Source organism: Novosphingobium sp. 18050 (assembly GCF_902706195.1).
Classification (GTDB): domain Bacteria; phylum Pseudomonadota; class Alphaproteobacteria; order Sphingomonadales; family Sphingomonadaceae; genus Novosphingobium.
In genome coordinates, this window is record NZ_CACSJO010000018.1 from 57,672 (window position 1) to 114,568 (window position 56,897).

General features: G+C 65.3%; 49 protein-coding genes and 1 riboswitch (1 of these 50 only partly in view). Of the genes, 29 read left to right on the forward strand and 20 right to left on the reverse strand.

What is annotated here, in order from left to right:
* A protein-coding gene (locus tag GVL61_RS16855) for an Lrp/AsnC family transcriptional regulator (protein ID WP_159981824.1) crosses the window boundary here: on the forward strand, nt 1–391 show its 3' portion. 80 nt of this gene lie to the left of the window's left edge; only the last 391 of its 471 coding nucleotides appear in the window; the start codon falls outside the window, past its left edge; its stop codon occupies nt 389–391.
* Nucleotides 392–474: 83 nt separating this feature from the next.
* On the forward strand, nt 475–1,344 hold the full coding sequence (locus tag GVL61_RS16860) for an SDR family NAD(P)-dependent oxidoreductase (protein ID WP_159981825.1): 870 nt from the start codon (nt 475–477) through the stop codon (nt 1,342–1,344).
* A gap of 29 nt (nt 1,345–1,373) precedes the next feature.
* On the opposite strand, the gene GVL61_RS16865 is transcribed toward GVL61_RS16860, so the two are convergent.
* From GVL61_RS16865 to GVL61_RS16880, 4 genes are read right to left on the reverse strand one after another with little or no spacing between them, the layout of a single operon-like run.
* The gene (locus tag GVL61_RS16865; RefSeq protein ID WP_200844760.1) at nt 1,374–4,082 is read right to left on the reverse strand and encodes a xanthine dehydrogenase family protein molybdopterin-binding subunit; all 2,709 of its coding nucleotides are present in this window, start codon (nt 4,080–4,082) and stop codon (nt 1,374–1,376) included.
* Nucleotides 4,079–4,564, reverse strand: a complete 486-nt coding sequence (locus GVL61_RS16870; RefSeq protein WP_159981826.1) for a (2Fe-2S)-binding protein — start codon at nt 4,562–4,564, stop codon at nt 4,079–4,081. The genes GVL61_RS16865 and GVL61_RS16870 overlap by 4 nt, the downstream gene beginning before the upstream one ends.
* Nucleotides 4,561–5,430, reverse strand: a complete 870-nt coding sequence (locus GVL61_RS16875; protein ID WP_159981827.1) for a xanthine dehydrogenase family protein subunit M — start codon at nt 5,428–5,430, stop codon at nt 4,561–4,563. The genes GVL61_RS16870 and GVL61_RS16875 overlap by 4 nt, the downstream gene beginning before the upstream one ends.
* The gene (locus tag GVL61_RS16880) at nt 5,427–6,134 is read right to left on the reverse strand and encodes a CoxG family protein (protein ID WP_159981828.1); all 708 of its coding nucleotides are present in this window, start codon (nt 6,132–6,134) and stop codon (nt 5,427–5,429) included. The genes GVL61_RS16875 and GVL61_RS16880 overlap by 4 nt, the downstream gene beginning before the upstream one ends.
* Before the next feature lie 237 nt (nt 6,135–6,371).
* On the opposite strand from GVL61_RS16880, the gene GVL61_RS16885 reads away from it, so the two are divergent.
* The 3 genes from GVL61_RS16885 to GVL61_RS16895 all read left to right on the forward strand — a co-directional run bounded on the left by GVL61_RS16885 (nt 6,372) and on the right by GVL61_RS16895 (nt 8,761).
* Nucleotides 6,372–7,271: an SMP-30/gluconolactonase/LRE family protein gene (locus tag GVL61_RS16885; protein ID WP_159981829.1), complete on the forward strand. Its 900-nt coding sequence runs from the start codon at nt 6,372–6,374 to the stop codon at nt 7,269–7,271.
* 123 nt (nt 7,272–7,394) lie between these two features.
* Nucleotides 7,395–8,213 carry an SDR family NAD(P)-dependent oxidoreductase gene (locus tag GVL61_RS16890; RefSeq protein ID WP_159981830.1) on the forward strand — a complete coding sequence of 273 codons (819 nt, stop codon included), beginning with the start codon at nt 7,395–7,397 and terminating at the stop codon, nt 8,211–8,213.
* The gene (locus GVL61_RS16895; protein ID WP_235037748.1) at nt 8,210–8,761 is read left to right on the forward strand and encodes a nuclear transport factor 2 family protein; all 552 of its coding nucleotides are present in this window, start codon (nt 8,210–8,212) and stop codon (nt 8,759–8,761) included. The genes GVL61_RS16890 and GVL61_RS16895 overlap by 4 nt, the downstream gene beginning before the upstream one ends.
* A gap of 1 nt (nt 8,762) precedes the next feature.
* On the opposite strand, the gene GVL61_RS16900 is transcribed toward GVL61_RS16895, so the two are convergent.
* The 4 genes from GVL61_RS16900 to fdhD form a co-directional block, all read right to left on the reverse strand.
* The gene (locus GVL61_RS16900; RefSeq protein WP_159981831.1) at nt 8,763–9,134 is read right to left on the reverse strand and encodes an EthD domain-containing protein; all 372 of its coding nucleotides are present in this window, start codon (nt 9,132–9,134) and stop codon (nt 8,763–8,765) included.
* Nucleotides 9,135–9,207: 73 nt separating this feature from the next.
* The gene (locus GVL61_RS16905; RefSeq protein ID WP_159981832.1) at nt 9,208–9,906 is read right to left on the reverse strand and encodes a hypothetical protein; all 699 of its coding nucleotides are present in this window, start codon (nt 9,904–9,906) and stop codon (nt 9,208–9,210) included.
* A 6-nt stretch (nt 9,907–9,912) separates the two neighbouring features.
* A complete protein-coding gene (locus GVL61_RS16910) occupies nt 9,913–11,124 on the reverse strand; it encodes a toxic anion resistance protein (protein ID WP_159981833.1) in 1,212 nt (403 codons plus the stop codon).
* A gap of 90 nt (nt 11,125–11,214) precedes the next feature.
* A complete protein-coding gene (gene fdhD, locus GVL61_RS16915) occupies nt 11,215–12,174 on the reverse strand; it encodes a formate dehydrogenase accessory sulfurtransferase FdhD (RefSeq protein WP_235037749.1) in 960 nt (319 codons plus the stop codon).
* Nucleotides 12,175–12,579: 405 nt separating this feature from the next.
* On the opposite strand from fdhD, the gene accD reads away from it, so the two are divergent.
* The 9 genes from accD to GVL61_RS16960 all read left to right on the forward strand — a co-directional run bounded on the left by accD (nt 12,580) and on the right by GVL61_RS16960 (nt 23,039).
* Complete coding sequence (gene accD, locus GVL61_RS16920) at nt 12,580–13,428, forward strand: acetyl-CoA carboxylase, carboxyltransferase subunit beta (RefSeq protein WP_159981834.1); 849 nt, start codon at nt 12,580–12,582, stop codon at nt 13,426–13,428.
* Nucleotides 13,425–13,874, forward strand: coding sequence for an acetyl-CoA carboxylase biotin carboxyl carrier protein (gene accB / locus GVL61_RS16925; RefSeq protein WP_159981835.1), 450 nt, complete (start codon nt 13,425–13,427; stop codon nt 13,872–13,874). Before accD ends, accB begins: the two co-directional genes overlap by 4 nt.
* A 13-nt stretch (nt 13,875–13,887) precedes the next feature.
* On the forward strand, nt 13,888–15,240 hold the full coding sequence (accC, locus tag GVL61_RS16930) for an acetyl-CoA carboxylase biotin carboxylase subunit (protein WP_159981836.1): 1,353 nt from the start codon (nt 13,888–13,890) through the stop codon (nt 15,238–15,240).
* Between the two features lie 129 nt (nt 15,241–15,369).
* Nucleotides 15,370–16,317 carry an acetyl-CoA carboxylase carboxyltransferase subunit alpha gene (locus tag GVL61_RS16935; protein WP_159981874.1) on the forward strand — a complete coding sequence of 316 codons (948 nt, stop codon included), beginning with the start codon at nt 15,370–15,372 and terminating at the stop codon, nt 16,315–16,317.
* Between the two features lie 218 nt (nt 16,318–16,535).
* Nucleotides 16,536–19,157 (forward strand): DUF1592 domain-containing protein, encoded by a 2,622-nt coding sequence (locus GVL61_RS16940; RefSeq protein WP_235037750.1) that lies wholly within the window; start codon nt 16,536–16,538, stop codon nt 19,155–19,157.
* Nucleotides 19,154–20,494 (forward strand): DUF1552 domain-containing protein, encoded by a 1,341-nt coding sequence (locus tag GVL61_RS16945; RefSeq protein WP_159981837.1) that lies wholly within the window; start codon nt 19,154–19,156, stop codon nt 20,492–20,494. The genes GVL61_RS16940 and GVL61_RS16945 overlap by 4 nt, the downstream gene beginning before the upstream one ends.
* A complete protein-coding gene (locus GVL61_RS16950) occupies nt 20,487–21,851 on the forward strand; it encodes an ankyrin repeat domain-containing protein (protein ID WP_159981838.1) in 1,365 nt (454 codons plus the stop codon). The genes GVL61_RS16945 and GVL61_RS16950 overlap by 8 nt, the downstream gene beginning before the upstream one ends.
* Before the next feature lie 31 nt (nt 21,852–21,882).
* Nucleotides 21,883–22,359, forward strand: a complete 477-nt coding sequence (locus GVL61_RS16955) for a cytochrome c (protein ID WP_159981839.1) — start codon at nt 21,883–21,885, stop codon at nt 22,357–22,359.
* Between the two features lie 2 nt (nt 22,360–22,361).
* Nucleotides 22,362–23,039, forward strand: coding sequence for a cytochrome b/b6 domain-containing protein (locus GVL61_RS16960; RefSeq protein ID WP_159981840.1), 678 nt, complete (start codon nt 22,362–22,364; stop codon nt 23,037–23,039).
* Nucleotides 23,040–23,055: 16 nt separating this feature from the next.
* Here the strand turns inward: GVL61_RS16960 and GVL61_RS16965 are convergent, their stop codons facing one another.
* From GVL61_RS16965 to GVL61_RS16990, 6 genes are all read right to left on the reverse strand, one after another.
* A complete protein-coding gene (locus GVL61_RS16965) occupies nt 23,056–24,450 on the reverse strand; it encodes a nucleobase:cation symporter-2 family protein (protein WP_159981841.1) in 1,395 nt (464 codons plus the stop codon).
* Between the two features lie 12 nt (nt 24,451–24,462).
* Entirely contained in the window at nt 24,463–25,824 is a 1,362-nt protein-coding gene (locus GVL61_RS16970; protein WP_159981842.1) for an 8-oxoguanine deaminase, read from the reverse strand.
* Nucleotides 25,824–26,930 (reverse strand): purine nucleoside permease, encoded by a 1,107-nt coding sequence (locus GVL61_RS16975; protein WP_159981843.1) that lies wholly within the window; start codon nt 26,928–26,930, stop codon nt 25,824–25,826. The genes GVL61_RS16970 and GVL61_RS16975 overlap by 1 nt, the downstream gene beginning before the upstream one ends.
* A gap of 106 nt (nt 26,931–27,036) precedes the next feature.
* Nucleotides 27,037–29,403 carry a TonB-dependent siderophore receptor gene (locus tag GVL61_RS16980; protein WP_235037751.1) on the reverse strand — a complete coding sequence of 789 codons (2,367 nt, stop codon included), beginning with the start codon at nt 29,401–29,403 and terminating at the stop codon, nt 27,037–27,039.
* Nucleotides 29,404–29,623: 220 nt separating this feature from the next.
* Nucleotides 29,624–31,171 carry an adenosine deaminase gene (locus GVL61_RS16985; RefSeq protein ID WP_200844761.1) on the reverse strand — a complete coding sequence of 516 codons (1,548 nt, stop codon included), beginning with the start codon at nt 31,169–31,171 and terminating at the stop codon, nt 29,624–29,626.
* Entirely contained in the window at nt 31,168–32,316 is a 1,149-nt protein-coding gene (locus GVL61_RS16990; protein WP_235037752.1) for a purine nucleoside permease, read from the reverse strand. Before GVL61_RS16990 ends, GVL61_RS16985 begins: the two co-directional genes overlap by 4 nt.
* A 255-nt stretch (nt 32,317–32,571) precedes the next feature.
* On the opposite strand from GVL61_RS16990, the gene GVL61_RS16995 reads away from it, so the two are divergent.
* From GVL61_RS16995 to GVL61_RS17005, 3 genes are all read left to right on the forward strand, one after another.
* A complete protein-coding gene (locus GVL61_RS16995; RefSeq protein ID WP_159981845.1) occupies nt 32,572–33,513 on the forward strand; it encodes a LysR family transcriptional regulator in 942 nt (313 codons plus the stop codon).
* 84 nt (nt 33,514–33,597) lie between these two features.
* The gene (locus GVL61_RS17000) at nt 33,598–34,131 is read left to right on the forward strand and encodes a phosphoribosyltransferase (protein WP_159981846.1); all 534 of its coding nucleotides are present in this window, start codon (nt 33,598–33,600) and stop codon (nt 34,129–34,131) included.
* 4 nt (nt 34,132–34,135) lie between these two features.
* Nucleotides 34,136–34,714 (forward strand): TIGR00730 family Rossman fold protein, encoded by a 579-nt coding sequence (locus tag GVL61_RS17005; protein WP_159981847.1) that lies wholly within the window; start codon nt 34,136–34,138, stop codon nt 34,712–34,714.
* Nucleotides 34,715–34,814: 100 nt separating this feature from the next.
* Here the strand turns inward: GVL61_RS17005 and uvrA are convergent, their stop codons facing one another.
* Nucleotides 34,815–37,790 carry an excinuclease ABC subunit UvrA gene (uvrA, locus tag GVL61_RS17010; RefSeq protein WP_159981848.1) on the reverse strand — a complete coding sequence of 992 codons (2,976 nt, stop codon included), beginning with the start codon at nt 37,788–37,790 and terminating at the stop codon, nt 34,815–34,817.
* A gap of 155 nt (nt 37,791–37,945) precedes the next feature.
* On the opposite strand from uvrA, the gene GVL61_RS17015 reads away from it, so the two are divergent.
* Complete coding sequence (locus GVL61_RS17015) at nt 37,946–38,347, forward strand: hypothetical protein (protein ID WP_159981849.1); 402 nt, start codon at nt 37,946–37,948, stop codon at nt 38,345–38,347.
* Between the two features lie 85 nt (nt 38,348–38,432).
* Nucleotides 38,433–38,822 carry a hypothetical protein gene (locus GVL61_RS17020; protein ID WP_159981850.1) on the forward strand — a complete coding sequence of 130 codons (390 nt, stop codon included), beginning with the start codon at nt 38,433–38,435 and terminating at the stop codon, nt 38,820–38,822.
* Nucleotides 38,823–38,855: 33 nt separating this feature from the next.
* On the opposite strand, the gene GVL61_RS17025 is transcribed toward GVL61_RS17020, so the two are convergent.
* On the reverse strand, nt 38,856–40,397 hold the full coding sequence (locus GVL61_RS17025) for an AarF/ABC1/UbiB kinase family protein (protein WP_235037753.1): 1,542 nt from the start codon (nt 40,395–40,397) through the stop codon (nt 38,856–38,858).
* Nucleotides 40,398–40,514: 117 nt separating this feature from the next.
* Between GVL61_RS17025 and GVL61_RS17030 the strand changes: the two genes are divergently transcribed.
* The 3 genes from GVL61_RS17030 to GVL61_RS24795 all read left to right on the forward strand — a co-directional run bounded on the left by GVL61_RS17030 (nt 40,515) and on the right by GVL61_RS24795 (nt 41,817).
* Nucleotides 40,515–41,084, forward strand: a complete 570-nt coding sequence (locus GVL61_RS17030; protein ID WP_159981851.1) for a septal ring lytic transglycosylase RlpA family protein — start codon at nt 40,515–40,517, stop codon at nt 41,082–41,084.
* Nucleotides 41,085–41,206: 122 nt separating this feature from the next.
* Nucleotides 41,207–41,605: an Rrf2 family transcriptional regulator gene (locus GVL61_RS17035; protein ID WP_159981852.1), complete on the forward strand. Its 399-nt coding sequence runs from the start codon at nt 41,207–41,209 to the stop codon at nt 41,603–41,605.
* Nucleotides 41,606–41,658: 53 nt separating this feature from the next.
* A complete protein-coding gene (locus GVL61_RS24795) occupies nt 41,659–41,817 on the forward strand; it encodes a hypothetical protein (protein WP_200844762.1) in 159 nt (52 codons plus the stop codon).
* Between the two features lie 108 nt (nt 41,818–41,925).
* On the opposite strand, the gene GVL61_RS17040 is transcribed toward GVL61_RS24795, so the two are convergent.
* The 4 genes from GVL61_RS17040 to GVL61_RS17055 form a co-directional block, all read right to left on the reverse strand.
* Nucleotides 41,926–42,672: an ABC transporter ATP-binding protein gene (locus tag GVL61_RS17040; protein ID WP_159981853.1), complete on the reverse strand. Its 747-nt coding sequence runs from the start codon at nt 42,670–42,672 to the stop codon at nt 41,926–41,928.
* A complete protein-coding gene (locus GVL61_RS17045) occupies nt 42,669–43,634 on the reverse strand; it encodes an iron ABC transporter permease (protein ID WP_159981854.1) in 966 nt (321 codons plus the stop codon). Before GVL61_RS17045 ends, GVL61_RS17040 begins: the two co-directional genes overlap by 4 nt.
* Nucleotides 43,631–44,524: an ABC transporter substrate-binding protein gene (locus GVL61_RS17050; RefSeq protein WP_235037754.1), complete on the reverse strand. Its 894-nt coding sequence runs from the start codon at nt 44,522–44,524 to the stop codon at nt 43,631–43,633. Before GVL61_RS17050 ends, GVL61_RS17045 begins: the two co-directional genes overlap by 4 nt.
* Before the next feature lie 98 nt (nt 44,525–44,622).
* Complete coding sequence (locus tag GVL61_RS17055) at nt 44,623–46,440, reverse strand: TonB-dependent siderophore receptor (RefSeq protein WP_159981855.1); 1,818 nt, start codon at nt 46,438–46,440, stop codon at nt 44,623–44,625.
* A 109-nt stretch (nt 46,441–46,549) separates the two neighbouring features.
* Nucleotides 46,550–46,754, reverse strand: a riboswitch (cobalamin riboswitch).
* Between the two features lie 306 nt (nt 46,755–47,060).
* On the opposite strand from GVL61_RS17055, the gene GVL61_RS17060 reads away from it, so the two are divergent.
* From GVL61_RS17060 to lpdA, 7 genes are all read left to right on the forward strand, one after another.
* Entirely contained in the window at nt 47,061–48,134 is a 1,074-nt protein-coding gene (locus GVL61_RS17060) for a cell wall hydrolase (protein WP_159981856.1), read from the forward strand.
* 173 nt (nt 48,135–48,307) lie between these two features.
* Nucleotides 48,308–48,670, forward strand: coding sequence for a hypothetical protein (locus GVL61_RS17065; protein WP_159981857.1), 363 nt, complete (start codon nt 48,308–48,310; stop codon nt 48,668–48,670).
* 432 nt (nt 48,671–49,102) lie between these two features.
* Nucleotides 49,103–50,065 carry a malate dehydrogenase gene (gene mdh, locus GVL61_RS17070; protein WP_043971045.1) on the forward strand — a complete coding sequence of 321 codons (963 nt, stop codon included), beginning with the start codon at nt 49,103–49,105 and terminating at the stop codon, nt 50,063–50,065.
* Between the two features lie 123 nt (nt 50,066–50,188).
* Complete coding sequence (gene sucD, locus GVL61_RS17075) at nt 50,189–51,079, forward strand: succinate--CoA ligase subunit alpha (RefSeq protein ID WP_159981858.1); 891 nt, start codon at nt 50,189–50,191, stop codon at nt 51,077–51,079.
* Between the two features lie 197 nt (nt 51,080–51,276).
* Complete coding sequence (locus GVL61_RS17080; protein ID WP_159981859.1) at nt 51,277–54,126, forward strand: 2-oxoglutarate dehydrogenase E1 component; 2,850 nt, start codon at nt 51,277–51,279, stop codon at nt 54,124–54,126.
* Between the two features lie 8 nt (nt 54,127–54,134).
* Nucleotides 54,135–55,364: a 2-oxoglutarate dehydrogenase complex dihydrolipoyllysine-residue succinyltransferase gene (odhB, locus tag GVL61_RS17085; protein WP_159981860.1), complete on the forward strand. Its 1,230-nt coding sequence runs from the start codon at nt 54,135–54,137 to the stop codon at nt 55,362–55,364.
* 118 nt (nt 55,365–55,482) lie between these two features.
* Entirely contained in the window at nt 55,483–56,880 is a 1,398-nt protein-coding gene (gene lpdA / locus GVL61_RS17090; protein ID WP_159981861.1) for a dihydrolipoyl dehydrogenase, read from the forward strand.
* Nucleotides 56,881–56,897: the final 17 nt, after the last annotated feature.

Sequence of the window (56,897 nt, forward strand, 5' to 3'; positions counted from 1 at the left end):
CACGGTGACAGACCTCGCCAAGGCGGTCGGCATGTCGAAAACGCCTTGTCAGGTGCGCTTACGGCGGCTGATCGAAAACGGCGTGATCCGGGGCTTCAAGGCGGTGGTCGATCCAGTCAGTCTCGGGCTGGATCATGTCGCCTTCGCCGAGGTCAAGCTGTCCGACACCCGCGAAAGCGCGCTGACGGAGTTCAACCGCGCCGTGCGCCGCATTCCCGAAGTGGAGGAATGCCACATGATCGCCAGCAGCTTCGACTACCTGCTGAAAGTGCGCACTGCCGACATCCGCCGCTACCGCATGGTGCTGGGTGAGAAGATCTCCAGCCTGCCGCATGTCGCCAGCACTTCGACATTCGTGGCGATGGAAACGGTAAAGGACGCCAGCAGCTGATCGCCGGTGCGCTGATCGGGGCGGCCGGATTGACCCCTCCCCGGCCGGTCATAGGGTTACGCCAAACAGCGGGGAGAGAACTGATGACCGACCGGGCGCCTGTCGCAATCGTCACCGGAGCCAGCAGGGGCGCAGGACGGGGCATTGCCGTTGCGCTCGGCTCGCACGGATGCACTGTCTATGTCACCGGCCGCTCACAGAAGGAGGGCGACGCCTCCATGCCCGGTACGATCCACGCGACCGCGCGCGAAGTGACCGAGGCCGGGGGCACGGGCATTGCCGTCGCCTGCGACAGCGGAGACGACGCCCAGGTAGCCGCGATGATAGCCCGAGTGATCGCCGAGCAGGGGCGCATCGATATCCTCGTGAACAACGCCTGCGCGGTCCACGATGCGCTCAGTGCGCCGGGGCAGTTCTGGGAAAAGCCGCTGGCGATCGGCAACATGATCGATGTCGGCGTGCGCAGCGGTTTCGTTACCACCTGGCATGCGGCCACGCATATGGCGGGGCAAGACAAGGGGCTGGTCCTGTTCACGTCCTCGCCCGGATCGATGCATTACTGTTTCGGCCCCGCCTATGGCGCGCACAAGGCCGGGGTCGACAAGATGGCTTTCGACATGGGCGTGGATTTTGCCGATGCCGGGGCGAACGTGGCGGCGGTGTCCGTGTGGATGGGCTCGCTCACCACCGAGCGGTTGATGCAGATGATGGATGAAATGCCTGAGCGTTTCGCCCACCTCGAAGGGACCCTGGAGTCGGCAGGCTACACCGGCCATTTGGCCTGGGCGCTATGGAGCGATCCCGAGATGATGCGGCACAATGGGCGCACGGTAATCGGCGCGGAGCTGGGCCGGGAATACGGGATCACCGACCTTGGCGGTAAGTATCCGCCCTCAGCAAGGTCCGGGACCGGAGCCGCACCGCCGACCTATGCGGAGTACAAGGTGAAGTGAAGCGCGCCCTCCTCCCCTTGGGGGAGGGATCAGGCCCGCTCTCCCGATACCTTGGCTGAGCCGAACATACCCATCTTGCACTTGCCGCTCATGCTATCGCCATCGAAAAGAAGATCGTATTTCAGCGTGATCTTCATCGGCTTCTCTACCTTCATCTCGAACTTCACCTGACGGCCCGATAGCGTCCCGCCCGCGAAATCCTGCCGTCCCTCTGGCGCTTCGAGATAGCCTGAGACAGCAGACCCGTCGGTATCGAAGTGCGCCACCATCACCTGCGGGCCCATCGGCGTCTTGAGGATCATGTTCCAGTCGCCGTCGATGCCGCCAGCCGCTGCGGGCGCAGCCACCTCGACCGGCAGCACTGCTTCCACCGCTGCGGAAGCCCCCCCTTCCAGATGCGCGCGCGTTCCCGAAATATCACGCCCCTCGATCACATCCAGCACGCGTGCGGGCGTCAGTGGCAATACCAGTTCCTCGATCTCGCCGAAGGGGGAGAGCGCATCGGCGATCGCGTTGACCAGCGTCGGCGGGCCGATGATGCAGCCCCCCTCTCCCACCCCGCGCATCCCGCCAATGGTCTGCGAGGGCGTGCTGGCGTGGAGATACTCGAAGTCCGGAACGTCCGAGATCGCGGGCATCAGATAATCCTTGAAGGTCGGCGCCAGCGGGTTGCCGCGCGCGTCGTAAGGCATGTCTTCCAACAGCACCTGCCCGATCGCCTGCGCAAGGCCGCCCGCGATCTGGCCCTCGACGACGCCGGGGTTGATAACCGTGCCGCAGTCCTCGCTGCTGATCCAGCGCAGGATCTTCACGAACCCGGTTTCGGCATCGACCTCGACCATGCAGCAGTGGGCCGCGCTGGTCATGGTCATGGGCGGGGGCTGGTAGCGGTATTGCGCCTCTAGCCCGGTGGCCGCACCTTCAGGCAGGCGGCCCGGCTCGCCATAGGCGATTTCGGCGATTTCCCGCAAAGAACGCGTCATCTCGGGCGCGCCGGCGACGTGGACCATGCCGCCCTGTATGGTGATGGCCTCGACGCTGGCATTGGAGAGGTGCGCGGCGACAACCTTGACCTTGTCCGCCAGCATTTCCGCTGCGCGCCAAGTGGCTCCGCCCGCGATCACCCCCTGCCGACTGCCGGCCGCGCCGGGTGAGAACGCACCGATCGCGCTGTCGCCCTCATAGACCGCGACGTCCTCGTAAGCCACGCCAAGCTGCTGGGCGATGACCTGCGCCATGGTCGTTGCCGTGCCGTGGCCTTGCGAATGGGTGGACAGCATGGCGACAACCTTGCCGGTCGGCTCGATGCGCAAGTGCACCGTCTCGCCCGTCATCGGCGCCATCGACCCGGCCGCCCCGGTCGGCTCGATATAGGTGGCAATGCCGATGCCCAGATAGCGGCCCTGTTTCCGTGCCTCGACCTGCTCCTTGCGGAAGGCGGCAAGGTCAATACTGGCAACCAGCTTTTCGAGGCATTCGCCCGGCGTGATGTCGGTGACCGGAATTCCCAGCGTCGAGGTATGGGGCTGGTCGGTGAGGTAGACCAGGTTGCGGCGCCGCAGTTCCACCGGGTCGATGCCGATCTTGCGCGCAGCCTTGTCCAGCAGCGTTTCGCGCACCAGCGATTCCATCGCCCATGGCCCGCGATAGGCGCCCAGGCCCATGGTGTTGGTGTACCAGCCGCGTGTCACGAAGCCGTATGCGGGCAGCTTGTAGGCGGGCCACATGAACATATGGACGGCGATGTTGGCATCCTCGCCCATCGGCCACGCGCCGTTGTTACAGGCATAGTCACACCATGCCGCCTGCAGATGGCCCTCGCCGTCGAACCCCACGGTCAGCGACACGTCCTGGTCACGCGCATGGCTGGAGGCGGTCAGCGCCTCGAAACGATCCTCGATCCACTTGAGCGGACGCCCCAGCAGCTTCGCCGCGACGATCACAGCCACTTCCTCGCGCCACGGAATATTCTTCAGGCCGAATCCGCCGCCGACGTCTTTGGCGATAACGCGCAGCGCCTCGGCCGGCAGGCCCAGCACCAGCGCGATATAGCGCGCGGCAAGGTGCGGGCTTTGGCAACCGATCCATACCGTCATTTCCCCCGCGCCTTCCGGCGAGGCGACGCAGGCCCGGCCCTCCATCGGCGACTGGGCAATGCGCTGGTGACGGATGCGGGTGGAGACCACATGCGCGCAGCCGTCCAGCAAAGGCTGGATCGCCTCGCGCGTATCCTCATCGCCCATTTCGGCTGAGATATTGTCGTCCCGGTCCGGATGAACCAGCGGGCCGGTCTTCGCATCCGCAATGGTCACGACGGGAGTTTCCTCCTCGATCACCACTTCGACAAGCGAGGCGGCGTCCTCGGCGAGGGCCCGGCTGTCAGCGATGACCATGGCGATCGGATCGCCCACGCAGGCGACCCTGCCATCGGCCAGCAAAGTGACCGGCGCCTCGATCGGGGTGAAGAAAAAGGTCTGCATCGCAACGGGCACGGCGGCGAGGTCCGCCTGGGTGTAGATGGCATGGACGCCGGGCATTTCGCGCGCCGCATCCATGTCGATCGAAACGATCCGCCCGCGCGCCGCCGCCGAGCGGACATAGGCGATGTGCAGCATTCCCGGCAGACGTATGTCGTCGGTGAACTGGCCGCGCCCCGTCAGCAGCCGCCCGTCCTCCTTGCGTGGCTGGCGCGAACCGACGTAGCGGACGGCGCCGACGCTTTTCGCATGGATATTCATGTCGTCGCTCCGGCCAGTTGGCGAATGGCGCGGCGAATGCCCTGATAGCCGGTGCAACGGCAGATGTGGCCGGACATCGCCGCAGTCAGCGCCTTCTCGATCTGCCCGGCCCCCGCGCCTTCATTCTCACGCGTAACCGCCGCCATGGTGATCGCCACGCCCGGCGTGCAAAAGCCGCATTGGAGCCCGAAGTTATCCTTGAGTGCCTGCTGGACCGGGTGGAGCGTGCCGTCAGGCTCGGCAAGGCCCTCAACCGTCGTCACCGCGCCGCCGTTCGCCTGCACTGCCAGCATCAGGCAGGAACGCATGGCCACACCGTCGACCATGACCGTGCAGGCCCCGCAGACCCCGTGTTCGCAGGCAAGGTGTGTGCCGGTATAGCCCAGTTCCTCGCGCAGGAATTCGCCAAGGCTCGTGCGTGCCTCGACAAGGGCGGCGTGGCGGTGGCCGTTGACCGTCAGTTCGATCCTGTGCTCGCTCATGCAGCGCTCCTGATGTCCAGCGTTTCGCGCAGGCACCGCGCAAAGATCCGCGCGCCAACGGTGCGGCGGTATTCCGCGCTGGCATGATGATCATCGAACGGCGCAGTGTCGGCAACGGCGGCGCGTGCCACGCCCGGCGCGTCGATCCCGGTGAGCGATGCGCCTGTCAGCGCGGCCTCCGCCTGCCGCGCCCGGATCGGCGTGGGGCCCATGCCAAACCACGCGATGCCGGCGCGCCTGATGACCCCGCCCTCGACCTCCAGTGCGCCGACCAGACCGACCAGCGCGAAGTCGCCCGGCCTCTGGGCCACCTCGCGAAACAGGACGAGGTGCCCATCCGGCCAGTCGGGATAGACGATACCCGTCACCAGTTCATCGGGTTCGAGGACGGTCATGTAGGGGCCGATGTAGAACGCGTCCGCCGGCACCATGCGGGAGCCCCGGATCGAGGCGATCTCGATATGGGCGCCCAGCGCCACGGCCGTTGCCGGCATCTCCGCTGCCGGTTCACCCAGCGCGACCGAACCGCCAATCGTTCCGCGATTGCGCGTCTGGTAATGTCCGACATGCCCCAGCGCGGTGATGAATGCGGGCAGGTGCCGCGCCAGGGTTTTATCACCCAGGGCGTCTGCCTGCCGCGTCGCCGGCCCGACACGGGTGCCGCCCTCCACCCGCGTCACGCCCTTGAGCTGTGCAATCCCGTTGATGTCGACGAGGACGAAAGGCTGGCTCATCCGCAAGTTGAGCAGCGGCATCAAGGTCTGCCCGCCCGCGATCACCGTGGCACCGCCTCCTGCCTCGGAGAGGATACGGCAGGCCTCCTCGACGCTGCCCGGCCGAACATAGTCGAATGGCGCGGGCTTCACGCGCTTACACTCCGTCGGCCGGCCTCATAGGCGGCAGCGGCGGTCAGCACGATCAGTACCAGCACTACCAGGGTGACCGGCGTACCGACATGCGCGAGCATGTTGCCCGCAACCAGAGCAACGACCAGCGCAGCCACCCAACCCCATAGCGGCGCGGGCGCCATCGGCCCGGCCGCGACCACGGACGCAGCCCTCGCCGACGGCGCAGGCGCCGCCAGCGTCTGTCCCGGCGCCGCGATTGCCTCACCGTCGACGACCGCACCGCCAACCACCACATCGCCGAATTTCGCGAAGAACTTGCCGGCAAGGTTCTTGGCGGTCGCATCGATGATCGGCCCGCCCAGCTGCGCCATGCGCCCGCCGACTTGGGCATCGACATCGTAGGAAACCAGCGTCCCGCCTTCCGCCGCCTCGGACAGCCGCACTTTGGCCCCGCCCTTGGCCGAACCGGCGATACCGCCGTTGCCCGTGCCGGTGATCGTATAGCCGTTGGGCGCATCGAGATCGGAAAGCTGGACGTTGCCCTTGAAGCGTGCGCCGATCGGGCCGATCTTCACTTCCGCGACAGCCAGAAAGCCATTCTCACCATCTTTTTCCAGACTTTGGCAACCGGGGATGCACTGGGCCAGCACGGCCGGATCGTTGAGCGCCTCCCAGACCTTGCCGCGCGGCGCGGCGATGCGCTGCTCCCCTGTCATCTGCATGTGCGTGTCTCTCCAGATCCGCTGCGGGCTTTGCACCCCGTCCTTATCGACGCGGATTGAACGACGAGACGCGCCGCGATGCAAGAGGTTATGAGCAACGATGGCTCTTAAATCGCGCTCACGGGTAAAACCGCCCCGGCGTTGCCTGTGCAGCCCGGCTCCCTCTCCAATGCCCGCCTGCTAGGATCAACGCGAAAGCGGCGCACCAAAAATGCCGCATCCAGAGGAGTGGCCGTCATGTCTCAGCTTTCGCCGGGTGATTTCACCGCGCTTGCCAGCGGCATCTATCTGGAGGGCCTCGCCGTTGACCACGAACGCGGCGTCATCTGGTACAGCGATGTTGTCGGCGGCGGCATCCACGCCGTGAAACCGGATGGAACCCCGGTCGGCGTCCTGGACCCCGAGCGGATGTGGACCGGCGGCATCATGATCAACGCGGACGGCGCGATCCTGTCGAGCGGCCAGGGCGGCGTGCGTTGGAACAACCCGGAAACCGGAGCCTCGGGCTGGCTGATCGACACGCTGGACGGAAAACCGGTGAACGGCATCAACGAGATGTACCCCGACGGCGAAGGCGGCATGTTCTTCGGCACTCTCGACATCGAAAGCGTCATTGCCGCCCGGCCCGCGCGCCCGACCGAAATCTGGCACCTGACCCGCGACGGCCACACGATCCGCCTTGCCGAGGGCCTGCGCTTCACCAACGGCATCGGCTACAACCCAAGCCTTGCCCAGTTCTACTGCTCCGAGACGTTCGGCCAGGCCCTCGCCTGGGACGTCACCCCCAGCTTCGAACTCACCAACCGGCGCGTCCTCCTCGACCGCGACGACTGCGACGGGCTGGCCCTCGATGCCGAAGATGCGATCTGGATTCCGGGGGTCTACTCGCCGGGGATCATCCGCCGCGTCACTCCGACGGCCAGGGAACTGCCGCCTGTGCCGACCCCGCCGGGTGCAACCACGCAGGTCCGCTTCGGCGGGGCGGACGGGCGCGACATCTACATCACTCTGGTCCCAGCCGATGCCGGTGAGTGCCTGCGCACCGGCCGGCCGCTCTCCGGCACCTCGACCCTGCAACGCGGCCGATCGACGGTGCCGGGGGTGAAGATCGAAGCGACATGCTTCGACCTCGCCTGACCCGCCCATGCTCTGACACGCCCCGGCGATGACCTTACCGCGCTGCTGGCCCCCAATCCGCAGCCGCGATAGCACCTTGGTAAAGCCCGCAGAGCAATCCCTAAAAGCGGACAAGGAGAGAGCATGAGCACCGCACCGGCAGCGCCTCAAGGAACCGTAGTCATTACCGGGGCAGCCGGCGGCATGGGCCGTCCCGCCGCTCAGCGATTCGCCGCGCAGGGCCGCCCGCTCCTGCTGTGCGATCTCGACGCCGGCAGACTCGAGAAACTGGCCGAGGAACTGCGGCCGACTGCCGGCAAGGTCGATATCCTGGCGACCGACATCGCCGCCGCCGACTTTCCCGAGCAGATAATCGCCGCTTTGAACGGCTCGCCGCTTTCTGCCGTGGTGCATACCGCTGGGCTGTCGCCGACGATGAGCGACGGACCGCGCATCTTCGCCGTCAATTATGAAGCCACCGAAAGACTTGTCGCCGCGCTGCTGCCGCGCTTCGAGGCAGGCGGGTGCATGGTGCTGATCTCGTCCGTCTCGGCCTACATGCTGGCCGATACTGCCCTGCTCGGCGCAATCCGCAATTTCGTCCTGAACGGCGACCGCACGGGTATCGCCCAGCACATGGACAACCCCGGCATGAGCTATGCGGTCTCCAAGCGCGCGGTGATCGGCCTGGTCGAGCGCGAAGCACCAGCCTTCGGCGCACGCGGCCTGCGCATCGCCTCCATCGCGCCCGGTTTCATCGACACCCCGATGGGCAGGGCCGAAGCCGAAGACAACGCTCAGCTTCGCGTCATGATCGGCATGGTCCCGCAAGGACGCATGGGCCACGGCGACGAGATCGCCTCGGTCGCGGAGTTCCTCTGCTCGCCTGCTGCATCCTATGTCAGTGGCTGCGACATCCGGGTCGATGGCGGGATCATCGGCCATCTGGGGATGCGGCCGTGACCGACATCGAAAACCTCATGGCGACGGTAGCCTACCTCAAGGATCGACAGGATATCCAAGACTGTATCGTGCGCGAATGCCGCGCGCGCGATCGGCAGGACGTCCTGCAGATCGCGTCCTGCTGGTGGGACGACGGCGTCGACGAACACGGCGCAGTCGTCACATTCGCCCCGGATTATCCCGAACGCGCCAATGCCGGCCACCGCGGCGCCTTCCACATGACCAGCCACAACATCACCAACCACCTTTGCGAGATCGACGGCGAAGTGGCCTATTGCGAAAGCTACGTGGTGGGCGGGCTATTCTGGAAGGACTCCTCCAAAACCTCGATCGCCTTCGGCCGCTACATCGACCAGCTGGAAAAGCGCGGGTCGGAGTGGCGGATCAAGACCAGGCGCTGCACCATCGAGATGACCGCCGATGCCGACCCGAGCTGGGTCTTCTCCGATGCGGTGAAGGGGTTCCTCAAGCCGCAGTGGAGCAAGGACGACCCCTCATACGAACGACCGATCGCATGGAAACCCAAGGAAGAAGGGCTACGCTGGTAACTCAGCCCTTCCCGAAGTCAGATTCCCGCTCGGTCACCGTGGCTATGCGGAAAGCGGCGCGATCGAACAGGTTCCGCTCGTCCGCGATGATCTCGTCCGGCATCAGGCTGGTGGTGATATATGCCAGCGTGCCGCGGTAGACCTTCTCGTCCTCGAACCACAGTTCGGTGATGACGTCGGGACCATCAGTGAAAGCGCCGGTTTCAGGATGCGGCTGCGGGTCGATGTAGCGGCGAATGTAGCGGCTCACACCGCTGGAATATTTCTCCGCCAGAGGGGCATGCCGGGTCTCGTAATATTCCCGAAACGCCTCGACGGAGATGTCCGCACGCTTCTTCATGAACAGCAGAATCTTGTACGTTTCACCCGCCATGGCCAGCCTCTCCCGATCGTTGGGCAGGCAATAGCACGCTGGCCCGGCCTTCGTGCGCCGCCACGGCGATCAGCTACTCCGAATCCAGGTATTTGACCTCAAGGAAGCGGCGGCGGGTCGCCAGAGCGTCGACGTCGCCCTGCGAGAGGTCTTCGCTCATCGCCTCGATCTGGTCGGCGATGACGGAAAGCCCGTCGACCAACTGCTCCGACGGGCTGGTGCCGCCTGCCCCCGCCTTGCCGCGCAGCGCGGCGGGGATGCGGGTGTAGCTGTCGACCATCGAGGGCAGGTGCTCGGCCAGAAGCTTGCGGACCTCCATCGCGGCGGGTCCGCGCTCATCCAGAACGGCCAGCTGCGGAGCAAGCTGTTCAAGGCGGACGCCGATCATGTCCACGGCATCGACGGCGGCATTGGGAAGCGCGCGGCGCTTGCCCTCCAGCCACAGCTCGGTCGAACCGGCGAGTTCGGTCAGGCTGGCGCTGTTCAGATCCTCGACGTGCGTGCGTGGAGTCGCCGGATAGATCGACAGCACAGCGAACACCGCCGCGCCCAGAAGGAGCGTCAGCATCGTCGCCGTGAACGACACACCGCCCAATGCCAATGCCGCCACCAGTCCGGCGATGTAGATGCCCGCCATCGCCAAGAACGCGCGGCGCAGGCGGCGGCCGCGATGCCGCCACTGCTCCTTGCGGGCATTGTAGAGCCGGATCGAACGCTGCCGCCGCGCGGCGCGCACGATCTCCTGGGAAACGCGTGCTGGAATCTGTGCCATCGCCGGTTAGTCCAGAGCCTCCAGCAGCGACTTGGCCGCCGCGCCGTCGCCTTGGGCCAGCCCTTCGGACTGTCCTTGCGCGCGGGCGATGTAAGCCTTGGACTTGCCGACTTCGCCTTCGAGTGCAGTGACCGTCTGCTTCATCGAATCGAGTGCCTTCAGCTTGAAGGTATCGATCGAATCCATCGTATCGTAGATGTTCTGGAACGCGCGGCTCAGCGTCTCCAGCGGGATTGTCGAGTTTGCCGCCTGTTCGTGGATGCGCGCGGTATTGTCCTTCAGCATCTGCCCGGTGGCGTCGATGATGCTGGCGGTGGTGGTGTTGAGCGCGGTGATCTGTTCCAGCACCAGCTTCTGGTTGGCCATCGCCTGCGCAACCGTTACCGCAGTGCGCAGCGCACCGACCGTCGTGGTCGAAGCCCGGTCGACCCCCTTCACCAGTTCGACGTTGTTCTTCTTCACAAGGTCGAGCGCGAGGTAGCCCTGAACCGAGACCGCAAGCTGCGTCAGCAGGTCCTGCGTGCGCTGGCGGACATAGAACAGTGCGGATTCGCGCAGCGCCTTGGCCTTGGCCGGATCGCTATGGTCGAGATCGTCAGCCTTTTCCTCCAGCGCAGTGTCGAGCGCGCGGGACATGAAGATCATCTGCTCCAGCTTGCCCAGCGCCGCCCAGAGGTTCTGGCGCTCCACGTCGATGGCGGCATTGTCCATCAGCAGCTCGTCCTTGCCGCCCTGAAGCCGGGCAAGGATTGCGCTGATGTGGCTTTGCGAGCTGGCATAGCTGTCGAAATAATTGCGCAGTTTGCTGCCGAAAGGGATCACCCCGAACAGCTTGCGCGGCGCCATCAGGTTGCCCTGACGGCTGGGATCGAGCGCCTCCACCGTGCGACGCAGTTCGGCAAGATCGGCGCCGACGCCCTCGTCCTTGCCCATGGCGCGCACCGGGCGATCGAGGAAGCGGTTGGAATGGCCCGAGGCTTCGGCGATTTCCTTGCGGCCCATGTTGGTGAGCTGGTCGACCCGGCGGCCGAACTCGGGCGAACTGGCATCCTGCGATACGAGGTCCGCCACGAACTCCTCGACGCGCACCTGCAGCTTGGACTTTGCCTCGTCACCCACCGGGACCAGTCCTGCGGCCCGTTCGGGCTGGACGGTCGGCACCGGATCGGGCGGCGTGAGCTTGAGTTCGCCTGCAGTATCGGTGGCGGTGGTTGCCATTGTAAGCCTAATCCTCGTGAAAAACCCGGATGGTGCGAAACTTATGTGTCCGCCCGCGCGACTACAAGGAAAACCGGACCGTCCGGCGCGTCACTCCTCGACGAACGACGGACCGGGATCGACGATGAGCATCGAATCGTCGCGTGCCACGACCGCCAACGCCAACCCGGCTGCTCGGGCACGGCGCACGGCAAGGTCGGTGGGGGCCGAAATCGTCACCAGCAGCGGGCACCCGGCACGTACCGTCTTTTCGACCAGTTCGTAGGAGCAGCGCGAAGTCATGATAATGAAACCATGACCGGCGTCGATATCTGCCCGCGCCAGTGCGCCGACCAGCTTGTCGAGCGCGTTGTGGCGTCCCACGTCCTCGCGCAGCAGGAGGACGTGACCCTCCTCGTCGCAGAAGGCGGCGGCGTGGGTAGCGCGGGTGCGGCGGCCCAGCGCCTGCCCTTCGCGCATGGCCTCCAGGCCGCGCTTGACCGCCTTCGGCGGCGCTTCGGAGCGGCGTACCAGCATCGGCAGGGGCCGCAGCGCGGCTTCCACACCCTCGATCCCGCAGATACCGCAGGAACTGTCCCCCACCCGCCGCCGTGCCCGTTCAAGGATCGGCCCAAGGCGTTCGGGCGGCAGGTTGACACGTGCGACGTAGCCGGTGCCCCATTCGCCGTTTTCGGTGGCGTGAAGTGCGACCTCGCCCACCTCGCCCACCAACGCCAGCCCTTCGGCCATAAGGAAACCAGTGACGAAATCGGCCAGGTCGATCGGAGTCGCCATCATCACGGCATAGGCGATGCCGTTGGTCTCGATCGCGATGGGCGCCTCCACCGGGACAGAAAGGGCATCCTGCTTGCCCGCTGCCTCAGTGTAATCACTGCGCCGCGCCGTGATCGGGACTGCGCCAGTAGTCTGCGTATCGTCCAGCGTTCGCGCTCCTGTCCTGCCCGGTTCATGTCGGGTCAGCTGCGCCGAATGGCAAGCACGTTCCGGCGGTCGGCCAGCCCCGTTGAAGAGGTCCAGGACGGGTCGAGGGCAGTAAAGTCGCATTTTCATGAAATCCGCGCGGCGCGAGCTTGTCGAGGCGCCGCACCGCCGCTTCGGTCGACGAATTTCCACAGCCAGTGTCAGACGCGCAACCCAGTCTAAAATGTATCCAATACTACGATAAAATTCGATTATTCTCCTAATTTTCGCTGATTACACATCCAATCCATCCGTCCACATCGCTCCTGCGCTACGCCCCGGCGATGCTCCCGAACCCGACTTGCCCACAGCCAAGCCCGTTTTGCCTTGCGGCCACCACGAGGATTCCTCTAATGGGCCCGCCTCGTTCCGGCACCGGCACCTTGGAAAAAGGGCAACCGGGTCGCCTGCCGGACGTGTTCGAGACGCGGCCCGACAAGGGTATTTGGCCTAGTCTCGTCGCCCCTTATACTGCAGGATTGGTACGAAACCGTAATGAGTTGGCTCAGCAAGGTCCGCAATTCACTCTCCGGTCTGGCGAAGAGCGATACCCCGGACACCCTCTGGATGAAGTGCCCAAGCTGCGGCGAAATGCTGTTCGCCAAGGACTTCGAGGCCAACCTTTCCGTGTGCACCAAGTGCGAGCATCACGGCCGCATCGGCGCGAAAGCTCGCTTCGACCAGTTGCTCGATGCCGGCTATACCGTGTTGCCCACCCCCAAGGTGCCTGAGAACCCGCTGAATTTCCGCGATACCAAGAAGTATCCCGACCGTCTCAAGGCTGCCCGCGCCGCCACCCCCTACCCCGATGCGCTGACCAATGCGCTCGGCACGATCGAGGGCACGAAAGCGGTACTCGGCGTGCAGGACTTCAAGTTCATGGGCGGCTCGATGGGCATGGCCGTGGGCGAGGCCTTCGTGGCCGGCGCCGACCGCGCCATTGCCGAGAACTGTGCTTATGTCATCTGCACGGCTGCGGGCGGCGCGCGTATGCAGGAGGGCATCCTGTCCCTCATGCAGATGCCCAAGACCACTGTAGCCACCCGCCGGCTCGCCGCTGCGGGCCTGCCCTATATCGTCGTCCTGACCGATCCCACCACCGGCGGCGTCACCGCCAGCTACGCCATGCTTGGCGATGTGCAGATCGCGGAACCCGGCGCACTCATCGGCTTTGCCGGGCAGCGCGTGATCCAGGACACGATCCGAGAAAAACTCCCCGACGGCTTCCAGCGCGCCGAGTACCTCCATGCCCACGGCATGGTCGACATGGTGGTCCATCGCAAGGACCTCAAAGGCACGCTGGCCATGCTGCTCGGATATCTTGCACGAAAGGAAGTCGCGTGAATATCGATAGCGCCCTGGTTCGCGAACTCGCCGAACTACTGGCCGAAACCGGCCTGTCCGAAATCGAGGTCGAGGACGGCGAACGCAAGATTCGCGTCTCGCGCCAGATGATCCAGCAAATGGCGGCGGCTCCGGCTTTCGCTGCTGCGCCGCTGGCCGCTGCCCCTGCAGCAGCGCCTGCCGCCGCCGAAGCCGCGCCTGCCGCTGCTCCGGTCGATGCGGTCAAGTCGCCGATGGTCGGCACCGTCTACCTCGCCGCAGAGCCGGGCGCCGCCGACTTCATCTCGGTTGGCAAGGCCGTGAAGCAGGGCGATGTTCTCCTCATCGTCGAGGCCATGAAGGTCATGAACCAGATCACAGCGCCCAAGTCGGGCACCGTGACGGCAATCCTCGTCGACAACCAGCAGCCGGTCGAATACGATCAGCCGCTTGTCGTGATCGGCTGAGAACGGGACTGACATGGCCATCAAGCGCCTCCTGATTGCCAATCGCGGCGAAATCGCACTGCGCATCCACCGCGCCGCTCGCGAGATGGGCATCGAGACCGTCGCGGTCCACTCGACCGCAGACGCCGATGCGATGCATGTGCGCCTGGCAGACCACGCGGTCTGCATCGGCCCGCCCGCCGCGAAGGACAGCTACCTCAACGTCGCCGCGATCATATCGGCCGCCGAGATCACGCAGGCCGACGCGATCCATCCCGGCTACGGCTTCCTTTCGGAAAACGCCCGGTTCGCCGAGATCGTCGAGGCGCATGGCCTGGCCTGGGTCGGACCCAAGCCCGAGCACATCCGCACGATGGGCGACAAGGTAGAGGCCAAGCGCACCGCAGGCGCGCTGGGTCTTCCGCTGGTCCCCGGGTCCGACGGCGCGATCGAGGACTTCGACGAAGCCCGCGCGCTGGCCGAGACCATCGGCTATCCGGTGATCATCAAGGCAGCTTCGGGCGGCGGCGGACGGGGCATGAAGGTCGTGCAGAATGCCGAAGAACTCGAAAGCCAGATGGGCCAGGCCCGGTCGGAGGCGAAGGCCGCTTTCGGCGACGCCACCGTCTACATGGAAAAGTACCTCGGCAACCCGAGGCACATCGAATTCCAGATCTTCGGCGACGGCAAGGGCGCGGCTGTCCATCTGGGCGAGCGCGACTGCTCGCTCCAGCGCCGCCACCAGAAGGTGCTGGAAGAAGCGCCCTCCCCGGTCATCACCCCGGCCGAGCGCGACCGCATGGGCGGCATCGTGGCGAAAGCCATGGCCGATATGGCCTATCGCGGCGCCGGCACCATCGAGTTCCTCTGGGAAAACGGTGAGTTCTACTTCATCGAGATGAACACCCGTCTGCAGGTGGAGCATCCGGTGACCGAGGCGATCACCGGCGTCGACCTGGTGCGCGAACAAATCCGCATCGCCGACGGCCAGGACCTCGCCTTCACGCAGGACCAGATCGAGTTCAAGGGCCATGCCATCGAGTGCCGCATCAACGCTGAAGATCCGTGGAACTTCACTCCTTCGCCGGGGCAGGTCACGGGCTATCACGCAGCGGGCGGTCTCAACGTGCGCGTCGATTCGGGTCTCTACACCGGCTACCGCATCCCGCCGTACTACGATTCGATGATCGGCAAGCTGATCGTATCGGGGCGCAGCCGCAACGGCGCTATCATGCGCCTGAAGCGCGCGCTGGAGGAGATGGTGATCGACGGCGTCAAGACCTCGATCCCGCTGCACCAGGCGCTTCTGGAGGACCCCGAGTTTCAAGAGGGCGACTACACGATCAAGTGGCTGGAAGACTGGCTCGCCAAGCGGGCAGCCGGTTGAGTTCGCGGGGCAGGCACAGCGCCCGCCCCGCGCGTTTCGTCATCCTGAAATCGTTTCAGGGCGACGGTTAAGTGAATGCAATGTGGTGTCGTCTTCCATAGGGGAAACGACGGTACGGACTGGATGAGCATGATTTCGTTCCTGGACTTCGAAAAGCCTATCGCCGAGCTGGAAGCGCGCATCGCGGAGCTGCGCGCCACCGCCGACGGCAGCGACCTCGACATCGACAGCGAGATCGGCAAGCTTGCGAAGAAAAGCGCGGGGATGCTGATGGCGACGTATGCCAGGCTCACCCCCTGGCAGAAGACGCAGGTTGCCCGCCACCCGCAGCGCCCGCACATGGTCGATTACCTGCGCCTCATCTTCACCGACTTCGTGCCGCTCGCCGGCGACCGCACCTACGGCGAGGATGCCGCGATCATCGGCGGCCTGGCTACCCTCGACGGACGCAAGGTCATGCTCATCGGCCACGAAAAGGGCCATGACACCCCCAGCCGCATCAAGCACAATTTCGGCTCGGCAAAGCCCGAAGGCTACCGCAAAGCGATCCGCCTGATGCAGATGGCGAGCAAGTTCGGCCTGCCGGTCGTGACGCTGGTCGACACCGCCGGTGCCTTCCCCGGCATCGAAGCGGAAGAGCGCGGCCAGGCCGAAGCCATCGCCCGTTCGACCGAAGCCTGCCTAGCGCTTGACGTGCCGATGGTAGCAGCGATCCTCGGCGAAGGCGGCTCGGGCGGCGCGGTCGCCATCGCGGCCGCTAACAAGGTGCTGATGCTGGAACACTCGATCTACTCGGTGATCTCGCCCGAAGGCGCGTCCTCGATCCTGTGGCGCACCTCCGACAAGGCGGCCGACGCAGCCACCGCGATGAAGGTGACCGCGCAGGACCTGCTCGCCCTCAAGGTGATCGACGCCATCGTGCCCGAACCCACCGGCGGCGCTCACCGCGATCCCGCTACCACGGCCCGCTCGCTGGCCGATGCGCTGGGCCGCGAACTGTCTACTCTGGCAGCCTATACCCCGGCGGAAATCGTCCGTCAGCGCGAAGACCGCTTCCTGGCGATCGGCTCGCTGTAAAAGTTTAATTCCTCCCCGAGCTTGCTCGGGGAGGAACCAGGGTCAGCCTCCCACGCCCCGCCCTGCTCTAATAAATGCAGCACCTCGTCCATTTAATGGCAATGGACGGCAACACCCCCGCTCGATAGTCCAAAATCCCGACAGCAACCCCGCCACAGCGGGACAGGGCAAGCCGGAACTGCGCGGACGCAGGCCGGAAACGGGGTCGGGCATACATCATGAGCCTTTCAAGGCATTTCAATCTCGGCAGGCCGAGTCTGGCTCAAGGCGCGCTCGCACTGAGTGCGCTGGTCACCGCAGCCACCGTCTACGCGGCCACGCAGGACGGCCTGGCTGAAAGCGCCTCGCAAACCAACGCTCAGGCGAACATGAGCCCCATGCAGCAGGCCGCTTTCGTCGAGCCGATGCTGGGCGAATACTGCTCGCGCTGCCACAACGACATCGACAACGTCGCCGACCTCTCGGTAGAAGACCTCAAGGCCGACGACCTGCGCACCGGCGCCCATTCCGACGAGTGGGAAAAGATCCTGCGCCGCGTCGCCGCCGGCGAAATGCCGCCCCACGGCAAGACCCAGCCCGCCCCCGAAATGCGCGCCGCTTTCGTCAACTGGCTGGACACCTCGCGCGCCGGCTACCTTGCTGCCAACCCCGATCCCGGCCACGCCGCAATCCGCCGCCTCAACCGCGTCGAATACGCCAACGCAGTGCGCGACCTGCTCGCCCTCGACGTCGATTTCAGCCGCGAACTTCCCGCCGACAACTCGGGCTTCGGGTTCGACAATATCTCCGACGTGCTGAGCGTCTCGCCCACGCTGATGGAACGCTACGTCGCGGTAGCGGGCAAGGTCGGCCGCCTCGCCACCGGCCTCACCAGCCGGCGAGAGATCGTGACCACCTGGCAGGTACCCAAGGACGGCTCGGTGCAGAATTCCGGCGTGCCGGCGTGGAACGAACGCGCCGGCGCCGATCTCCCGCTCGCGTCTCGCGGCGGGTACGCAAACCGGTATTACGCCCGCCACGACGGGGAATACGAGATCACCGCCTGGCTCAATTCCAACAGCAACAACGAAACCGACCGCATGGTCGAGGACAAGGTATCGCTGCGCGTGCCGATGAAGGCAGGCTCGCACGTCGTCGCGCTCTCGTTCCGCCGCACGGTGGCCCCGTCCGAGGCGGTGCAGGTGCTGCACAACGATACCGACAAGGTGCCCGTGCCCCTTGAGGCGCCCCGGATGCTCCCGCTCGACGTCTGGGTGGACGGCAAGCTGGCAAAGACGCTGAGTGTGCCCAGCTACCGGATGCACCAGCGCTACTCGCAGCAAAACTTTCCGCGCGATGTGCTCCAGGTCGACGTTGCCGGGCCGTTTGGCGCCGCCGGCATCCCCGACACTCCCAGCCGCCGCGCCGTGTACTTGTGCAAGCCGCGCAAGGCGAGCGAGGAGGAAGCCTGCGCCACCCGCATCGTCTCCGCCCTCGCCCGCCGCGCGTGGCGGCGCCCGGTCGGCGGCTTCGACATCGCCCCGCTGATGCGAATCTACGCCGCCGAGCGCAAAGCCTCCGACTTCGAACAAGGTGTCGAGGCCGCGCTGGAAGCCGTGCTCGTCTCGCCCGAATTCCTCTTCGTGGTGGAGCGCGATCCGCAAGGCGCCATGCCCGGCAGCGTCGCCCGCGTCTCCGATCTGGAACTCGCCACGCGCCTGTCGCTGTTCCTGTGGAGTTCGATCCCCGACGAACGCCTGCTGACCCTCGCCGAGCAGGGCAAGCTGGCCCAGCCCGCCGTGCGTGACGCCGAGATCGCCCGGATGCTCGCCGACCCGCGCGCCAAAGCGCTGACGACGAACTTCGCCGGCCAGTGGCTGTACCTGCGCAACCTCGACCAGCAGCGCCCGGACATCGACGTCTTCCCCCAGTTCGACACCCGCCTCAAAGCGGCGATGGCGACCGAAACCGAGATGTTCTTCACCGATGTCCTGCGCGCCAACCGCCAGCTGCTGGACTTCATCTCGGCCGACTACACCTTCCTCAACCAGCGCCTTGCCCAGCACTATGGCATCCCCGGCGTATCCGGCCCGGCGTTCCGCCGCGTCAACCTCGACCCCGCATGGCACCGGGGCGGCCTGCTGGGGCAGGCGAGCATCCTGACTGTCACGTCCTACGGCAACCACACGTCGGTGGTGAAGCGCGGCAAGTGGATTCTCGACAACATGCTCGCCGCCGCGCCGCCGCCGCCGCCGCCAGACATTCCCGCGCTCAAGACCGAGCATGACGGCCGCCAGCTGACCGCCCGCCAGCAGCTCGAAATGCACCGCATCAACCCCACTTGCGCGGCCTGCCACGTCAAGATGGACCCGCTCGGCTTCAGCCTCGAGAACTTCGATGCGGTGGGCGCCTGGCGCACCGTCGATGCCGGCCAGCCGATCGACGCCGCCGCGACCATGCCCGACGGCGCGAAATTCGAAGGCATCGGCGGCCTCCAGTCCATCCTGATGGACCGCAAGGACGAATTCACCCGCGCCTTCACCGAGCGGCTGATGACCTATGCCCTCGCCCGCGGCCTTACGGCCAATGACATGCCCTCGGTTCGCGCCATCTCGGCGGACGCTGCAGCCGACCAGTACCGCATCCAGAGCGTGATCCGGGGTATCGCTGCCAGCCCCGCCTTCACCCTGCGCCGCGTGCCGGAGCGCTTCAAGGCGGCGTTCGGACGCGGGGGCTTCGACAAGCTCAGCCTAAGCGGGTTCGGTAGCAAAGTTCCTCGCAAATCCGTTCAGGCTGAGCCTGTCGAAGCCCTTTCGGCAAGGCGCGTCGCCCCTTCCTTCACCCGGAGCCTAACGCGATGAGAGTGATCCGCCCTGCCCTTTCCCGCCGCACCCTGCTGCGCGGAGCCGGCGCTGCGATGGCGCTACCTTTCCTCGAAGCGATGATGCCCAGCGCTCGCGCCGCCGACGTGGCCTCGCGGCCCAAGCGCCTGCAGGTGTTCTATTCGCCCAACGGCATGACCATGCCCGGCTTCCAGCCCACCGCGACCGGCACCGATTTCACCCTACCGCCAACGCTGGAGCCGCTTGCCCCGCACCGCGGGGACATTTCCGTGATCAGCGGCCTCGGCCATCCGCAGGCCGCTGCGATGGGCGACCGCCCCGCCGGCCACGGCCGCTCGTGCCCCGCATTCCTGACCGGCACCCACGTCAAGCAGACCGAAGGCCCGGACATCCGCGCCGGCGTGTCGATGGATCAGGTGTTTGCGGCGCACCTTGGGGACGCCACCCAACTCACCTCGCTAGAACTGGGCATCGATCAGGCGAGCCTGCTGGGTTCGTGCGACATCAACTATTCCTGCGCCTATACCAACGGTATCTCGTGGCTGACGCCGTCCGTGCCGCTGCCGGTAGAGGCCAACCCCCGCGCCGTGTTCGAGCGCCTGTTCGGCGACGGCGACGTCAGCGACGAAGCCGGGCGCCTCTCCCAGCTGCGCCGTCAGTCCTCGATCCTCGACTTCGTGATGGAAGACACCCGCCGCCTCTCCACCCAGCTTGGTATGGAGGACCGGCGCAAGCTCGACGAATACCTCGATGCCACGCGCGCGATCGAGAAGCGCATCCAGCGCAGCGCATCCTCGCCCGCCACGGGCCAGGCCGCATCGATGCAGCAGCCAGCCGGCATTCCGGGTGACTTCGCCGAACATGTGAAGCTGATGATCGACCTGCAGGTCCTTGCCATGCAGGCCGACATCACCCGCGTGGGCACCTTCATGATCGGGCGCGAACTGAGCAACCGCACCTATCCCGAGATCGGCGTGCCGGATTCGCACCACATGCTCAGCCACCACGGCAATAACCCGGAGAAGATGGCCCAGCTGGCAAAGATCAACCGCTATCACATGGAATTCTTCGCCTACTACCTCCAGCGCATGAAGGAGGTCCGCGACGGCGAAGGCTCGCTGCTGGACCGGACGCTGGTGATCCGCGGGTCTGCCTTCGGCGACTCCAACGAGCATGATTACATGGACCTGCCGGTCGTAGTGGCGGGCGGTCTCGTAAAGCGCGGGCGGCACGTCCGGGTCGAAAAGGGTACGACGATGTCGAACCTGATGCTGGCGGGCCTGAACGCGCTCGACGTGCGGGCCGCTTCGTTCGGCGACAGCACCGCGCCGCTGCGGGAACTGACCGATGCGTAAGGGCGGCGTCCATACGTCGTCCCGGATAGTACTGGCAGCCCTGCTCGCACTTCCCGGCACCGCCCATGCGCAGGCCGCTACCGATGCGCTGGCGCAGGCCATCACTGCGGGCGACGTTCCCGGCGCCCGCGCGGCGCTCGATGCCGGGACCAGCCCGAACCAGCCGCTGGCCTACGGCGAAACCCCGCTTGCGCGCGCCGTCGAGACGCAGGAACCGGCCATGACCGCGCTGATGCTTGAACATGGCGCAAAGCCCGACACCGCCGATGCCGAGGGCCTTACCCCCCTCGCCCTCGCGTGCGAACGTGGCAGCGCTGTGATCGTCGGCCAGCTTCTGGATGCCCGCGCCGACGTGCGTAAAGCCGGGCCGGACGGCACCACCCCGCTTGCCGTCTGCGCCCGCTTCTCCAGTGCGGCAACGGCGCAGCGAATGTTGTCCATGGGCGCGAAGGCGGATGCCCCTGATGCTCGCGGGCAGACACCGCTGATGTGGGCTGCCTCATCCGGCGGTGTGGACGCCATACTCCATCTTCTCAAGGCAGGGGCGAAAGTGAACGGCGTCGCTAAGGAGGGGTTCACGCCGCTGTTCTTCGCCATCGCCAGCGGTTCGGTGGACGCCCCGCGCGTGTTACTCGATGCCGGAGCGGACGCCGCCCATCGCGGGCCGGAGAACACCAGCGCCGTGCAACTGGCGCTATACCAGAAGAACTGGCGCGCAGCCGAGTTGCTGGTGGAACGCGGCCTTGTCGGCAAAGCCGATTTCGCCGAGCATGACCGTAACGGCGAACAGCCGCTCCACGCCGCCGCCGCTGGAGGGGACGAAGCGCTCGTTTCGCTGCTGCTGGCCAAGGGCGCGGACGCCAATGGCCTGACCGGCGCATCGCGCATCAAGTGGGTGACCGAGGCCAACTTCGGCATGCCGCCCGCGCCCGTGCCGCCCACGCCGCCCCTGCTGATCGCAGCCCAGCACGGGCAGGTCGCGGTGATGAAGCGCCTCGTCGCGGGCGGGGCGAACCCGGCCTTCGTTGCGGAGAACGGCGTCAATGTGGTGCTCGCCGCAGCATCTGGCCGCAGCGCCGCTGCGCTGGAGGAAGCACTGGCGCTGGCCCCCGATGCCAATGTCGCCAACGGCAAGGGCGCAACCGCGCTGCATCTGGTGCTAGACGGCGGAATGCACGGCCAGCTTGCGCCCATGCTGCGCGTTCTGGCCGCCCACGGCGCCCGCCCGGACATCGCCAACCAGCGCGGTACCACCCCCGCGCAGATGGCCGAGGGCGGACTTGCAACGGTAAAAGCGGTCTACGATCAAGTCTTTGGTCAAAAAGGCGCGCCCGTGTTAGCGAGTGCCCATCCTTGATTCATAAAACTCGAACAGGATCGACAAAACCATGACGCTTTCGAAAAGCCTTTCCCTTGCCGCCCTTGGCATGTCCGCCGCTCTCGTCGCCGTGACGAGCACCCTGGCTATCGCCGCATCGCCGGCCGCCACCACGATCGCCACGCGCCACGCCAACTTCAAGAAGATGGGCGGCGCCATGAAGGTCCTCAAGGACCAGGTTTCCAGCGGCACGATCGACAAGCCCGCTGCCGTTGCCGCCGCCAAGACCCTTGCCGCCACCGGCCGCGCACAGGTCGGCCTGTTCCCCAATGGCAGCGGCGCCTCTTCGGGGGTCAAGACCGATGCCCTGCCCGCCATCTGGACCAACCGCGCTGTCTTCGACGGCCAGATGAAGGCCTTTATCGCTCAGGCCGACAAGATGGTGGTGGCCGCCAACACCGGCGACGCCGCTGCCGTTGGCGCCCAGTTCAAGGCCGTCGGCGGCACTTGCGCTGCCTGCCACAAGCAGTTCCGCGCGGACAACTGAGTATGCCAGTGCCCGCCGCTTCCACCACCCGTATCTGGGATCCGACCGTCCGCCTGTTCCACTGGCTGCTTGTCGTCCTCATCGCCTTCTCGTGGTGGAGCGGCGAGCAGCACGACATGGAGCTTCACCGGCTATCCGGCTACGCGATCCTTGCGCTGCTGGTGTTTCGCGTGTTCTGGGGCTTCGCCGGGCCCCGCACCGCGCGTTTCACCAACTTCGTGCGCGGACCGGCAGCAGTCATGGCCTACATGAAGGGGCTCGGCAGCCGTAGGACCCATGCCGCCGAAGGACACAATCCGCTCGGTGGGTGGAGCGTCGTCGCCATGCTGGCTGTAGTCGGGCTGATGGTGGTGGCAGGCCTTTTCTCGGTCGACGTGGACGGGTTCGAATCCGGCCCGCTGGCGGACTACGTCTCGTTCGATCAGGGCCGCACCGCTGCCGAGCTGCACGAAACCGTGTTCAACGCAATACTCGCGCTGGTGGCACTGCATGTGGCGGCAGTGGTGTTCTACCTAGTGTGGAAGCGGCAAAACCTCGTCCGCCCCATGATTACCGGCAGCCGCAAGGTTGCCGATGGCGAGAGCCCGGCGCAGCTGCGTTGGTCGCCGGCGCTGGCGGTAATCGGTATCGTGATTGCAGTAGCCGTGGCTTGGGCGGTTTCCACCGGTTTCCGTTTCTAAAAATCGTCGTCGTGCATCAATTCCGGGGCGACAGGGTTTCTGTTCGCCCCGGCACCACCAGGTTCAGCACCACAGCCGTCACCGCCACTGGGAGAACCCCCGAACCCAGCAGGATACGCGCCGTCTCCGGCACATGCTGGAGAGCCAGAGGCTCAAGCTGAAGCCCTAGGGCCAGCGACAGCGAAACGCCGAAAATCAGCATGTTGCGCTGGGTCCAATCGACCCCGGAGAGCATCGAGGTTGCAGCTGAAGCGACCATGCCGAACATCACGATCACACCGCCGCCCAGCACTTCGATGGGGATCGTGGTGATGACCGCGCCGACCTTGGGCAGCAGACCACACAGCACGAGGAACAGCGCCCCCACCGTCACGACATGGCGGCTCATGACGCCGGTGATGGCGATCAGCCCCACGTTCTGGCTGAAGGTGGTATTGGGCATGGCCCCGAACACGGCGGCCAGCGCAGTGCCCACGCCATCGGCGGCGACGGCGCCGGAAAGCTCCTTGTCGGTGGCGGGGCGGCCGGCATTGCCTTCGCAGATCGCATCGACATCACCGATCGTCTCGATCGAGGAGACGAAGCCGGTCAGGCAGAAACCCAGAATGGCCGAGGCCGAAATCGCAAAGCCGAAGTGGAACGGCATGGGCACCATGACAAGCCCGGCGGAGGCCACCGGCGCGAAGTCGATCCGCCCCATCGCCAGCGCCACCGCATAGCCGGCCAGCAGTCCCAGCAGAACGGCGGCGGTGGACCAGATACCCCGCCCGAAGAAATTGAGCGCCAGCGTCACCACCACGACCACGCCCGCCAGCAGCCAGCTCTGCCACGCACCGAATGCCGGCGTGCCCACGGCAGGGACACCGCCGGCCGCGTACTGGATGCCGATGCGCATCAGCGAAAGCCCGATCATCAGCACGACTAGGCCGGTGATGAGCGGGGGGAGCGCAAAGCGGATGCGGCCCACGAACATGCTCAGAAAGGCGTGGAGCAATCCCCCGAACAGCGCAGCGGTGGTCAGCGCCGCCATCGCCTCCACGCCCTTGCCCGCAACGATCGGGATCATGATCGGGATGTAGGCGAAGCTGGTCCCCTGCACCAGGGGCAGCCGCGCGCCGACGGGGCCGAAGCCGATCGTCTGCATCAACGTGGCCAGCCCGGCGAACAGCATCGCCATCTGGATCATGTAGATCATCTGCGAAGGGTCAGCCGACCCGAAACCGAATCCCCCTGCCCCGGCAACGATGATGGCAGGCGTCATATTGCTGACGAACATCGCGAGGACGTGCTGGATACCCAGCGGCACTGCGACGTGCAGGCCGGGGAACCAGTCCGGGTCGCGCGCCTGCGCCGGGGCCATGCCGGTCGGAGCAGGAGCGGCGGCGAGTTCGGGGGCGATCAGGGCGGTCATCGTGAGGGTTCCTCAGGCGAAAGTCTTGAGCCGGTCGAGCGAACGGTTGGCGGCGCGCAGCACATCCTCGCGGCGGACCTGTGCAAGGCCTCCTCCGCGCACCACGGCGCGGCCTTCCACGAAGACGTCGCGCGCACCCGTGGGCGGGCTGAGCACGAGGCCGGCAACCTTGTCCCAGGCGCCGGTGGAGGAAATGTCGGCCATGTCCCAGATCGCGAAGTCGGCGCGCTTGCCCACCTCGAGCGAACCCACATCGCTGCGGCCCAGCACCTGCGCCCCGCCCCGCGTGGCGAGGTATAGCGCCTCGCGCGGGTCGAAGCGGTCGGCGCCGTGCGTCACGCGCTGGAGCAGCATAGCCTGCCGCGCCTCGTTCAGAAGGTGGCCGGAATCGTTGGAGGCCGACCCATCGACGCCAAGGCCCAGCGGCACGCCGGCGTCCATCATCGCCCGCAGCGGCGCGATGCCGGAGCCGAGGCGGCAGTTCGAGCAGGGGCAATGGGCCACGCCCGTGCCGGTACGCGCGAAAAGGGCGATTTCGGCCGGGTCGAGCTGAACGCAATGGGCTTGCCACACATCGGGGCCGGTCCAGCCCAGCCCTTCGGCATATTCGCCCGGCCGACAACCGAAGCGTTCGAGCGAGAAGGCTACGTCGTCGGCGTCCTCGGCAAGGTGGGTGTGCAGCATCACGCCCTTGTCGCGCGCCAGCAAAGCAGCATCGCGCATCAGGTCCGTGCTCACGGAGAACGGCGAACAAGGTGCCACGGCGACGCGCAGCATGGCGCCGTCCCTGGGGTCGTGAAAGCGGTCGATCACGCGGATAGTGTCGGCCAGGATCGCCGGCTCCTCCTCAACCACGCTGTCGGGAGGCAGGCCGCCCTTGCTTTCCCCCACGCTCATCGCGCCGCGCGTGGCGTGGAAGCGCAGGCCTACTTCCGCCGCGGCATGAATGGAATCGTCGAGCGTGACGCCGTCCGGGAACAAGTAGTGGTGGTCCGAACTCATCGTGCAGCCGGACAGCGCCAGTTCGGCAAGGCCGAGTTGGGTGGCCGCGAAAACGTCCTCGGGCCGGTACTGCGCCCAGATCGGGTAGAGCCGCCGCAGCCAGCCGAACAGCGAGACGTTGATCGCGCCGGGAAGCGCGCGCGTCAGCGTCTGGTACAGGTGATGATGGGTGTTGACGAGGCCGGGAGTAACGACGCACCCCTTCGCATCGATCACCTTGTCGGCGTCGTCGGCCAGCGGAGCAAGCTCGGCGCTCGTTCCCACCGCAAGCACGACGCCATCCCTCCACGCCATCGCCCCATCGGCGATCTCTCGCCGCGCGTCGTCCATGCAGACCAGTGCATCGGCGTGGCGGACCAGCTTCAAACCCATCAGGGCGTCGCGTCCTTGTAGCGGTCCCAGTTGCCCAGCAATTCGTCGACGACCTTGGAGCCTACGGTATAAAGGTTTTCCACTGCAGCCTCGAGCCCTGCATAGCCCTCGTTTTCGCTCAGGAGATAAGTCGCGGCATCGACGCCCGGAGGCGGCATCGTGAAGTTCGAGCCGGCGCGCACCACCAGTACGCGGTCGCGATCGGCCCGGCCGATGTTGTCGAGGTAGGTCATCGACTGCATCACGCCGGTGTCCTCCATCGCAGAGGTCACGAATTCACCCTTGCCGCTACTCCAGTACCGAACCCAGTCGTTGGCCCAGTCGGTCAGCTTTTCGCCATGCCAGAAAGTCATCGCCGAGAGCGTGTCGCCTTCCAGCACGAAGGGCGCTTCCTGTGCATGGGGGTAGCCGGAGAACTTCGCGCGCTCGGCAGCAATGGCCGGCGTATCGGGAAGTTCGATATCCTTGGTGAGGTTGAAGGCCCACTTTTCGAGGGAGGGATTGACCTGGTACATTTCACCGCCCGAGGGATCGGGCTTGGTCGTCAGATCATTCGGCCCCTTGGTGTCGCGCGGAAAATAGCCACTTTTCCAGTTCGCCGGGATTTCGCGGGCGTCGATCTCATGGGCGAGATCTCCATCGACGACGTAGCGCGCCCAGGCAACCGAACCGATCGAGGCATCTTCAGGGTCGATACCGGCAATGCCCGCCACCAGCCAGTAGGCCTGAGTCAGATCGAAGCGCTGGTCGAGGCCGAGCGCCAGGGTCGCCGCCGTCGAACGGGCGGTGCCGATGCCGGTCACCATGCCCAGGACCTGCGTTTCGGGGTTGTAATAGAGGTCATGGAAGGACTGGGGGAAAGGAATGCGCTGGGTCAGTCCGCGGCGTGCCTTCCACAACTGGAACTCGCCGGCAACGTCGCCCTCGTCCTTGCCGATCTCGAAAAGCGAAACGATCACCACTTTGACCGGCAGCGGATGGGCGCAAACGCCGCCCGGTTCGCAATCGGCAATCGACGGCAGGGACGGTGCATCACCCGCGAATGCAGGGGCGGCTATGGACAGCATGGCGCCCGCTAACAGGGAGGCGAGCGTCTGGAAGCGCATGGTAAACCTTTCACAATTTTTATCGTCGCTGCCCCAACAACGTGAAAAGCCACGGGCAGCGAAAAATCGGGAGCGCCGGCCGAGGCGGGCGCTCCCTTCAGTACCATCAGAACTTGTACGAAACCGTGCCCTGGAAGCTGCGCGGCAGCTCCGGCAGAACAATGGTCGAACCGAACAGTTCGGTGAAGTTGGCGCGGAAGTACTTCTTGTCGGTGACGTTCTTGACGACGGCACGGAACACGAACGGCCCGGTCTCGTAAGAGGCCGAAAGGTCGAACTTGGTATAAGCCGGCAGCTTCACGACCTGCGACGCCCCGGAGTAGACCGAGTCCACCTTCACCATGCTGCCCGCCAGCGCGATGCCGTTGTCGAAGGCATACGTCGCGGTCAGCGAGTAGAGGTTGGTCGGAATACCCGCGCGGCGGGCATCGCCCTTCGTCAGGATCGGAATGTTGCCGATCGGCTGACCACCGAGGTAAAGCGCCGGGTTCGTCACGTTCACCAGATCCTCGATACCGAAGAAGCTGAACGTCTCTCCGGCTTCAAGCGCGGTCAGGTTCCAGACCTTGGTGCGCGTGTAACCACCGGTCAGGAGCAGGTGCTCATCCACGGCCCAGCGGAACTCGGCTTCGAGGCCCTTGGTTTCGACAGCCTGGTTCACGGTCATCGACTGCGAACTGTAGTCGGTACGCTTCTGCTTGTAGACCGAAACCGCCGCATAGAGGCGATCGTCGAGCCAGCTGCCCTTGATACCCGCCTCATAAAGCTTGGAGGCCGTGATCCAGGTGCCGTTCGCAAGATTGAACGGATCGATCTCGGCGCCCTGGCCCGCGATGACCACCGACTGCCGCGCCGCAGTGACGTAGGGGATCAGGCCCAAGGGCAGCTTATAGTTGGCACTGGCAGACCAGGACCAGGCGCCGTCGCGGTCCTTCGCGCCGGAAATGGCCTTGGGTGCCTCCATGAACGCTTCCTGGAAGTTGGAGACGCCCTTGATGGTATCGTAGCGCGCACCCAGCGTTACATCGAGGCCGAACTTGAAGTCGAGGTCGACAAGGCCAGCGAAGCCCAGATCGGTGTAGTGCCCCTTGACGTAGGTATCGTAATTGCAGTTGCACTCGGTCGACAACAGGCGGTCGCTGGCGGGGGTGTAGCCTACGGTCAGGTCAACGCGGTGGAAGTATTCGTAGTTGAAGTCCTCACCGTGCTTGAAGTTCGTGTAGCGAATCGACGGCGACAGCTGGACCGAGAACTTGCCGGCATCGGTGTCGAAGACCTTCGAGACGACGATCTTGTCCTCAATCACGTAGGAATCGTGGAACTGGGAGAAGCCGTAGGCATTCTCGTTGATGTTCTTGTAACCGTCGTAGAACAGCTGGTTCTTGATTTCGATGTCGCCGGGGCCGGTCCAGATCAGATCGGCGTAGAGCGTAGTCGCCTTGTTATCGAGGCGGTCGTTCTTGCCCGTCAGCGTCGCGCGGCGGCTGAGCTTTGCGGTGCCGACATTGGTAAGTGCAAGCTCAGGATAGCTCGACGTGAAACAGGCATCGGTAAAGCCGCTGGGGCCGGTGCTGAAGCCGCCGCAACCGAACGTGCCGAAGACCGACAGGCCGCCGGGCATAGCCGCATTGATTTCCCCCACCGACATCTGACCGTCGCCGTTGGTGTCGAGCGACTGGGCCGCGCCGGTGATGTAGGTGCCGTTGTTGACCAGGTCCTGCGTCAGGCGGTTCCAGCCGCCGTTCTGCTGGCCCTTGTAGTTCTGGTACATGCCGCCGAATTCAAGGCGCAGGTTCGGAGTAAGGTCGGTGTCGAACGAACCCTGCAGAATGGTCTGCTTGGTCGACATGTTGTCGTAGTAGCTGCCCGAATTCTCGACTTCCGCATAAAGGCTGTAGCCGAATTCCTGCGTGCCCAGCTTGCCGGGACCGCGAAGTTCGGCCGCGATGTCCGCCTTCGACCAGCTACCGCCGGTGAAGCTGATCTTGCCTTCGGGGCTGGAGAGGTAGGAACCACCCTGCACGCGCGCCGACTTGGGCACGAAGTTCATGTAACCGCCGGTCTTCGACGGGCCGTAGATCGGCGAGGCCGGGCCGCGTACGATGTCGATGCGCTCCGAGGCGGCGATCGGCGTCGGGTAGTTGCCCGGGTTGTCGAGACGGCGCACGCCGCGGAAGTAGACCTCGCCGGGCGTGCCGCGAATGTCGAGCGCGCCGCCGACACCGAAGAACGAGTTGGTGAACGTGCCCGGCGACTGCGCGACAAGATCGTAGATATCGGTGATGCCGAAGCGTTCCATCTGCTCCGAGCTGATGGTGGACACCGAGCGCGGCGTCTCCGTCACCGTCTTGTCGAAGCCGAAAACGGTGCCGACGCCCTCAATCGGCAGCGCCCCCAGCGAGCCGGTGACGACGATCTCGTTACCATCGGCGTTCGTCCCTGCGGCAGCCTGAGCAAAAGCCGGGACGGTCATCGCAGTGCAGCAAAGCAGCGCGCCAGAGATAGTTGCACCTCGGAGCTTGCGCGTACTAAACTTTATCATATCCATCATGTTATGCCCCCTGAACCAGTAGAAGCGCTGCAGTCACGCCCCTCCGTTCGTTAGTGTTGTATTCCCCCTCTCCCACTGCACTTCGTCTATGTTGCGGCGCATCATTGCACTGTTTCAGTCACCCGCGAAGACGTATTGAACGCTATTCTTCGTTTACCCCCCATTGCCTGCCGAAGCGTTCGAGCGAATGTTCGAATTTCTCGAAGTTCGTCTCAAGTCGCGCCTGCAGCCGGGCCTTTTCGCTACCCGCCAGAAAGGTCTTGCACCGCGCTTCGGCAAAACCGTCGGCACAGGGCTGGACGACATCGCCGTAACGACGGGCGCGCCACAGGCTGGCGCCCGGCGAGAAAGAATACTCCAGGCTGGCGCGCGCCATTTCCTTGAGATCGCCGTAGTGCAGGCCCTGCTGGGTGACGGCGCGCACGTACTCGTTGCTCATGTCGGAGCGCAGCACGCCCTCGTCATCGGTCGACAGCATGACGGGCACACCCATCGAGCGGTAGAGCTGTAGCGGATGATTGCCGCCTTCCACGCCCAGGATGACGGCATTGCTGGTCAGGTTTATTTCGACCGCGATGCCTTCGCGCGCCATGCGGGCCAGCGTTTCGGGGGCCTGGGCTTCGTAGGCGATATCGACGCCGTGGCCGATGCGCTTCGCTCCGGCATCGATGGCCTTGGCGATATGATCCTGAAGGTCGAGCGGGGGCACAAGCCCGAGCGCAAGTTCGCCCGCATGCATGGTCACCTTCACGTCGGGATATTTCGCCTCAAGAAAGCGGAACATCGCCATGTGCAGGTCGTAATCGCGCAGCGCGACCGGATCGTCCTCGGGCATGACAATGTTGACGCCCACGAATCGTGCATCCCTGTGCGCCAGCGCGAAGCCCGCGATGAGCGAGCGCCATGCCTGCGCCGGCGCCACGCCACGCATCGCCGAGTAAAGGTAGCGCACCGCGACATCGCAGCCGGGCTTTGCCGCGGCAGTGCCGCACCCCAGCCGCTTGCGTGCCTCTGCGTCGTTGCGCGTGACGTCGGAGACGGTTTCGGCCAGCAGCCCCTCTACGGTCGCGATCTCGCGCTTGTAGGACGCGCCAAGCATGGATTCATCGATGGGTTCGTCGCCTCCGGCAGCCATATAGGCTGACAGCACGCCGGGATTGTACATCAGTTCGAGGTAGACGAGGTTGTTGCGCCCTGCGCTGGCGTAGGCATCCGCCAACCAGCGGGGCACGTCGCCGCCGAAAGCCGGACCGAATTTGCCGAAACTGGAGAAGAACTGGCTATGCCCGGAAATCAGGGCTGGCCCGATACCCTTCTGAAACCCGCGCGTCGAAATCGCATCGACCAGCTTCGCATAAGTGAACGGATCGCGCACCGCCATCGAGGCGATATTCCGCTCGGGGGCGCAGGGCTGCGGCACAATCCGGGTCAGCCCGTCATCCGCGCACATGCCCTTTTCCGCCGCAACCTTGAGGAAGTCCTCGGCATAGACCGACCCGCCGAGATGGTTATGCAGATCGCCGCCCTTGGGCATCGCCTGAAGCACCACGCGCAGCCGCCCGGCATTCCCCGAAACGGAATCCACCAGCGCCGAAGCAGCCGCTTCGCTCGCCGCATCGGCATGGGCGACCGGCGCCGCCAGCGGCAACGCGCTGCAGGTCGACATCAGGGCAAGAAACACACGCTTCATGGTGCGGGTGCCTCGGGAACGGTATCCTTGTAGATGTCCCAATGCGCGAGGAGTTCGTGTACGACCGGCGCGCCGACGCGGTAATTGGCCTCGAAGGCCACCTTCTGGCCCGCGCCCTCATTGGCGACGCTCTCCACCGCCGACACGCCAGGCGGCGGCATCGAGGGATTGCTGCCGGTGCGCAGGACCAGCACGCGCGCCGGGTCCACCAGACCCTGCCTGGCCGCGATCTGCATGGCGCCGGCCATCGACTGGCTCTCCATGTTGGTCATCGCGAAACGGCCCTTGCCGCCGGTCCACAGGTTCACCCAGTCACGCGCCCACTGGGTGCGGCCCGGCCCGTGCCAGTAGCGCACCGAACCCAGCGTCTCACCCATGAGCACGAAGGGCGGCTTCTGCGCCTCGGGATAACCCTTCCAGCGCGCGCGATCCTTCTGCAGTTCGGCGTTGTCCGGGATCGGCACGTTCCTGGTCATGCCGTAAGCCCAGGACGCCAGCCCCTGGTTGAGCTTCACCGACATCGTCAGCTTGCCCGTATCGGTGAAGCCGGCGAAGTCCTCTGTCGCAGCGGGCAGCATGTTGGGCTTGGCGGCACCGATCGCGAAAAGGCCATAAGGCCAGTCCCTGGGGACCTCCCGATCGTCGAATTCACGCAGTGTATCGCCCTGCACCACCCACCGCGACCAAGCCGCGCTGCCGACCGAGGCGACCTTGGGATCGACGCCGGAAATGCCGGTGAACAGCCAATACGTCTTGGTAAAGTCAAAGCGCGGGTCGACCAGCAACGCCATCAACTGTTCGGCAACGCCTCCCAGCATCGTATCCGGGCTGCCCCAGACCATTCCATAAAGCCCCTGCGCATTGCGCCGCAGCGGATGGAGCGGCCCCTTGAGCGGAATCACCTCATCAAGATGCTCCCGCTCGGCCCAGAGCTGGAATTCGCCCGGCGCATCACCCATGTCGGCGCCCGGCTCGAAATTGGCGATCACGATCACCTTGACCGGGATCGGCGTAACCTTGGGAATTGCGGGAACCGCCGGCTCGGCAGCGCCCAGCGAAGCCGGCGCGAGGGCACCCGCCGCACAGGCCAGCGCGAGCGCGCGCAAGCAGGCCCGCAAGGGGCGTCCAGATCGAATCACAGTCATTGTTACCCCAAGCCCCGCAATCGGGGGCGCCTCGCCCATCGGATCTGGTGGTGAAACCCGATGGAAAAGAGCGCCCCCGGCCGAAAGTGCGGTTCCGAACAGTTCGATCCTTCAGGGAGAGCGAAGGATCGGAGGGTCTTCCGGATCGCACCTTTCGGTGTTGTCAGGAGTGGTAAGGCACTTGACTTGCGCCGAGCAAACGCAATGAATCCCACGCAGCGTTGCAAAAATTAGAGCAGGTCCCAAAAATCCATCATGCCCGCCTTTTCGCGTTTCCTTAGATACTTCATGGCGGTTGGCCGCCACGGCTCGATCCGCAAGGCAGCCGACGAACTCAATGTCTCCGCCTCGGCCATCGCGCGCCAGATCCTCAACGTCGAAGCCGACATCGGCACACCACTGTTCGAACGCCTGCCCACCGGCCTCAGGCTTACGGCCGCCGGAGAGATCATGATGGCGGCGGGCAACCGATGGCAAAAGAACATGGTCGACATCCGCGCCCAGATCGAGGACCTGCGCGGCCTCAAACGCGGCCACGTCGAAATGGCCATCATCGACGCGCTGGCGAAAGGTCACATCCCCGCCGCCGTCCGTGCCATCCAGGACCGTTACCCCGGCATCACCGTGGGCGTGCGCGTCCTTGGCAATGACGGCGTACGCAAGGCAGTAACCAGCGGCGAGGTCGACTTCGGTATCCTGTTCGAGCCGCAGTCCTACCGGGACCTGACCGTCCGCGCCTTCGTGGAGGTGGTGCTGGGCTTCGTCACGCCCATCGACCACCCACTGGCCGCGCGGCGCGAAGCCCGGTTCTCCGCCTGCAGTGGCTCCCCGCTGATCCTCCCGGCGGAAACGCTGGCGGTGGGCCAGCAGATCGAGGTGCTCGTGGGTGCGACCGGCATGGACGTGGAGCGCAAGGCGACCTCCGACAACATCCAGATGATCACCTCGCTGGTGCAGGAGGGCGTAGGCATCGGCATCCTCTCCTCGCTCGATATCATCGCAGAGGTTCAGGCCGGCAGACTTTCCTTCACCCGCATCTCCGACCCCCTGCTGCGACCGATGACGCTGGCGCTTTGCACAAATGCCGCGCGTACCCCTTCCTACGCCGCCGGGATCGTCCTGTCCGAGATCGAACTTGGCTTCGCGCAGCTCAGCTATCCCGATTCGATGCGCCCAAAAGTGCAAAACGGGGAGTGAAGTCCCGCACACGATTGCTCTTGGCGCGCCGTGACGATATCGGCACTCCTTTCCCCACACATCGCCGTACAGGATTCGCGACTGATGAGCGAAAACGCTGAACCTCAACTGCACTACCTCGAATACTACGAGGAATTCCTCGCCAAAGTGCGCGTGCTGTCGCGCAAGATCGGCGAGGGCGAATGGAAACCCGACTTCGTGATCGGCGTTGGCCGGGGCGGCCTCGTGCCTGCCGTCTACATCTCGCACCAACTCGAACTGCCGATGCTCTCGATCGACCACTCCGCCAAGGTTCCCGGTTTCGCCGACGAACTGCTCGGCAAGGTCGCCGGCATGAGCGCGGAGGGCAAGCGCCTGCTGTTCGTCGACGACATCAACGACAGCGGCGGCACCATCGAATATATCCGCACCCTGCTGGGCACCAACGGCTGCAAGGCCGAAAACCTGCGCTTCGCGGTCCTCATCAACAACACCCGCTCCAAGGCCGTGGCGGAACTGTTCGTCGATGCGATCGACCGCGACGAGGACAAGCGCTGGTTCGTGTTCCCGTGGGAATCGGTCGGCACCAAGGATGCCATCGTCGATGAAGCCCGTTCGGTCCCGGAAAGGCTCGGCTAAGCCCATGCGTATCTGCGTCTATCTCGGCTCCTCCGCCGGCAACAGCCCGGTATATCGCGAAGCCGCCGAGCAGTTCGGCACCCTGCTGGCCAAGCGCGGCATCGGGCTCGTCTACGGCGGCGGCATGGTCGGCCTCATGGGCGTGATCGCCGATGCGGTCTGCGCGGCGGGCGGCGAAGTCATCGGCGTCATCCCCGAGGCGCTGCGGGCCCGCGAACACGATCACCAGGGCATCACCGAGCTTCACGTCGTCAAGACCATGCACGAGCGCAAGGCGATGATGGCCAATCTGGCAGACGGCTTCGTCACCCTGCCCGGCGGCATCGGCACCTTCGAGGAGATGTTCGAGGCCTGGTGCTGGTCGCAGCTTGGCTACCACAACAAGCCGGTCGGTTTACTTGACGTGGGTGGGTTCTACTCGGGCCTGCGCCAGTTCATCGACAACGTGGTGGATGAAGGCTTCCTCCAGCCGCGCCACCGCTCGATGCTGATCGTCGAGAAAGACCCCGAGACGATGATCGACCGCATCATCAACTACACCCCGCCCGAAAACGAACACTGGCTGGGCGCCCGCGACGTCTGACAGGGCGTAGCGAGGGCGATGGCCCTCGCATCCATCCCTCGTCCTTCGGCCTTCCGTAAACCGACGGTGCCTCTCCCCGAGCAAGCTCGGGGAGCAACGATTATTTTGCCAGCAGCGGCTTGAGGTAGTGCCCCGTGAAACTGCGGGGTTCTTTCACCACCTGCTCGGGCGTTCCGGTCGCCACGATCTCACCGCCGCGCACACCGCCTTCGGGGCCCATGTCGATGATCCAGTCGGCGGTCTTGATGACGTCGAGGTTGTGTTCGATCACGATTACCGAATTGCCCTGATCGACCAGACGGTGGAGCACTTCGAGCAGTTTGCGCACGTCCTCGAAGTGAAGGCCGGTTGTCGGTTCGTCGAGGATGTAGAGCGTCTGTCCGGTGGAGCGGCGCGCCAGTTCCTTGCCCAGTTTCACGCGCTGCGCCTCGCCGCCCGAAAGCGTCGTCGCCTGCTGGCCGACCTTGACGTAGCCCAGCCCCACCTCGTTCAGCATGTGCATCTTGTCGCGGATCGGGGGCACCGCCTTGAAGAACTCCTCCGCGTCCTCGATCGTCATGTCGAGCACGTCGGCGATCGACATGCCCTTGAACTTCACTTCCAGCGTCTCGCGGTTGTAGCGCTTGCCGTGGCATTCCTCGCAGGTCACGTAGACGTCGGGCAGGAAGTGCATCTCGATCTTGATCAGGCCGTCGCCCTGGCACGCCTCGCAGCGGCCGCCCTTGACGTTGAAGCTGAAGCGCCCCGGTTTGTAGCCGCGCGCCTGGCTTTCTGGGAGGCCGGCGAACCAGTCACGGATCTGGGTGAAGGCGCCGGTGTAAGTCGCCGGGTTGGAACGCGGGGTGCGGCCGATCGGTGACTGGTCGATCTCGATGACCTTGTCGCACTTTTCCAGGCCCTTTATCCGGTCATGCGCGCCCGCAATCACCCGCGCGCCATTTAACTGGCGCGAGGCGCCCGCCTGCAACGTGTCGATGGTGAGCGAGGACTTGCCCGAACCGGACACGCCCGTGACGCAGCAGAACGTGCCGAGCGGGAACTTGGCGGTTACCCCGGTCAGGTTGTTGGCGCGCGCGTTCTCCACCGTGATGAACGAACCGTTGCCTTTGCGGCGCTTGGCCGGCACCTCGATCTTGCGGCTGCCGTTGAGGTAGGCGGCAGTGAGGCTGTTCTTGGCCTTCAGCACTTGCTTCAGGGTGCCCTCCGCGACGATCTCGCCGCCGTGAACGCCAGCGCCGGGGCCGAGGTCGACGATGTAGTCGGCGGTGCGGATGGCGTCCTCGTCATGCTCCACCACGATCACCGTATTACCCAGGTCCCGCAGGCGCTTGAGAGTAACGAGCAGCATGTCGTTGTCGCGCTGGTGCAGGCCGATACTGGGTTCGTCCAGCACGTAAAGCACACCCGAAAGGCCCGAGCCGATCTGGCTGGCGAGGCGGATGCGCTGGCTTTCGCCGCCCGACAGGGTGCCGCTGGTGCGGTCGAGGTTGAGGTAATCCAGCCCGACGTTGTTAAGGAAGCCCAGACGCTCGTTGATTTCCTTGAGAATAGCCCTGGCGATCTGCTTCTGCTGGTCAGTCAGCTTGGCTTCCAGCTCGCCAAACCACGCAAAGCCATCCGAGACAGAGAAGCGCGCGGCGTCGGCGATGTCGGCCCCGGCGACCTTCACCGAGAGGGCCTCGGGCTTGAGGCGCTTGCCGTGGCAGGTCTCGCAAGGCTGGGCGGTCTGGTACTTGGTCAACTCCTCGCGCATCCAGGCGCTGTCGGTCTGGACGAGGCGGCGGTTGAGGTTGCCGATCACGCCCTCGAACGGCTTGTTGACGGTATATTCCTTGCGCCCATCCTTGAAGGTGAGCGGCACCGCGGCGCCCGCCGTACCATAAAGGATCACGATCTTCACCTCAGGCGAAAGCGCGTCCCACGCCGTCGTCAGATCGAACCCGAAGTGCGCGGCGAGGCTGGAGAGCACCTGCATGTAATAGGGCGAAGGCGGGTTGGACTTGGCCCAAGGCACGATCGCGCCCTGCTTGAGCGTCAGGTGCTCGTTCGGGACCACCAGCTGGGGATCGAACAGCAGCTTTTCGCCCAAGCCGTCGCAGGCCGGGCACGCACCCTGCGGGGCGTTGAACGAGAACAGGCGCGGCTCGATTTCCTCGATCGTGAAGCCGCTGACCGGGCAGGCGAACTTTTCCGAGAAGACGATGCGGTTGGCGGGCAGGCCCGCGTTCTTCATGCCCTTCGTCAGGGTTGGGATATCGCCCGCATCAGCCTCGTCGGCCTTTGCCGCCTTGGTCCTGCCGCCCTTCTTCGCCGGCGCCGGACTGCCCGGCTCTCCGGCAAGCTCTGCCACCGTGGTATCGGCCAGATCGACATAGGCCAGCCCCTCGGCCAGCTTCAGCGCCTGCTCGAAACTATCGGCAAGGCGGGTCTGGATGCCCTCCTTCACCGCGATACGGTCGACCACCACTTCGATGTCGTGCTTGAACTTCTTGTCGAGCGCGGGGGCATCCTCGATCGGATAGAACTCACCGTCGATGCGCACGCGGGTATAGCCCGCCTTCTGCCACTCGGCCAATTCCTTGCGGTATTCGCCCTTGCGGCCGCGCACCACCGGGGCGAGGAGGTAGAGGCGCGTGCCTTCGGGCAGCGCCATCACCCGGTCCACCATGTTGGACACCGTCTGCGCTTCGATCGGCAGGCCGGTGGCGGGCGAATAGGGAATGCCCACGCGCGCCCACAGCAGGCGCATGTAGTCCCAGATCTCGGTAACAGTCGCCACGGTCGAGCGCGGATTGCGGCTCGTCGTCTTCTGCTCGATCGAGATTGCCGGCGAAAGCCCGTCGATATGCTCGACATCGGGCTTCTGCATCATTTCCAGGAACTGGCGCGCATAGGCCGAGAGGCTCTCGACATAGCGGCGCTGCCCTTCGGCATAGATCGTGTCGAACGCCAGGCTCGACTTGCCGGAGCCCGACAGCCCGGTGATCACGATCAGCTTCTCACGCGGGAGCGCGATATCGAAGCCCTTGAGGTTATGCTCGCGCGCGCCGCGCACAGTAATGTGGGTGAGACTCATGGAGGCGGTATGTTCCAGATTTGTTCGCACCCTTCAAGAGGGGCTTCGCGGGTTTCGCCAAAGATGGGGTTCCCCAGCCAAGAGGCAAGCCCCGGGAACGACGACAAGGCGAACCGCGTTACTCCCCCGAACGCATCAACGACTGGAGAAAGCCCATGCGCCCCATCCCGCGTCTTGCAACCGCATTCGCCGCCCTCGTGCTGATAGCGCCGGCAGCAACATTCGCACAGGAACAACACACTGCCACCGATATCCCGGAGTCTGCCAACCCCGAAGCGCGTCGGCAGACGCTAAACGCCGAGCAGGCCGCAGCCGCCCGCGCTCAGGTGAAGGCCAATGCTGCCAGCGAGGCACACCACGACACTGCCGTCGCGCTGAACCACATGCAAACGCAGCGCAACGACGCCCTCTATGCAGACGCCCTCGCACGCCATGACGCGGCCGAGCAGGACTACAGCCAGAACCGCAAGCAATGGGAGCGCACCAACCCCTATTGCTGGAAAGGCGACGCCGTCAAATGCCCGGCAGACCCCGAGGCTCCCGTACCGGGCGGCTGATCGACCAACCGCTCATCGCAACCACTTTGCATTCGCGCGTGATAGCCTTCACAATCGGCCATCGGGTTGACGGGGTTCGAATGCAATGGCTGTTTCGCGCAAGCTTCATCTGGCGGCAGCCATCATCGCATTCGCCTGCGCTGCTCCCGCTTTCGCCGACGATCCGCGTGATCCTGCCATGACCCCGGAAGCCATCGCCCGCGACCGTGAAACGATCCGCCGCCTCAACCGCGCGCAGCTCGACTATGTCCAGAAGCGCGATGCCGGCTACGCCCAGGGCTGGCGCGATCACGCAATTGGCCGCGATACACGCGATCGCGAAGAAGATGGCTATACGGCGGACCAGCGGGACTACGCATCTGCCCGCGCGGACTACGCTCAGGATCGCCGCGAATACGACCGCGCGATGGCGGAGTGGCGCCGGGACGTTAATGCCTGCCGTGCCGGGTATTACGAGCGATGTGACAGGCGGTAAGGGGGGATCTACTCCCTTGCGCCTTGCCTTGCCTCACAAGAACCCGGCGATCACCCCCAACAAGGCGTGAACCACGACCGCGCCTGCCACAAGGGCGCCCGCATGGCGGATCGCCCGCCCCTGCCCTGCCTCGGCTCCGATCTTCTCGGCCTTTTCCAATCGGGCGGTGGCGGCGCGCATCAGACGGGGCGCGTCGGCGGACAGGCGGGACAGTTCCAGCAGCACGGCTTCCAGCCGGTCCGGCGCCGCAAGGCGGGTCAGTCGAGAGGCGACCAGCCGCCCTCGCAGCGCCGTCAGGGCCTGCGACAGGTCGAACTCCGGCGCGATACCCGAGAGAACGCCGTCCATCGTCACCATCGCCTTGAAGATCAGCACCAGGTCGGGCGGCAGCACCAGCCCTTCCTTGCGTAGCAGCGGAAAAAAGTCGGCGACCATGGAGCCCAGCACCAGAGCGCCGGTGCCATGGCGGGCGACCAGACGTTCGGCGGCGACGAGGAGCCGTTCGCGAGGGACTTCACCCGCTTGCGACCACAAGCCCAGCATGTCCGCGACGCCGCCGGGATCGTTGCCCCGCAGGGACAGGATGAAGGTCAGGAATTCATGCTGGCGACGGGGCGAAACGAAGCCGACCGAGCCGAGGTCGAGCAGGGCCAGTCCGCCACCCTCCCCAGGTATGCCGGACGGCAGGCAGAGCAGGTTGCCGGGGTGTGGGTCGGCGTGGAAGCGGCCGTTGACAAGCACCATTTCGAGCACCAGCCGCGCGCCAAGGTCCGCGATCGCCGCAGGGTCTATGCCCTTGGCCCGCAGCAAGGCCGGGTCACGCGGCGGCACACCTTCCACGTAGTCCATCACCAGCAGGCCTTCGCTCGTAAAGGGCCAGTGGATCGTGGGCACCACCACCTGCGTCAGCGGAGCAAGGTCCGCACGCAGAAGGTCGGCGTTGCGACCTTCGTTGGTAAAATCCAGTTCGTCCAGAATTTCGCGCCCCAACTGCTCGATCATCGCGGCCGGCATCATGCGGCGGACGGTAGCGCTGCGCGCCTCGACCAGCGCGGCAAGATGGCGCAGCAGGCGCAGGTCCGCCTCCATGCGCGGACGGATGCCGGGACGGCGGATCTTGACCACGACCTCGGCCCCTTCTCCACCATTGGCGCCATGCAGCACGGCGCGGTGGACCTGCGCGATCGAGGCGGCGGCGAGCGGCTGCGGGTCGAAGCGGGCGAAGGCAGTTTCGGGCGGCTCCCCAAGCGCGGCCTCGACCGCCGGGCGCAAGTCCTCGAATGGCAGGCGCGGCGCGTCGCTCTGGAGTTGTTCGAAAGCGGCGATCCATTCGTCCGGCAGCAGGTCGCGCCGGGTGGCGAGGATCTGGCCGAGCTTCACGAAAGTCGGGCCCAGCGCCTCCAGCGCGCGGCGGGTTCGGGCGGGAAGGTCGGCGTCCTCACCCGAGGCATCTCCCCCAAGCCCCAGCCGGGCCAGCAGCGAGTCCAGTCCGAAGCGGGCGATCACCGCGCTTACTTCTGCCATGCGCACGCGGTCACGCGCTGCCACTGTCATCGTCTGCAGGATCGTCGGCATCGGTACTCCTCAGGTTGGCAGGAGAAACCGGCAAGATGCGGCTCCGGTTCCGCCGCGCTTGTGGAAAGGCCGCGTGCGCGCGTTGGTCCGGGGGGCGGCCGGGCGTAGGCTAGCGCTATGGTTTTCCTGCGAAACACGCTCGCCCTTGCCCTTACCGCCGCACTGGCGGCCTGCGGCGGCGGGGTCAAATACCGCCCGGTCAGCGATGTGCCGGTGCGCATCGGACCATCCTACAAGATCCGCGGAACCACTTATACGCCTGCCGCGCAACCGGGCTACGACATGCTCGGCTATGCGACGTGGTACGGCAGCGAAAGCGGCAACCGGGTCGCCAATGGCGAGCGTTTCCGACCCGACTGGGTGACCGCCGCGCACAAGACCCTGCCCCTGCCCTCCTACGTGGAGGTCACCGCGCTCGACACCGGCAGGCGTATCGTGGTGCGGGTGAACGATCGTGGGCCCTACGGCGATCAGGCGCGCATCCTCGACCTGTCGAAAGGCGCGGCTGAGCTGCTCGGCGTGCGCGCCATTGGCAAGGCGGCGGTGCGGGTGCGCGTTGTCGAGCCATCCGAGAAGGACCGCGCGGCCCTGCGCAAGGGCAAGCGCACCCGAGAACTGCCTCCCGTCTCGGCCCGCGCGCTCACCAGCCTGCAGGACCAGTTCGCGCGCGGCGTAGGCCAGCGCTGAAGATACTGCCAAACCCCGCCGGGGCGGCATTTTAAAGCCGCTGGACCGCACGTAGTTAATGCAGCTATATGTTTTCTTTCAAAGACATAAATGGTTCGCATGACTCAATATCCGTCGCCGCCATGCGGCTGACCGCCCATACCGATTATTCCCTGCGCATTCTGCTACACGCCGCCCTCGTTGCGAAGGAAGGCCCGAAACTGCTCTCGATCGCGCAAGTTGCGTACGAGCAGCGGATTTCGCGCAATGTTGCGATGAAGGTGGTGAGCATGCTCGCCGAAGTTGGCCTGCTCGAAACCGTGCGCGGGCGCAGCGGGGGGTTCCGGCTTGGCCGTCCGGCGGAGGAAATCGGCCTGGGCGAGATCGTGCGCCTGACCGAGCCGCGCCGCAACGCCGGTGACGGTAACAACTGCGGGCTGACGGCGATGCTGAGCCGTGCCACGAACGCCTTCCTCGCGGAACTGGACGGGCTGACCCTGGCCGACGCCGCCGCCTCGCGCCTGCGCGCACTTCTCATCTGATCCAGGAACTATGCGGCCTCTTTGCGCGTTATCTCGTGGAGAGGAGAAATATCATGAACATCGGAGCCGAACTTCCTTTCCGTCGCAGCCGCTTTGCGCGGGCAACGGGATCGCTGATCCTGGACCTCCAGCGCGAGGAAAACCTGCGCGAGAGCAGAAATAACAAGCAAACCATGCGCGTCTGGACCAGAGGTCGGTTTCTTCCCGGCTGATCCCGGTTGATACGGTGGGGGCTTCGGCAAACTCAGCCTGAGTGATTTTCGGAAAAAATTTCGATTTTTCACTCAGGCTGAGTTTGCCGAAGCCCCCGCCGTAACTCTCTACCCCAGCGACAAGGCCCGCATCCCGCGCTCGCCCAACCAGCCTGCCTTGCAGCCCCAAACTTGCTCGATCACTTCGGATCGCAGGGCGTGAGCCGGTTCGCCGTCCGCCGCCAGCCGCCCTCTGTCAAGGACGATGACCCGGTCGGCGAAGTTCATCGCGGTCGCCAGATCATGCAATACCAGCACCACGCCTCGCCCTTTGCCCGCCTGTTCGCGAAAACGGCGCATCAGCGCGATGGCATGACGCAAATCGAGATTGGCCAATGGTTCGTCGGCCAGCAGCCAGGCCGGGCAGGTTGCCAGCACCCGTGCCATCAAAGCCCGAGCCCGCTCACCGCCTGAGAGGCGGGAAACGCGGCGATTGCGCAGCGCGCCCAGATCCATCGCCGCAATGGCCTCTTCGATGGCGTCTCTTCCTATCTTCGCCCCGGCATCGCCCCAAGGCAGGCGGCCAAGCGAGACGAGTACCTCGACGCTCACGTCCCAGGCGATTTCCGGCGACTGCGGCAGATACCCGATAGACCGTGCACGCTCCTGAACGGGAACATTGCGCATCAGCCGCCCGCCAAGCGTCACCAGTCCGCCATCCGCCGCGACAAGGCCGCCAAGGCATGACAATAGCGTCGATTTTCCCGCGCCGTTCGGCCCGCATATCGCCGTCACCTCACCCTCGTGAAGCGACAGCGTCAGATCGGTGAGCCGATCGGCAAGACTCAAGGTCACGCAGCCCAGGGTCGCGGTCATGCCAGCCCCCGGCGCATGTCGAGCAGCAGCTTGAGGAAGAATGGTGCCCCCAGCAGGCTCAGTGCGATACCCAGCCGCAGTTCACCGCCGCTGAGCGGCAGAACCCGGCACAGGCAATCGGCTACAAGCAGCAGCAGCGCCCCGGCCAGCGCGCTGGGCACCATGAGCGAGGACGGGCGCCGGTCGGTCAGCGGACGCACCAGATGCGGCACCATCAGGCCCACGAAGCCGATCACGCCCGCGACCGCCACCGCCGCGCCGACAGCAAGGCCCACCCCCACGATCATCCGCGCCTGCAACCGCCGCGGCTCCAGCCCCAGCGAACGTGCAGCCACTTCTCCCAGCGTCAGCGCATCCAGCCCCCGCCCGGCAGACAACAGTACACCCACCCCTATCAGGGTCAGCGGAGCGGCGATGCCCACTTCGCGCCACGACCGGTCGGCCAGCGCGCCCATCAGCCAGGTAACGATCTCGCTCATCGCAAAAGGCGTGGGTGAGAGGCTGATCGCAAGGCTGGTCAGAGCGCCCGCAAGGCTGGCAATCATCAGGCCGGCCATGGTGAACAGGGCGACCCCGCCTTCCCGCCCGGCGATGAGTGCGAGCAGAGCCATCGCGCCGCCCGCGCCGACAAGGGCAAAGACCGGCAGCAGCCAGACCGAAGCCGCATAGCCAGCCCAGAAACTCAGCACCGCGCCCAGCGCAGCGCCGGGCGCAATGCCGAACAGGCCCGGATCGGCGAGCGGATTGCGCAGATATCCCTGCATCGCTGCCCCGGAAACACCCAGCCCCGCGCCGATCACCAGGGCCAGCGCTGCGCGCGGCAGACGCAGTTCGAACAGGATCAGCGCGGCGTTGCGCGTGGTCGGCGCAATAGGGTCGATCCACACCCGCCCAGCCAGCAGCGAGAGCGGCACGGCAACGACGAGCGCGGCGACGAGAATCAGGATCAGGCGGCGGTTCATGGGCGGACCCTGGAAGCGGTCGATGGGAAGTCCAGCCCCCGGCGCACCTGCGCCAGCCGGGACAGTGCACGCGGGATGCTTGGGCCCCCGCACCACAGCAGTGAACGGTCGAGCGGAGCACGGGCCATGCCCTTGACCTGCGCGAGGGCGGGATGGCGCAGCATTCGATCCTCTTCGGCGGCGGGCGAGCCCACGGTGAAGATCACGCGCGGCGGATCGGCCAGCACGCGTTCGAGCGGCAAAAAGTCCGCCTGACCGAGCCCCCGCGCGGCAGCGGCATTGGCAAAGCCGGAGCGGTGCATCAAGTCGACGATCAGCGTTTTCTCTCCCGCAACGATGCCGCCCGATTCCCACAGCAGCGCCGGGACCGGCTGCGTACCGGCAGGCGGCGCGGCGTTGGCAAGCGCGGTTTCGATGCGGTCGACCAGCGCTTCGCCCTCCAATCGGTTGCCGGCCAGCGCCGCAAGGCTGCGCACTTGCGCCAGCGACCCTGCGACATCGGATGGGATCGGCTCCTGCACCACCTTCATCCCCATGTCGCGCAGGGCCTGCACCGTCGTGGGCGCCATGAAGCTGCTGCCCACCACGACGTCGGGAGCCAGAGCCGCAATCTCTTCGACGGTGCCCGAAATGTCACCGAACCGGGCCGCTTCCGCGATGTCCATCGAGGTCGCGGAAGGATCGTGGCTGTAATGCGAGATCGCCAGCAGCTGCCCCGGCGCCGCGACTTGCGCCAGCACCGCATCGGTGCAGGGGTTGAGCGAGACGATCCGGGGGTGCACCACATCGGCGATCGGAGCATCATTTTCGCAGCCCGAAAGCGCGAGTAGCGACAGCAGAGCCAGCAGGCACGATGCCCGACTGCCCCGCGTTGCATCATCCCCGCGCAATCGGGAACGATGGCGTGTTTGAACATTGCGCAGGAACCGCAGCCCCTCCCTTGCGGAAGGGGCTGCGCCGGTCGGCAAAATCGCGACCGGGCGCGTCGTCACATCTTCACGCGGACGCCGGCGTAGGCCGAGCGGCCCGGCGTGCCGTAAGTGCGTACGACTTCGTAATGTTCATCAAACAGGTTCTCGATCCGGGCGTAGACCTCGACGTTCTGTATTACCGTGAAGGCACCGCGCAGGCCGACAACGACATTGCCGGCCACGTACTGGCTGTTGGCGGCATCATCATAGCGGCCGCCGCCCACGCGCAGGTCTGCCCCCAGCTTCAGGCCCAGCTCCCACGCCTTGTCGAGGCTGGCGTAGAAGTTGGTCTTCGGACGGCGGGCCAGCCGTGCGCCGGTCAGCTCGTTGGTGGCATCGAGATAAGTAGCCGCAAGATTGATGTCGAAGCCTTCCCAGTTGGCCACCTGCATCCCCAGCTCCACGCCCTTCGCCCGCGCGCGGCCCACATTGTAGTAGTTGTACTGGGTAAGGTCGTAGTCGATCAGGTTCTTCGTCTTGCGGTCGAAATAGGTCAGTGTGAAGCGGCCCGTACCGGCGGCGAAAGGCTGTTCGATCCCGGCATCCCAGCTCTTGGAAGTCTCTGCGTCGAGCGCGCGGAAACCGGCATTGGAATAAAGCTGATAGAGGGAGGGTGCCTTGAAACCCTCGCCGTAGCTGGAGCGCAGGATCGGCGCTTCGTCGCCCGAACCGAGCACCCAGGCGCCGTTCACGGCAAAGGTGGTCTTGTGGCCGAAGTCCTCGTGATCGTCGTAGCGCAGGCCGCCGTTCAGCGTCAGGCCCGCAAGCGGGCGCAGTGTCAGGTTGCCGTAATAGCTGTCGATCGAGGTATCATCGTTCGAGCCGTAGTTGTCCGAGAACTTCTGCTTCTCGGTCTCGGCGCCAAGCTGCAGGCTGGCCATCTCGACCGGCGCGAACACCACCTGGCCCTCGAAGCGCTCGGTGCGCCCCTTGGTCTGGTAGGGGCCGAACACGGCGTCGTCGGAAATGCGCGTGGTATCGTTGATCCCATAGCCCACGCGGGCAGAAAGGCGGTCGTCTAGGCCGGAGTAGCGAAGGTTCGCATAGCCCAGGGTATCGCGCTTGTAGCCCACGTTAAGCGCGTCGGCGCCGGTGTTGTCATAGTCGTAATTGGCCTTGGTGTAGAAACCGCCGGCATCGACCGAGAGACCCTGTGCCAGTTCGACTGCGGCGCGGGCATTGGCGCTCTTGCTTTCGAAGCCGTCCTTCTCGGTGGCACCCCGATCCTCGTTGAAGGCCGAGAACCCGTCACCCTTCATCCAGTTGCCGCCCAGCGTCAGGCCGACGGGGCCGACGAGACCCGCTGCCGACGCGCTCACCTGCTTGCGGTCACGCCAGCCATATTCCGCTTGGGCGCGCGCAGTCCACTGGTCCGTCGGACGGGCAGTGATGAAGTTGATGACGCCGCCGACGGCGCGGCTGCCCCACAATACGCCCGACGATCCACGTACGACCTCGACGCGGTCGAACTGGCCGATGGTGAGCGCACCGAAGTCGAAGCCGCCGCCGACGTCGCCTGGATCGTTGATGCGTACGCCGTCGATCAGGACAAGGCTCTGCGCGTTTTCGGCGCCGCGGATGAACACGCTGGAAGGCTGGCCGAAGCCGCCCGACTGAACGGTCGACACACCGGGGATGCGGGCCAGAACTTCGGTCGCCGTGGTCGCCTGGGTGCGCTCGATCTCGGCGCGGGTGACGACGGTGACGGACTGGCCAATTTGCGTGATCGGCGTGGGCTGGCGGGTCGCGGTGACGACGATCCCGTCCGACGCGTCCTGCGCCAACGCAGGTGTGCTGATGGCAAGCGCAGAACCGATCAGAAACAGATACTTCATTGTTTTTCCTCCGAACCTTGAACGTAATCGCCGTTCTTGGCGGAGGCCCTCGCGCGCCCTTCCTCATGGCGCGCGGGTGCTCGCTGCATGCCGGTGCTCCCCGCCCGGCTGCGGAACGACCGTCTCGGGCAGGTCTCCTGGCTCCCGGATCATCGCCCGTCCCCGCCTTCCCAGCGCGTCCTCTCAAGGAACTGCAGCCAGTGGCGCGTGTGGAGACAGGCTCTCCGGTCACAGTTGCGGGGGCAGCGCCGGCAGTTTCGGCCGACTTCCCTCTTAGGCCCGTATGTGCGGGCACCCATGACGTACCCGCGCCGATAAGGCCGCGCCGCGCCCTTGGCAAGCACGCGTCTTCGCGATGAATTCTTAAGTTCTTCGGCGTAAAGATACAGGCTGTACCGCAACGGGACGGCGACAAATGTCAGGATGCGCCAACCGGAATTGTCGGTAAGGCCGGGTGCTGCAGAATTGCGCCTCCTTCTGGATTTAGGACTCGAGTGCTTCCACCCCTTGCCCTTTCCGCATCCGACGCTGCTCCGGCGGCCCTGAGCGGATTCGGGGCCGAGGAAGCGTTTGAACGCCCGCGTGATTTTTCCGGCCGCTACCCAAGGCGCGCCCGCGGCATGGGCCGACACCCGATCAAGCTGCGACGGCGCTGGACGCTGGGCGTCACCGCGCTCGCCGCCGTCGCCCTGCCCGCCTTCGCCGAACCCAATGCGCTCGGCGCCGGATGGAACCGCTTTTCCATCGCCGATGCCGGGACGCAGGAAACTTCCATTTCGCCCATGCCCTTCGAGCAATCGGGCACAAGCTTTCCCGGTTCGGCGTTCTATTACCTCGCCCCCGAAACCGCTCCGTTGCGCATCGGCGAAGGCATCCGCTCGGACGCCGACGATGCCGTTTCCGGCCCGACCCTCGGCGCCGGGCCAACCGCGCGGGCGCTCCGAATCGACAACTCCGGCGTAGACCGCAGTCGCGCGCTTCAGTGCCTGACCGCCGCGATCTACTATGAAGCTGCAAGCGAGCCGGACGCCGGGCAGCGCGCCGTAGCGCAAGTCGTGCTCAACCGGGTCGCCCATCCAGCCTACCCAAAGACTGTCTGCGGCGTCGTCTACGAAGGCTCGGAGCGACCAACCGGCTGCCAGTTTTCATTCACCTGCGACGGCGCCCTCGCCCGCCGCCCGCAGCCCATGTTCTGGGACCGCGCCGAAAACGTCGCGCGTCAGGCGCTGTCGGGGTACGTCTATGCTCCGGTCGGCCTCGCGACGCATTATCATACGGTTCAGGTCAGCCCCTACTGGGCGCCCAGCCTGAACTACCTCGGCACCATCGGCGCCCACCGCTTCTACAGCATGCGCGGCGCCGCCGGAGCGCCCGCCACTTTCCGCTACGCCTATTTCGGCGGCGAGCCGATGGCCGCACCGCACCGCCGCGACGACAGTTCCAGCGCTGCTGCCGCCGCCGCCGCGCTCGACCCGCTGGCGGTGCAGCGTGCCTTCGGCCTGACCGCCGAACCCGTCGCATCGAGGGAAGTCCCTGCCCTGCAGGCTCCATCCACCGCGGCCCCCAGCTATTCCTCGCAAGTCGAGGAACGCGGCGGCGACGCCCTCTACCGCGCGCAGAATTTGCCCGCTTCGCAGGGTATCAAGGCGGAGTACGCCAACTCCGGCCGCTGGATCGCCAACCCCGGCAACTAAATTCTCGATTTGCAGGCCAATTGATAATCAATCGATTGCAAAGGGTTGCCCAAGGGAATGTCCCTAAGGGCAATGGTCAAGGTTTCGGAAACCAAGTCCTCTCATGATGGATTAGCGCCTCATCGGATAGAACGGGCGCAAGCAACGACCACAAGACAAGAGGCCTACAGTACATGACCATCCGTTTTGCCGCCGCCTGGGGCGGGACTACTCCGGCCATTGCGCGGTCCCTCTGCCTGAGCGCCCCCCTCGGCGCGGTCAACGACAACACCCGCCGCAGCGGCCCGCCGCTACGCACCGTATCCAGCGACATGGCGAGTGCTGTCGACGCAAACCTGGCGGAGAGCGAAGCCGCACTAGCCGCCGCGCTGATGCATTTCGCCCGTCACGGCCTCTCTGCCGCCACTCGCGCCCGAACCGAAGCGGAAACGGCCCATGCGTCGGGCAACGTGAAGGCCAGCGCGCACTGGCTAGAGATCTGCCGCCAACTCGATCGCCGTATGGCCGCCGCCGCGACGCGCCGCCTGCAAGCCTGAGGCGTCGGGGAAGAAGCGGGGTTCCCGCCTCCGCGGCGATCTCGCTGATTTTTCTGACCCCGCCACCGGCCACGAGCGACCATCTGGACCGGGCCTTCGACGAGTCGCGGCCAAGGGGGCTTGCCGCGCCCTCCGCGATGACGGACACCTTGCCGGCCAAACGTCAAAATGAACGGGGCATCTCTGCGCATGATTGCCGGAAAGTGTCTGAAGTGGCTGTTTCCCGCCATTTAAGCTTGCTATTGCAATTGCGAACTATTATCAAATAAAAGTGCGACGATCCACTGAGGAAGGCCGTTTGGCGGTTGCAATGTGCTACACAGGGGCGTAGTGCGCGGCTTGCAAACCCGGCGCCTGCCTTCTGCGGGATTGAATGCAGGCCGCTTTTGAAGTCCGTCAAAATCCCGCCATTGGGAAGGACACGCACGGATCATGGCTCGTAAGAAGATTGCCCTTATCGGCGCAGGCAACATTGGCGGCACGCTCGCCCACCTCGCCGCGCAGAAGGAACTGGGCGACATCGTCCTGTTTGATATTGCCGAGGGCATTCCCCAGGGCAAGGCGCTCGACCTGTCGCAGTGCGGCCCGGTCGAAGGCTTTGACGCCTCCATCACCGGTACCAACGACTACGCCGACATTGCCGGCGCGGACGTCGTCATCGTCACCGCAGGCGTGCCCCGCAAGGCCGGCATGAGCCGCGACGATCTGCTGCAGATCAACCTCAAGGTCATGAAGGCCGTGGGCGAAGGCCTGAAGCAGTACGCACCCGACGCGTTCGTGATCTGCATCACCAACCCGCTCGACGCGATGGTCTGGGCGCTCCGCGAATTCTCGGGCCTGCCCGCGAACAAGGTCGTCGGCATGGCCGGCGTTCTCGACTCGGCACGTTTCTCGACCTTCCTCGCTTGGGAATTCGGCGTTTCGATCCGCGACGTGAACACCTTCGTGCTCGGCGGCCACGGCGACACCATGGTGCCTGTCGTACAGTACTCGACCGTCAACGGTATCCCCGTTCCGGATCTCATCAAGATGGGTCTCACCACCCAGGAGAAGATCGACGCGATCGTCCAGCGCACCCGTTCGGGCGGCGGCGAGATCGTCGGCCTGCTCAAGACCGGCTCGGCTTTCTACGCTCCGGCAGCTTCGGCAATCTCGATGGCCGAAGCCTACCTGAACGACCAGAAGCGCATCCTGCCCGTCGCCGCCTATGTCGACGGTCAGTACGGCGTTGACGGCCTCTATGTCGGCGTACCGGCAATGATCGGTGCCGACGGCATCGAGAAGGTCATCGAGATCGAACTGGACGAAGAAGCCAAGGGCAACTTCCAGGTCTCGGTCGACGCGGTCAAGGAACTGCTGGTGGCCTGCAAGGCCATCGACGGCAGCCTCGCCTAAGATCACACCGGCCCGCGCGGTTCGGCCCTGTCACAGTGGCCAGTATCGCGCGGGTTGAATAGTTTCTTGGAAGGGTCGCCGGTTCTGCCGGCAGCCTTCCACGATCAGGAACAGGGAAAACCGATGTCGATCCTTATTGACAAGAATACCAAGGTCATCACGCAGGGCATGACCGGCGCGACCGGCACCTTCCACACCGAGCAGGCGCTGGCCTACGGCACGCAGATGGTCGGCGGCGTCACCCCCGGCAAGGGCGGCACGACTCACATCGGTCTGCCCAACTTCAACACCGTCGCCGAAGCCAAGGCTTCGACCGGTGCGACCGCATCGTGCATCTACGTTCCGCCGCCGTTCGCAGCCGACTCGATCCTCGAGGCGATCGACGCCGAGATGGAACTGATCGTCTGCATCACCGAAGGCATCCCCGTTCTCGACATGGTTCGCGTCAAGCGCGCCCTTTCGGGTTCGAAGTCGCGCCTCATCGGCCCGAACTGCCCCGGCGTTCTGACCCCCGGCGAGTGCAAGATCGGCATCATGCCCGGTTCGATCTTCTCCAAGGGTTCGGTCGGCGTTGTCTCGCGTTCAGGCACGCTCACCTATGAGGCGGTCTTCCAGACCACCAATGCAGGCCTGGGCCAGACCACCGCAGTCGGCATCGGCGGCGACCCGGTCAACGGCACCAACTTCATCGACGTCCTGGAGCTTTTCCTGGCCGACGAAGCTACCCAGTCGATCATCATGATCGGCGAAATCGGCGGCAGCGCCGAAGAAGAAGCGGCGCAGTTCCTCAAGGACGAAGCCAAGCGCGGTCGCAAGAAGCCCATGGCGGGCTTCATCGCGGGTCGTACGGCGCCTCCGGGCCGCCGCATGGGCCACGCCGGCGCTATCGTCTCGGGCGGCCAGGGCGGCGCTGAAGACAAGATCGCAGCCATGGAAGAGGCAGGCATCAAGGTGTCGTCCTCTCCCTCGCTGCTCGGCGAAACCCTTGTGGAAGTCCTCAAGGAACTCGCCTGACCTGATACCACTCGTGCGGCGCGGAATTCTTCGGAACCGCAGCGCCGCACGAGTGATTACCATGACGCGCCGGGGCATTTCGGTCCCTCGCGCCACTACCGAGCGGCATTTCGGCCCTCCTCCCCAGGACCGTGAGCGCCGCGAACACACAGACAACGCCGGGACACCTGTGTCCGGCGTGGCGATAGGTGATTCCTATGGGCGACGAGAGTTTCGAATTCACCCCGGACATGGCGCTGGAAGAGCCCCAGGCCGGCCCGAGCTGGCAGCGCGGCAACTGGCCCCTCGTCGGCGGCGACGCCGAAGATGACTGGACCCAGGGCCTCGATCCCACGGTTCTCAAGGTCGAGATCACCAAGGCAGCAGCCAAGGGCGGCGCCAAGGTCGACCAGGCCAGTATAGACGAAGCGGCGGCCGATGCCATCCGCGCGATGATGCTGATCCGCACGTATCGCGTGCGCGGTCACCTCGCAGCGGACCTCGACCCGCTCGGCCTCAACCAGCGCAAGCTGCCTGCCGACCTTACCCCCGAGTACCACGGCTTCGTGGGCGCGGCGCAGGACCGCAAGGTCTACGTCGGCGGCGCCCTCGGCCTGCAGTGGGCCAGCGTGCGCGAGATCGTCCAGATCCTGCGCGCCAACTACTGCGGCAAGGTCGGCCTCGAATACATGCACATCTCCGACACGGAGGAGCGCCGTTTCCTTCAGGAGCGCATGGAAGGCGCCAACAAGGAAATCGAATTCACGCCGGAAGGCAAGAAGGCGATTCTCTCGGCGGTCGTGCGCGGCGAGCAGTACGAGAAGTTCCTCGGCAAGAAGTACGTCGGCACCAAGCGCTTCGGCCTGGACGGCGGCGAATCGATGATCCCCGCGCTCGAAGCCGTCATCAAGTACGGTGGCCAGCTCGGCGTGAAGGAAATCGTCTACGGCATGGCCCACCGCGGCCGCCTGAACGTCCTCGCGAACGTCCTCGCCAAGCCCTACAAGGTCATCTTCCACGAATTCTCGGGCGGCACTGCCAACCCTGAGGACGTGGGCGGTTCGGGCGACGTGAAATACCACCTCGGCACTTCGGCCGACCGTGAATTCGACGGCATCAAGGTTCACATGAGCCTGATGCCCAACCCCTCGCACCTCGAAACGGTGGACCCGGTCGTGCTCGGCAAGGTCCGTGCCTACCAGGTCATCGCCGACGACATCGGCGACGACATCGGTCCGGACGCCCGTCACAACCAGGTCCTGCCCGTCCTGATCCACGGCGACGCGGCCTTCGCTGGCCAGGGCATCATCTGGGAGTGCTTCGGCCTTTCCGGCGTGAAGGGCTACAACACCGGCGGCTGCCTCCACTTCATCATCAACAACCAGATCGGCTTCACGACGAGCCCGCAGTTCGCGCGCAACTCGCCCTATCCCTCTGACGTCGCCAAGGGCGTCCAGGCTCCGATCCTGCACGTCAACGGCGATGATCCGGCAGCGGTTACCTTCGCCTGCAAGCTGGCGATCGACTACCGCCAGACCTTCAAGCGCGACATCGTGATCGACATGTGGTGCTACCGCCGCTTCGGCCACAACGAGGGCGACGAGCCCGGCTTCACGCAGCCCCTGATGTACGCCAAGATCCGCCAGCACCCGCCGGTCAGCAAGATCTACAGCGACAAGCTGAAGGCCGAAGGCGTGATCGATGACGCATTCCTGGGTCAGACCGAAGATGCGTTCACCGCGCATCTGGAAGAGCAGTTCGAGGCAGCCAAGACCTACAAGGCCAACCAGGCCGACTGGTTCGCCGGTCAGTGGAGCGGCTTCCACAAGCCCGCCGATCCCGAGACCGCGCGCCGCAACGTCGACACCAAGGTCGAACCCAAGCTGTTCGAAAGCCTGGGCCGCGTGCTCACCACCGTTCCTGCGGACCTCACCGTCCACAAGACGCTGTCCCGCGTGCTTGCCGCCAAGGAAGAGATGTTCAAGTCGGGCGAAGGCTTCGACTGGGCAACGGCGGAGGCGCTCGCCTTCGGCAGTCTCGTTTCCGAGGGGTACGGTGTGCGCCTCTCCGGTCAGGACTGCGGACGCGGCACCTTCAGCCAGCGCCACGCCGTCTGGACCGACCAGACGGACGAGCACAAGTACACGCCCCTGACGACGCTGCCCCACGGCCGCTTCGAGGTGCTGGACTCGACGCTTTCGGAATATGGCGTACTCGGCTTCGAGTACGGCTACGCCAGCGCCGACCCCAAGACCATGGTCCTGTGGGAAGGCCAGTTCGGCGACTTCGCCAACGGCGCGCAGATCATCATCGACCAGTACATCGCCTCGGCCGAATCCAAGTGGCTGCGCGCGAACGGACTGGTGCTGCTGCTGCCGCACGGCTATGAAGGCCAGGGTCCTGAGCACTCCTCGGCCCGTCTGGAACGCTACCTGCAGCTCTGCGCACAGGACAACATCCAGGTCTGCAACATCACCAGCCCGGCGAACTACTTCCACGTCCTGCGCCGTCAGATGCGCCGTTCGTTCCGCAAGCCGCTCGTCATCATGACCCCCAAGTCGCTGCTGCGCCATCCGCTGGCAAAGTCGAGCGCCAAGGACTTCATCGAAGGCGACTTCAAGCGCATTCTGTCGGACCCGAGCGGTTCGGCGGACGCGGACACGAAGAAGGTCATCCTGTGCTCGGGCAAGGTCTTCTACGACCTCCTCGAGGCGCGGGGCGCGGCCGAGATCACCGATACCCAGATCATCCGCCTCGAGCAGCTCTACCCCTTCCCGGGTGAGCCGCTGGCCAAGCGTCTGTCGAAGATGCCGAACCTCGAGGAAATCGTATGGTGCCAGGAAGAGCCCAAGAACAACGGTTCCTGGTTCTTCGTGGAATCGCTGGTCGAAGCAGCGGCCATCGAAGCAGGGGTTTCCGCCCCTCGTCCGCGCTATGCCGGTCGTTCCGCTTCGGCGTCGCCCGCCACTGGCCTCGCCAAGCGCCACACCGCCGAACAGGCGGCGCTGGTTGCCGATGCACTGCATCTTTCCGTTCGTTCCGAACTCCGTCGCAAGCAGAAGGCTTGAGATAAACCATGTCCACTGAAGTCAAGGTCCCCACGCTCGGCGAGTCCGTCGCCGAAGCCACCATCGGCCAGTGGCTCAAGCAGCCCGGCGAAGCCGTTGCTGCCGATGAGCCCATTGCCAGCCTCGAGACCGACAAGGTCGCGATCGACGTCATGGCGCCGCATGCCGGTGTCATGGGCCAGCACATCGCAGCCGAAGGCGACAATGTCGTCGTCGGTGCGCTGATCACCACCATCGAAGCAGGCTCGGGCGCGCCCGCAGCCGCCAAGCCTGCTGCCGCGCCCGCCGCAGCTCCGGCTGCTTCGGCTCCGGCATCTGCCGCCGCTGCTCCGGCAACCGAGGAAGCCGCTGCCGGCGCTTCGGTCCTGTCGCCGGCCGTGCGCCGCGCGATCCTGGAGCACGGCATCGACCCCGCGTCGATCAAGGGCACCGGCAAGGACGGCCGCATCACCAAGGACGACGTCCTGGAAGCCGCCAAGAACAAGCCCGCATCGGCTGCTCCGGCTGCTGCTGCGTCCGCTTCGGTCCCCGCCTCGGTGCGCGGTGAAGAGCGCGTGAAGATGACGCGCCTGCGCCAGACGATCGCCAAGCGCCTGAAGTCCGCGCAGGACACCGCAGCCCTGCTCACCACCTTCAACGACGTCGACATGTCGGCCGTCATCGAAGCGCGTGACAAGTACAAGGACGTGTTCCTCAAGAAGCACGGCATCAAGCTGGGCTTCATGTCATTCTTCGCCAAGGCTTCGGTCCTGGCCCTGAAGGACATTCCGGCCGTCAACGCCCAGATCGACGGCGACGAGATCGTCTACCACGACTACGTCGACATCTCGATCGCCGTATCGGCCCCGAGCGGCCTGATGGTCCCCGTCGTCAAGGACTGCGACAAGCTGGGCTTCGCGGGCATCGAGAAGGCCATCGCGGGCTTCGGCAAGAAGGCCAAGGAAGGCAAGCTGACCATGGAAGACATGAAGGGCGGCACCTTCACGATCTCCAACGGCGGCGTGTTCGGCGGTCTGATGTCGACCCCGATCATCAACCCGCCGCAGTCGGCGGTGCTGGGCCTTCACCGCATCGAAGACCGTGCCGTGGTGCGTAATGGCGAAATCGTGATCCGCCCGATGATGTACATCGCGCTGTCTTACGACCACCGCCTGATCGACGGCCGCGAAGCGGTCACCGCGCTCAAGACCATCAAGGAAGCGATCGAGGATCCCACCAGGCTCCTGATCGACCTCTGAGAATACAAGACCCCGCCCGCCCAGAAGACCGGTCGGGCGGGGTTTTCACTTGCGCTGAAATTACTATTTTCCACTCGTGCCTGAACACTGCGAGGCATGAGCGTACGGAGGCCTGAACATGGCTGATTACGACTACGACGTCCTTGTCATCGGTGCCGGCCCCGGCGGCTATGTCGCGGCAATCCGCGCAGCCCAGCTGGGCCTGAAGACCGCCTGCGCCGAAGGACGCGAGACGCTGGGCGGCACCTGCCTCAACGTGGGCTGCATTCCCTCCAAGGCCTTGCTCCACGCGTCGGAATACTTCGAAGCGGCCAAGGGCGGCGCGATGGCGGCGATGGGCATCAAGGTGACCCCCGAGCTGGATCTCGACACCATGCAGGGCCAGCGCGTAGACGCGATCAAGGGCCTGACCGGCGGCATCGAGTTCCTGTTCAAGAAGAATAAGGTCGACTGGCTCAAGGGCTATGCCAGCTTCAAGGACGCGCACAGCGTCGAAGTGGCCGGCAAGACCGTCACCGCCAAGAACATCGTCATCGCCACCGGCTCATCCGTCACCCCGCTCCCCGGAGTCGAGATCGACAATGCCGGCGGCGTCGTGGTGGACAGCACCGGCGCACTTGAACTGACTTCCGTGCCCAAGAAGATGGTCGTCATCGGTGGCGGCGTGATTGGCCTGGAACTGGGTTCGGTCTGGCGCCGTCTGGGCGCGGAAGTGACCGTCGTCGAATTCCTCGACCAGCTGCTCCCCGGCATGGACGGCGAAGTCCGCAAGGAAGCCGGCAAGCTGTTCAAGAAGCAGGGCATGACGCTCAAGATGGGCACCAAGGTCACTGGCGTGACCGTGGAAGGCAAGACCGCCAAGGTCACTGTCGAGCCCGCCAAGGGCGGTGACGCGGAAGTCATCGAAGCCGACGTCGTCCTCGTCTCGATCGGCCGCCGTCCCAACACCGAAGGCCTCGGCCTCGACAAGATCGGCATCGAGCTAAACCAGCGCGCGCAGATCGAAACCGACCACGACTTCGGCACCAAGGTCGACGGCGTCTGGGCAATCGGCGACGTGATCCCCGGCCCGATGCTTGCCCACAAGGCCGAGGACGAGGGCATCGCCGTGGCCGAGAACATCGCTGGTCTCACCGGGATCGTGAACCACGACGTCATCCCCGGCGTCGTCTACACCCAGCCCGAGTTCGCGGGCGTGGGCCTGACCGAGGAAGCCGCCAAGGAGCGCGGCGCGATCAAGGTCGGCAAGTTCCCGATGATGGCCAACTCGCGCGCCAAGACCAATCACGAGCCGGACGGCTTCGTGAAGGTCATCGCGGACGCCGAGACCGACCGCGTTCTGGGCGTATGGTGCATTGCCTCGGTGGCCGGCACGATGATCGCACAGGCCGCGCAGGCGATGGAATTCGGCGCTACCAGCGAAGACATCGCCTACACCTGCCACGCACACCCGACGCACTCCGAGGCGATCAAGGAAGCGGCGATGGCGGTGACCGGCAAGCCGATCCACATGTGATCGGCCTGCAATAGATC

Excerpts from the sequence above, each read along its gene's own strand:
- GVL61_RS16965 (WP_159981841.1), bottom strand. The coding sequence starts at position 24,450 with ATGACCGCCCTGATCGCCCCCGAACTCGCCGCCGCTCCTGCTCCGACC.
- GVL61_RS16885 (WP_159981829.1), top strand. The coding sequence starts at position 6,372 with ATGTCTCAGCTTTCGCCGGGTGATTTCACCGCGCTTGCCAGCGGCATC.
- lpdA (WP_159981861.1), top strand. The coding sequence starts at position 55,483 with ATGGCTGATTACGACTACGACGTCCTTGTCATCGGTGCCGGCCCCGGC.
- GVL61_RS16905 (WP_159981832.1), bottom strand. The coding sequence starts at position 9,906 with ATGGCACAGATTCCAGCACGCGTTTCCCAGGAGATCGTGCGCGCCGCG.
- GVL61_RS16955 (WP_159981839.1), top strand. The coding sequence starts at position 21,883 with ATGACGCTTTCGAAAAGCCTTTCCCTTGCCGCCCTTGGCATGTCCGCC.
- GVL61_RS16935 (WP_159981874.1), top strand. The coding sequence starts at position 15,370 with ATGATTTCGTTCCTGGACTTCGAAAAGCCTATCGCCGAGCTGGAAGCG.
- GVL61_RS16910 (WP_159981833.1), bottom strand. The coding sequence starts at position 11,124 with ATGGCAACCACCGCCACCGATACTGCAGGCGAACTCAAGCTCACGCCG.
- mdh (WP_043971045.1), top strand. The coding sequence starts at position 49,103 with ATGGCTCGTAAGAAGATTGCCCTTATCGGCGCAGGCAACATTGGCGGC.
- GVL61_RS17030 (WP_159981851.1), top strand. The coding sequence starts at position 40,515 with ATGGTTTTCCTGCGAAACACGCTCGCCCTTGCCCTTACCGCCGCACTG.
- GVL61_RS16995 (WP_159981845.1), top strand. The coding sequence starts at position 32,572 with ATGCCCGCCTTTTCGCGTTTCCTTAGATACTTCATGGCGGTTGGCCGC.
- GVL61_RS17020 (WP_159981850.1), top strand. The coding sequence starts at position 38,433 with ATGGCTGTTTCGCGCAAGCTTCATCTGGCGGCAGCCATCATCGCATTC.
- accC (WP_159981836.1), top strand. The coding sequence starts at position 13,888 with ATGGCCATCAAGCGCCTCCTGATTGCCAATCGCGGCGAAATCGCACTG.
- GVL61_RS16990 (WP_235037752.1), bottom strand. The coding sequence starts at position 32,316 with ATGACTGTGATTCGATCTGGACGCCCCTTGCGGGCCTGCTTGCGCGCG.
- GVL61_RS16980 (WP_235037751.1), bottom strand. The coding sequence starts at position 29,403 with ATGACCGTCCCGGCTTTTGCTCAGGCTGCCGCAGGGACGAACGCCGAT.
- GVL61_RS17080 (WP_159981859.1), top strand. The coding sequence starts at position 51,277 with ATGGGCGACGAGAGTTTCGAATTCACCCCGGACATGGCGCTGGAAGAG.
- GVL61_RS16950 (WP_159981838.1), top strand. The coding sequence starts at position 20,487 with ATGCGTAAGGGCGGCGTCCATACGTCGTCCCGGATAGTACTGGCAGCC.
- GVL61_RS16865 (WP_200844760.1), bottom strand. The coding sequence starts at position 4,082 with ATGAATATCCATGCGAAAAGCGTCGGCGCCGTCCGCTACGTCGGTTCG.
- GVL61_RS17035 (WP_159981852.1), top strand. The coding sequence starts at position 41,207 with ATGCGGCTGACCGCCCATACCGATTATTCCCTGCGCATTCTGCTACAC.
- GVL61_RS17025 (WP_235037753.1), bottom strand. The coding sequence starts at position 40,397 with ATGCCGACGATCCTGCAGACGATGACAGTGGCAGCGCGTGACCGCGTG.
- accD (WP_159981834.1), top strand. The coding sequence starts at position 12,580 with ATGAGTTGGCTCAGCAAGGTCCGCAATTCACTCTCCGGTCTGGCGAAG.
- GVL61_RS16870 (WP_159981826.1), bottom strand. The coding sequence starts at position 4,564 with ATGAGCGAGCACAGGATCGAACTGACGGTCAACGGCCACCGCCACGCC.
- GVL61_RS17015 (WP_159981849.1), top strand. The coding sequence starts at position 37,946 with ATGCGCCCCATCCCGCGTCTTGCAACCGCATTCGCCGCCCTCGTGCTG.
- GVL61_RS16880 (WP_159981828.1), bottom strand. The coding sequence starts at position 6,134 with ATGCAGATGACAGGGGAGCAGCGCATCGCCGCGCCGCGCGGCAAGGTC.
- GVL61_RS16985 (WP_200844761.1), bottom strand. The coding sequence starts at position 31,171 with ATGAAGCGTGTGTTTCTTGCCCTGATGTCGACCTGCAGCGCGTTGCCG.
- GVL61_RS17045 (WP_159981854.1), bottom strand. The coding sequence starts at position 43,634 with ATGAACCGCCGCCTGATCCTGATTCTCGTCGCCGCGCTCGTCGTTGCC.
- GVL61_RS16940 (WP_235037750.1), top strand. The coding sequence starts at position 16,536 with ATGAGCCTTTCAAGGCATTTCAATCTCGGCAGGCCGAGTCTGGCTCAA.
- sucD (WP_159981858.1), top strand. The coding sequence starts at position 50,189 with ATGTCGATCCTTATTGACAAGAATACCAAGGTCATCACGCAGGGCATG.
- uvrA (WP_159981848.1), bottom strand. The coding sequence starts at position 37,790 with ATGAGTCTCACCCACATTACTGTGCGCGGCGCGCGCGAGCATAACCTC.
- GVL61_RS16970 (WP_159981842.1), bottom strand. The coding sequence starts at position 25,824 with ATGGGTTTGAAGCTGGTCCGCCACGCCGATGCACTGGTCTGCATGGAC.
- GVL61_RS17000 (WP_159981846.1), top strand. The coding sequence starts at position 33,598 with ATGAGCGAAAACGCTGAACCTCAACTGCACTACCTCGAATACTACGAG.
- GVL61_RS24795 (WP_200844762.1), top strand. The coding sequence starts at position 41,659 with ATGAACATCGGAGCCGAACTTCCTTTCCGTCGCAGCCGCTTTGCGCGG.
- GVL61_RS17055 (WP_159981855.1), bottom strand. The coding sequence starts at position 46,440 with ATGAAGTATCTGTTTCTGATCGGTTCTGCGCTTGCCATCAGCACACCT.
- GVL61_RS16860 (WP_159981825.1), top strand. The coding sequence starts at position 475 with ATGACCGACCGGGCGCCTGTCGCAATCGTCACCGGAGCCAGCAGGGGC.
- GVL61_RS16890 (WP_159981830.1), top strand. The coding sequence starts at position 7,395 with ATGAGCACCGCACCGGCAGCGCCTCAAGGAACCGTAGTCATTACCGGG.
- odhB (WP_159981860.1), top strand. The coding sequence starts at position 54,135 with ATGTCCACTGAAGTCAAGGTCCCCACGCTCGGCGAGTCCGTCGCCGAA.
- GVL61_RS17065 (WP_159981857.1), top strand. The coding sequence starts at position 48,308 with ATGACCATCCGTTTTGCCGCCGCCTGGGGCGGGACTACTCCGGCCATT.
- GVL61_RS16945 (WP_159981837.1), top strand. The coding sequence starts at position 19,154 with ATGAGAGTGATCCGCCCTGCCCTTTCCCGCCGCACCCTGCTGCGCGGA.
- GVL61_RS16900 (WP_159981831.1), bottom strand. The coding sequence starts at position 9,134 with ATGGCGGGTGAAACGTACAAGATTCTGCTGTTCATGAAGAAGCGTGCG.
- fdhD (WP_235037749.1), bottom strand. The coding sequence starts at position 12,174 with ATGAAAATGCGACTTTACTGCCCTCGACCCGTCCTGGACCTCTTCAAC.
- GVL61_RS17040 (WP_159981853.1), bottom strand. The coding sequence starts at position 42,672 with ATGACCGCGACCCTGGGCTGCGTGACCTTGAGTCTTGCCGATCGGCTC.
- GVL61_RS17005 (WP_159981847.1), top strand. The coding sequence starts at position 34,136 with ATGCGTATCTGCGTCTATCTCGGCTCCTCCGCCGGCAACAGCCCGGTA.
- GVL61_RS17060 (WP_159981856.1), top strand. The coding sequence starts at position 47,061 with ATGGGCCGACACCCGATCAAGCTGCGACGGCGCTGGACGCTGGGCGTC.
- GVL61_RS16960 (WP_159981840.1), top strand. The coding sequence starts at position 22,362 with ATGCCAGTGCCCGCCGCTTCCACCACCCGTATCTGGGATCCGACCGTC.
- GVL61_RS16975 (WP_159981843.1), bottom strand. The coding sequence starts at position 26,930 with ATGCGCTTCCAGACGCTCGCCTCCCTGTTAGCGGGCGCCATGCTGTCC.